The sequence below is a fragment of the Nocardia sp. CC213A genome, from assembly GCF_030766805.1.
In the GTDB taxonomy this organism is placed as follows: Bacteria; Actinomycetota; Actinomycetes; order Mycobacteriales; family Mycobacteriaceae; genus Nocardia; species Nocardia otitidiscaviarum.
In genome coordinates, this window is record NZ_JASFXA010000013.1 from 55,253 (window position 1) to 111,392 (window position 56,140).

The window sequence follows — 56,140 nt, forward strand, 5'->3', positions numbered from 1 at the left end:
GGCGAATATGGCGAACAGGACGGCCGGGCGGCTCATGGCGAATCCTTCGACACGGTGGAGACTTCCCTCCGTTCATCGGACGAACATGAGCACGCGGTACGCCACGCACCGGTCGGGGGCGATTCGAGGCCGAACCGTCGCCCGGCCGGGGCCGGATCGCCTTCGTGTGATGCCACGGTGACCAAGTCGTGGCCCCGCCGATGCCCAGGTCGGGCCAGAGCTTCGGACCTGGTCGTCTAGACCAGCGGCAGGCCCAGTCGTCGACGCAGCCGCATATCGGCGAGGTAGAAGTTGAACGGGAACAGGCGCAGCGGGACCGGCAGGCGGGTCCACACCGTGGCGATGGCGCGCAGCATGGCGCCGAAGACGCGCTCGTCGCGGGCGGTCCAGGTCATGTGCATCTGATCGCGCAGGTGCTGGGGCAGCAGGGCCGTCACGATGAAGCGGTGCGGGCGGCCGAAGACCAGCTGGAGCGGGCGCGGCAGCATCTTCAGGTCGGTGAGGTCGTTGAAGTAGCGCCGGGTGGGCTCGTCGATGGTGTGCGTGGGCAGGGTCGCGTCCCAGTAGGCGTAGAACTGCTCGCGGGTGGCGGGCCACATCTCCGGGCGCATCTGCAAGGTGGTGCCCAGGCGGGCGCAGTACCGGTAGAACGACTCCGCCACATCGGGTTTCATGGGGCCGCGCATGCGGTGGTAGAGGTCGTCCACACCCCAGTAGAGGCAGGCCGCGACCCACAGTTGGAGTTTCGGATCGAAGGCGTTGTACTTCACCGGGCTGGTCGGTCTGGTGCGGATGGTGCGATGCGAGCGGTTGACGGCCTCGCGGTAGTCCGCGCGGTCGCGGTCGTCGCCGAGCCAGGCGACGGCGAGGTAGGTGAGCGTGGTGCGCAGTCGCTTGATCGGGTGCACGGTGATCGCGCCGCTGCGCACATCGCTCTCCATGACGCCGTAGGCGACCGGCTTCAGCGACAGCTGCATGATCACGTTGGCCGCGCCGCCGAGGAAGGCTGCCACGCCGTCGATGTGCTCGCGCACTGTTTCCGGGGTGAACGGTTCGGGTATATCAACCGGTTGGTACTCCGAGTTGCGCAGAGGGGCGGTCATCGTTGACTCGTCTCCTTGTCTCGCTCTCCGCCTCGCAGTCGCGCCGCGGAGAGAGTATGAGAATTATCTCCTCGCACCTTCTCACTCCGGGCGGGCGGTGTCAATGTGCGATGATTTGTGTGTCATCGTGTCGCCGCACCGAGAGGGGATCGGGTACATGGCCAAACTGGCCAAACTGCTGCCGTTGGTGCGCGGATCGGGGCCCGAGGACCGCAATCAGGCCACCGTGCTCGATGCCGCCCTGCTGGCCTTCCTGGACTTCGGCATCAAGCGCACCAGCATGGTCGAGGTGGCGCGGCGCGGCGGACTGTCGCTGGCCACCCTGTACCGGCGCTTCGCGGGCAAGAACGACCTCATCCAAGCCGTCGGGTTGCGGCAGACCCGGCAGTTCATCGACTCCGTGGACGCCGCCATCGCCAGCGAGATCGAGCGCGACGCCAGCGCCGAGGATCAGATCGTCGCGCTGTTCACCGCCTTCATCGAAGGTCTGCGCGGCAACAAGCTGCTGGTGCGGCTGCTCAGTACCGAGCCGGAGATGGTGCTGCCGTATCTCACCGTGCAGGGTGCGCCGGTGATCGAACTCGGCCGCGACTACCTGGCCGAGTTCATCACCCGCTTGCAGTCGGAAGGCAAACTGCCGCACTACGATCCGATGCCGCTGGCCGAGATGATCGCGCGCACCGCACTGTCCATGGCGCTGACCCCGCAAACGGTCATCCCGCTCGACGAGCCGGAGAAGCTACGCGAATTCGCCGTCGAGCACGTGGTTCCCGGGTTCCGGCTGGTCTGATCCGGGTCGGTGGGCCGAGCCCGCCCGGAGGCATCGGACCGGCCGATGTGCGGCCCGCTCAGACGAGACGCAAACCCAGGCGGCGGCGCACCCGCATATCCGTCAGATAGAAGTTGAGCGGGAAAGTGCGCACCGCCGTGGGCAGGTGGTCCTCGACGCGGCCCAGCGTGCGCAGCATGCGGGCCAGCGCGCGGTCCTGGCGCGGCGACCAGGTCATCCCCATCTCGTCCCGCAGATGCTGGGGCAGCAGGCCGGTGACGAAGAAGCGGTGGGTCGGCCCGAAGGCCAGCTGGAACGGGCGCGGCAGCATCTTCAGGTCGATCAGATCGTCGAAGTAGGCGTGCACCGTCGGATCGATGGTGGCGCGGGCCAGTTGCTCGTCCCAGTAGCGGTCGAAGTCCGCGCGCGTGGGCGGCCACATCTCCGGACGCATCTGGAGCGTGGTGCCCAGCCGGGCGGAGTAGTGGTAGAAGGCGTCGGCGGTGGCATCGTCCATGGGGCCGTGCATGCGCTGGTAGAGATCCCGTGCGCCCCAGTAGAGGCAGGCCGCCACCCAGAGCTGGAGCTTCGGATCGAAGGCGTTGTACTTCACGGGGCTGCCCGGGCGGGAGCGGACGTGGCGGTGCGAGGTGTCCACGGCGGCGCGGTACGCGGCCCGCTCGTCCTCGCTGCCCAGCATGGCCACGGCGAGGTAGGTGACGGTGGTGCGCAGTCGCTTCACCGGATGCTTGAAGACATTGCCGCTGTCGACCGGACTCTCCACCACGCCGTAGCCGACCGGTGGTTGGGACAGCTGCATGATCACATTGGCCGCCCCGCCGAGCAGGCCCGCGGCCCCGTCGATGAACTGCCGGATATCGATCGGCGGCAGGTCCGGTTCGTGCGCGGGCAGGCGCAGGGGACTGGTCATCGTTGACCCCATTCTCGATGAGAAGGTTATGCACATACTTTCTTACCCGCTCAGGAGCGTGTCAACCGTTCCGGCCGAATCGTGATGACCTCGATCCGGGCAGTACCGTTGGCGTCGTGTCGTATGGGTCGCCGCTGCTGTTGAGCTCGTTGAATCCCGCCGCCGTCGCCGCCGGGGACGATATTCCCGATGCCGTCACCATCGACGGCGTGACGCTGTCGCGCGGCGATCTGCTGGGCGCGGCCACCTCCGTCGCCGAACGGGTGGCACGGGCGCAACGGGTGGCCGTGCTGGCCGAGCCGACCGTCACCACCGTGCTGGCCGTGGTCGGCTGCCTCATCGCCGGGGTCACCGTGGTGCCGGTGCCGCCCGACGCGGGCAACGCCGAACTGGCGCACATCCTGGCCGACTCGGGGGCGCAGGCGTGGCTGGGGAAGGCTCCCGAAGGCAGCGCGCTGCCGGTGGTGCCGGTGCGCAAACACGCCCGCTCCTGGCATACATATGCCGAACCCGACCCCGGTGCAACGGCTTTCATCCTGTACACCTCCGGCACCACCGGCGCGCCCAAAGGCGTGATGCTGAGCCGCCGGGCCGTCGCCGCCGGGCTGGACGCGCTCGCCGAGGCGTGGGGGTGGACCGCGAACGACGTGCTGGTGCACGGGCTTCCGCTGTTCCACGTGCACGGGCTGATCCTCGGCGTGCTGGGGCCGCTGCGGGTGGGCAGCCCGCTGATCCACACCGGCAAGCCGACGCCCGAGGCGTACGCGCAAGCGCGGGGGACCATGTACTTCGGCGTTCCCACCGTGTGGTCGCGGGTGGTCGAAGCGCCCGAGGCGGCACGGGAACTGGCGTCCGCGCGGGTGCTGATCTCCGGGAGCGCGCCGCTGCCGGTGCCGGTGTTCGAGCGGCTGCGGGAACTCACCGGGCACGCGCCGATCGAGCGCTACGGCATGAGCGAAACCATGATCACCCTGTCCACCCGGCCGGACGGGGAGCGGCGGCCCGGATGGGTCGGCACCCCGGTCGCCGGAGTCGAGACCCGGCTGCGCGACGAAGCCGGAAATCCGGTGCCGCACGACGGAGAAAGCGTCGGCGGACTACAGGTGCGTGGACCCATGCTGTTCGACGGCTATCTGAACCGGCCCGAGGTGACCGCCGAGAACTTCACCGCGGACGGCTGGTTCACCACCGGGGACGTGGCGGTCATCGACCCCGACGGCTTCCACCGGATCGTGGGCCGGGAATCGGTGGACCTCATCAAATCCGGCGGCTACCGGATCGGCGCCGGGGAGATCGAGACCGCGCTGCTGGGACATCCCGCCGTCGCCGAAACCGCCGTGGTCGGCGTGCCGGACGACGATCTCGGACAGCGCATCGTCGCCTTCGTGGTGCTGCGCGACGGGCATGCCGAGGCCATTGAGCAGCGGCTCATCGACCATGTGGCGGAAGAGCTCTCGGTGCACAAGCGTCCGCGTGAGATCCGGGTGGTCACGTCGCTGCCGCGCAATGCCATGGGCAAGGTGCAGAAGAAGCTGCTGCTGTGAGATGAGGCGGTGGGTTGACCTCGAGCATGCTCGAGGTTCTACCGTCACACCTATGGTCGCAACGCTCACCCCCGCCCAGATCGACTATCTCCGCAGCCAGCGGCTCGGCCGCCTGGCCACCATCCGCCCCGACGGCTCCCCGCAGAACAACCCGGTGGGCTACCGCTACGACGAGATCCTCGGCGTGATCGACATCGGCGGCTACCGCATGGGCGCCACCCAGAAGTTCCGCAACCTCGACAAGGAGCAGCGGGTGTCCCTCGTGGTCGACGACATCAAGTCGCTCGACCCCTGGGAGGTCCGCTGCCTCGAAATCCGCGGCACCGCAGTCCCATTGCGCGATGTGGACCCCTATGCCGAGGGAATGTCGCGCGAACTCATCCGCATCACCCCCGAGCGAGTTCTGGCCTTCGGCATCGACTGAGCGGGTTCCGAGCGGTCGCGCTGTCTTGAATACGACAGTGCCCCCACGGTTCTCACCGCGGGGGCACCGATCGATCGTGGATCAGTCGTTGGCGTGCAGGGCGGCGTTGAGTTCGATGCCGGTGCCCTTGCGGGGCACCACCTCGACCGCGCCGGAGACGGAGTTGCGGCGGAACAGCAGGTTGGACTTGCCGCTCAGATCGGCGGCCTTGATGGTGCCGCCGTCCGGGAGGGTGACCTTGGTGCCCGCGGTGACGTAGAGGCCCGCCTCCACCACGCAGTCGTCGCCGAGGGAGATGCCGATACCGGCGTTCGCGCCGAGCAGGCAGCGCTCGCCCAGCGAGATGACCTGCTTGCCGCCGCCGGACAGGGTGCCCATGATGGACGCGCCGCCGCCGATGTCGGAGCCGTCGCCCACCACCACACCGGCGGAGATGCGGCCCTCGACCATGGAATTGCCGAGGGTGCCCGCATTGAAGTTCACGAAGCCCTCGTGCATGACCGTGGTGCCGGAGGCCAAGTGCGCGCCCAAGCGGACGCGGTCGGCGTCGGCGATGCGCACCCCGGAGGGGACCACGTAGTCGACCATGCGCGGGAACTTGTCCACGCCGTACACGGTGACCGGGCCGCGGGCGCGCAGGTTCAGGCGCACCAGCTCCAGCTCCTCCAGCGAGCAGGGGCCGTGGTTGGTCCACGCCACATTGGCCAGGTGGCCGAAGATGCCGTCCAGGTTCAGGCCGTGCGGCCTGACCAGGCGATGCGAGAGCAGGTGCAGGCGCAGGTAGACGTCGTGGGTGTCAACCGGCGCGGCGGCCAGGTCGGCAATGCTGGTGCGCACCACGACCACCTCCACCCGGCGGGCCTCATCCGGACCCGCGACCTGGGCGAACTTGGCGTACTCGACATCGGAGGCGTCCAGGCGCGCGGTGCCGGTCTCGGCGACCTCACCCAGCTCCGGGTACGGATACCAGGTATCCAGAACCGTCCCGTTGGCGGTGATGGTGGCGAGGCCGACTGCTGATGCTCCCTGAGTGCTCACGTCCCCAGAGGTTACCCGGCGGCAGCCGCCGGGTGGTGGCCCACACCCCGCGCCCCGGTATCCCGCGCGCTCGCGACAACCGCCGACCCGCTCCCGGAGCGGTGCCCGCGGTGGGTGCGTCGGGCGGGCGAGTTACCCCGCCCGCGGCGGGTGAATCGAGCGATGAATAGCTCCGGCCGCGGTGATGCGCGCCCGCATGGTGCCCTGGCAGCCCGCCTCCGCCCAGCCGCCGCCCGGCTCGGTGAACAAGCCGGGCGGTGAGGCCGTTGGTCGGTGCCGGGCGGCGAGTCGGTGCCGGGCGGTGGTGAGTCGGTGTCGGGTGGTGAGTCGGTGTCGGGCGGTGGTGAGTCGGTGTCGGGTGGTGAGCCGGTGTCGGGCCCTGAGTCGATGTCAGGCGGCGAATCAATACAGTGGGGGCGTGACCATCGATCTGCGCGCCGACCCCATCGCCCTCACCGCCGCTCTCGTGGATATCCCCAGCGTGTCCAAGGACGAGGCGGTCATCGCGGACACCGTCGCCTGGGCACTGCGGGAGCAGACCGAAGGGTTCGAGATCCTGCGGCACGGGAACACCGTGCTGGCGCGCACCAATCGCGGACTGCCGACCCGGGTGATCCTCGCCGGACATCTGGACACCGTGCCGATCGCCGACAATGTGCCCGGCCATTTCGTGGAGGGCGAGAACGGGGAGCGGCTGCTGTACGGCTGCGGCAGCGTGGACATGAAATCCGGCGACGCGGTGTTCCTGCACCTGGCCGCCACCGTCGCCGAACCGGTGCACGATCTGACCCTCATCTTCTACGACTGCGAGGAGATCGCCGCCGAGTTCAACGGGCTCGGGCGGATCGAGCGGGAACTGCCGGAATGGCTGGACGGTGACCTCGCGATCCTCGGCGAGCCGTCCGGCGGCTGGGTGGAGGCGGGCTGTCAGGGCACGCTGCGGGCACGCATCACCACCGCCGGGGTGCGGGCGCATTCGGCGCGGGCGTGGCTGGGCGACAATGCCATTCACCGGCTGGCCCCGGTGCTGGAGCGGATGGCGGCCTATCGGGCGCGGGAGGTCGACATCGACGGCTGCCTGTACCGCGAGGGTCTGTCGGCGGTGCGGATCTCCGGCGGGGTGGCGGGCAATGTGGTGCCCGACGCCGCCGAGGTGGACGTGAACTTCCGCTTCGCCCCCGACCGCACCCTGGACGAGGCCACCGAGCACGTGCGCGCGGTCTTCGACGGACTGGATATCGCTTTCGAGCGCACCGACGGCGCCCCCGGAGCCCTGCCCGGCCTGTCCGCCCCCGCGGCCAAGGACCTCATCGGGATCGTGCACGCCCACGGCAGCGGCGGCGTCCGCGCCAAGTATGGCTGGACCGACGTCTCCCGCTTCGCCGCCCGCGGCATCCCCGCCGTCAACTTCGGCCCCGGCGACCCCAACCTCGCCCACAAACGCGACGAACACCTCCCCGTCACCCAGATCACCCAGGTAACCGCCATGCTCCGCAGCTACCTCACCGGCGACAAGGCGTAACCTCGACGGCCGCCGCGACTGAGCCGCTGCCAGCGAAGCCCCACCTCCGAGGCCGCCGCAGCGATAGAACGCCGCGCACAGAGGTGCTCCGGCGGCCGGTCCAGCGTGTGGGGCCCTCGCGGCCGGTCTCGTGTGCGCGGACTCCGCTGACACGACAACTTCTGGAGCAGCGCCCCGACTCACCACATCCCGAACAACCACACTCCGGGGCTCGCGGCGCGTCCCGGTTCTGGACTGACCGGAGCGGAGGAGCGAAGCGGGGGAGCGGAGGGAGGGAAGAACCGGGACTTTCAGCGCCGCGAGCCCCGCCCGGAGCGAAGCGGAGGGCAAGATAGATACTGCCCGTATGTCTGCTGACGCCGAATTCGGTGCTCGCTCGTCCAAGACTCCTCGGTTCCGGGGTCCGATAATGCTGCGCCGTGATCGTAAGAAGGGGATAGGGACCACCGACGAGCATTTGCTCGACGAACGCGGGACCGGTGACTGGGTGCACACCGATCCGTGGCGGGTGCTGCGGATTCAGGCCGAATTCGTCGAGGGCTTCGGCACTTTGGCGGAGGTGCCGCGGGCCGTGGCGATGTTCGGGTCGGCGCGGACTCCGGCCGATCATCCGGAGTACCAGGCGGGGCAGGCCATCGGGGCGGCGCTGGCGCGGGCCGGGTTCGCGGTGATCACCGGCGGTGGGCCCGGAGCGATGGAGGCCGCCAACCGGGGTGCGTCCGAGGAGGGCGGGTATTCGATCGGGCTCGGCATCGAGCTGCCGTTCGAACAGCACCTCAACGAGTGGGTGGATCTGGGGATCAACTTCCGCTACTTCTTCGTCCGCAAGACCATGTTCGTGAAGTACTCGCAGGCATTCGTCTGTCTCCCCGGCGGTTTCGGCACCCTCGACGAGCTGTTCGAGGCGCTCACCCTGGTGCAGACCCGCAAGATCACCCGGTTCCCGATCATCCTGTTCGGCACCCGCTACTGGTCGGGTCTGGTGGATTGGCTGCGGGATTCGCTGTTGGGCTCGGCCAAGATCTCCCCCGGCGACCTCGGCCTGCTGCATGTCACCGACAGTGTGGAGGATGTGGTGAACATCGTGACGCAGGCCGCCGAGGCCCGCGCCGAACTCGAGGCGGCGGAGGTGGAGGAACAGTGGTGAGCGACGCGGGTCCGGACAGCACCGCGTACGCGGTGTGCGTGTACTGCTCGGCCAGTTCCGCCGACGCGTCGGTGCTGGAGCTGGCGGCGCGGGTGGGCACCGAGATCGGCCGTCGCGGGTGGCGACTGGTGTCCGGCGGCGGCAATGTCTCCATGATGGGCGCGGTGGCCCAGGCGGCGCGGGCGGCGGGCGCGCACACCCTCGGCGTGATCCCGAAGCACCTGGTGCACAAGGAGGTCGCGGATGTGGACGCCGACGAGCTGATCGTCACCGACACCATGCGGCAGCGCAAGCAGATCATGGAGGACCGCGCCGACGCCTTCCTCACCCTGCCGGGCGGTATCGGCACCCTCGAGGAGTTCTTCGAGACCTGGACCGGTGCGTATCTCGGCGTGCACGACAAACCGGTGGTGGTGCTGGATCCCGACGACCACTACCGCGGCATGTTCGACTGGATCGACGAGCGGTTGGGTGGCCGGGGTTTCGTCGGACGTGAAGCGGTCGACCTGGTGACGGTGACCAAGGATCTGCCCGCGGCGTTCGCCGCCCTGCGGCCCGACGCCTGAAGCGGCCGAATTTCGCGTTCTCCTCGACAACTCGGGCGTCATCGGAAAGGCTGGAAGATGTGACGACCGATGCACGTTCGACGGTGAGCCTGCTCGACCTGGTCCGCGCCCTGCCCGGGATGGCCGTGCGAGCACCGCAGCTGGCGCGAAACGCGCTGGGCCTGTTGGTGAAATCGCGGGACAGAGCCTCGATCGGCCTGTTCTTCCAGCGTGCGGCCCGGCGGCATCCGGACCGGCCCTTCCTGAAATTCGAAGGCCGCGTGTACACCTGGGGCGAGGCGAATGCCGAGGTGAACCGGTACGCGCACGTGCTGGCCGGGCGCGGGGTCGGCCGCGGTGACGTGGTCGGCGTGCTCATGACCAACCGTCCGGAGACGGTGTTCACCGCGCTGGCCACGGTCAAGCTCGGGGCGACGGTCGGGCTGCTCAACCACAATCAGCGAGATACCGTGCTGGCGCACAGTTTCGGGCTGTTGGACAGTGTGGTGGACGTGGTGGGGGAGGAGTGCCGGGAGGCGCTCGAGTCGCTGGCCGAGCCGCGCCCCGCGGTGCTGTGGTCGCAGCAGCTGGCCGACGCCGCCCGCACCGCCGACACCGCGAATCCGGCGGTGACGGCGGAGGTCACGGCGGGCGAGCGGGCTTTCCTGATCTTCACCTCCGGCACCACCGGCATGCCCAAGGCGAGCGTCATGACGCATCTGCGGTGGACCAAGAGCATGGCGGGCCTGGGTGGGCTCGGCGTGCGGCTGCGCGGCGACGACACCATGTACTGCTGTCTGCCGCTGTACCACAACAACGCGCTCACGGTGGCGCTGTCGTCGGTGGTGTCGGCGGGTGCGTGCCTGGCGCTGGGACGGCATTTCTCGGCCTCCCGGTTCTGGGACGAGGCCATCGCCGCCGATGCCACGGCCTTCATCTATATCGGTGAGCTGTGCCGGTATCTGCTCAACCAGCCGCGCAAGAGCAGCGACCGGTCGCATCGGGTGGCCGTCGCGGTGGGCAACGGGCTGCGGCCGGAGCTGTGGGACGAGTTCCGGGATCGGTTCGGCATTCGGCGAATCGTCGAGTTCTACGGTGCCAGTGAGGGGAACGTCGCCTTCATCAACGCCTTCGGTGTGGACCGCACCGCCGGCTTCACGCCGCTGCCCTTCGCCATCGTCGACTACGACGACGAGACCGGTAGGGCCCGACGCGGTCCGGACGGCAAGCTCCGCAAGGTGTCGACCGGCGGCGTCGGCCTACTGCTGGCCAAGGTGACCGACCGCTCCCCCTTCGACGGCTACACCGACGCGGACGCCACCGAATCCAAGCTGGTCCGCGACGGCCTCGCCGACGGCGACTGCTGGTTCGACACCGGCGACCTGGTCCGCGATCAGGGTTACCGGCACATCGCCTTCGTGGACCGCCTCGGCGACACCTTCCGCTGGAAGGGCGAGAACGTGGCCACCACCGAGGTCGAGGGCGCGTTCGACGGCCTCGACGCCGTCTCCCAGGCGGTCGTCTACGGCGTCGACATCCCCGGCACCGACGGCAAGGCGGGCATGGCCGCCGTCACCCTCGCGCAGGACGCGAAATTCGACGGTCACCAGGTCGCCGCCCACCTGTACGACCGCCTCCCCGCCTACGCCGTCCCCCTCTTCATCCGCGTCGTCGGCGAACTGGAGCAGACCTCCACCTTCAAGAGCCGCAAGGTCGACCTCCGCAAACAGGGCTACACCCCCGACGACCACAGCGACCTCTACGTCCTGTCCGGCCGCACCGACGGCTACGTCCCCGCCTACCCCACCTATCCCGAGGACGTGGCCAACGCCCGCGCCCCCCGCGACTGACCGCCGTCGCGGGGAGCCGGACCCGGGTGTCCTCGATCTCCTGACGGGCGGGGTGGGTACAGGGCTGGGTACAGTCGAGGGCATGTGTGCGCCGTTGCCGACATTGTGCGGGAAGCCGGTGGCGACGGATCGGGCGCTGGTGATGGCGATCGTGAACCGGACGCCGGACAGCTTCTACGACAGGGGTGCGACCTTCGGTGACGAGGCCGCCATGGGGGCGGTTGCCCGGGCGGTGCGGGAGGGGGCCGATCTCGTCGATATCGGCGGCGTGAAGGCCGGGCCCGGTGTCGAGGTGGACGCCGCCGAGGAGGCGCGGCGGGTGGTGCCGTTCGTGGCCGCCATTCGGGAGGCGCATCCGGACCTGTTGATCAGTGTGGACACCTGGCGGGCCGAGGTGGCGCGGGCCGCGGTGGCGGCGGGCGCGGATCTGATCAACGACACCTGGGCCGGCGCCGATCCGGACCTGGTGGGGGTGGCGGCCGAGCTGGGGGTGGGCATCGTGTGCAGCCACACCGGCGGAGCCGTGCCGCGCACCCGCCCGCATCGGGTGCGCTACGCCGATGTGGTGGCCGAGGTCACCGACACGGTGGTGAGCGCGGCCGAGGCCGCCGCGGCGGCTGGCGTGGCAAAAGATTCGATACTGATCGATCCCACGCATGATTTCGGCAAAAACACCTACCACGGGCTGGAATTGTTGCGGGCTTTGGACGTTCTCGTTAACTCCGGCTGGCCGGTCTTGATGGCGCTGAGCAATAAGGATTTCATCGGAGAGACTCTTGGTGTCGGCCTGTCCGAACGATTGGAGGGCACATTGGCAGCAACTGCTTGGTCCGCCGCCGCGGGTGCTCGGGTTTTCCGGGTGCACGAGGTCGCCGCCACGCGCCGTGTGGTCGACATGATCGCCGCCATCCAGGGTCTCCGCCCGCCCGCCCGAACCCTGCGAGGTCTCGTATGACGGACTGGAACTTCACCCATACCTGGGATCGTCCCGACTGGACGGTCGAAGCGCTCGTCGCCGCCAAGAAGGACCGCACCGTATCGGTGGTCCTCCCCGCCCTCAACGAACAGGACACCGTCGCCGACGTCGTCGCCAGTATCAGACCCCTGCTCGGCACCCTGGTGGACGAACTGGTGGTGCTGGACTCCGGCTCCACCGACGCCACCATCGAACGCGCCCGCGCCGCCGGGGCCACCGTGTACACCCGCGAACAGGCCGTACCCGAACTCGAGCCCGTGCCGGGCAAGGGGGAGGTGCTGTGGCGGTCGCTGGCCGTCACCGACGGTGACCTGGTGGCGTTCGTGGACTCCGATCTCATCGATCCGGACCCCATGTTCGTGCCGAAGCTGCTCGGCCCACTGCTCACCGTGCCGGACGTGCAACTGTCCAAGGCGTACTACCGCCGCCCGCTGCGCCACGACACCGGTATCGACGAGCACGGCGGCGGCCGCGTCACCGAACTGGTGGCCCGTCCGCTGCTGTCGGCGCTGCGACCCGAGCTGTCGAAGGTGTTGCAGCCGCTCGGCGGCGAGTACGCGGGCACCCGTGAACTGCTCACCTCGGTGCCGTTCGCACCCGGCTACGGCGTCGAGATCGGCCTGCTGCTGGACACTTTCGACCTGTACGGCCTGCACGCCATCGGCCAGGTCAACCTCGGCGTCCGCACCCACCGCAACCGCCCGCTGTCCGACCTGGGCGTCATGAGCCGCCAGATCCTCGGAACGGTGCTGGGCCGCAGCGGAATCCCGGATTCCGGCGCGGCGCTGACCCAATTCCCGCTCATCGGCGGCGAATTCACCGCGCTCACCACCGAGGTGTCGCTGACCGACCGTCCGCCCATGAAGGAGCTGCGCCCCGCCTGGGCAGCCGCCTGACCCGAATCCGTCGAGTAGGCGGGCCGACCGGATTGCCGGAACGGCCCGCCTACTCGGTGTCACGGTGGCCGATCGTCAGCGGTCGTGGCGGTAGATGGGGGTGAGCAGGTCGGCTTCGATGGGTTCGCCGGTGGAGCGGTCGTAGCGGACGCCTACGACGGCCGAGAAGGGGTGGATGCCCGCGCGCTCGTGCAGGGTCGCCAGACGGGTGGCCAGCAGGCGGATGGCGCCGAGGGAGGCGGGCGGGTGCAGGCCGTCGATGACCAGCACGTGGCCCCGGCCGTCGGGGCGGGGGAGGCGGGCCAGGTAGGCGATGTCGTAGGGCTCGGTGCCGCCCGGTCGGTATACCCGGCGGGCGGCGCGATCCTCGATACCGCGGCGCACCCGCCCGGCCCGCGCCACCGTGCGCCGCAGCCGCGGGTCCGCCGCCACCAGGTAGCGCAGGCTGGGGGAGAGCTCGGGCCCGCCGAGCACGATCAACCCATCACGGTCGAGATCCAGCGGGCGGCCGGGCAGGAAGCGCTCGATGGTGACGGTGAATCCGAGTTCACGCAGCAGTTCCAGCAGCCGGTGCGGCCCGGCCGGGTCCGGCGCGCCCACCAGGGCCATGGCGCGGGTGGTGGACCGTACGTCAGGGGTGAGGATGGTGAGCGGTCCGTGCCCGAAGAACAAACCTTCCGGCACCGGTCCCTGCGTGCTCACCTGATGGATGCGCGCCCGGGAAAGCCCCGCCGCCGCACCGATTCTCGCGAAGGTCCAGCCCTCCGCGTGCAGTTCCCTGATGACCGCACGCCGAATTCTGGTGAGCTCGTTGATGGTCTGCTGGGCTGCGGCCACACCATCGGTGGCCGCCTTGAGGCGTTCGACCTTGTCCTCGATCGCGAACACCCGTGCCACCTCATCGGCCGACATAACCGAAGTCTAGGCACCTGAACAGCTCTCGGCGTCTACTCCGGTTTACTTGGCCCGAATTAGGTCGCGTCGGGATCCAGCGGCGGGCGCTCGTTGCGCTCCAGCGGTTTAGCCGGTTCCGGCATCGAAAAACTGCCGTAATTGCTGCTAGGAGCGCTGACGGGTTTGTCGAATTTTCCGGTGAAGAGGGAATCGTCGCCGTCGAGAAGGTGTTTGGTCACCATCGACCGCGGATTCATACCGCGGAGTTCGTTCAACTGCTCGAGCGGTTTCCGGATCTCCTCGAATTCCGGCCCGAGTTCCTGCTTCAGCGACGTCGTCGCGCCGGTGGCGTAATCGCGCACCTGTCGCAGCGTTTTACCGGTCCAGCGAATAGCGCCGGGCAGCCGCTCCGGTCCGAGGATGACGAGGGCGGCGACGACCAGGATCATCATCTCGCCCCAGCTGATATTGCTGAACACGGTATCTTCTTGCCTCCGCTTCGCTCCGGCTGTTCGCGGCCCCGGGGGACCTCGCTGTTTCCCTCCTCCGCTCCTCCGTTTCGCTCCCCCGCTCCAGAACCGAGGCGGGGCCGCGAATCGCGAGGTGTTTCCTGTCGAGGTGTCGTTCGAGGGTGGTCAGTCTGATTCGAGAGTAACCGGGACATCTACTTCCCGGCCGTCGCGGATCAAGCGGACGGTGACCGTCTGGCCAATTTCCTGTGACTGCACCGCGACGGTGAGCTCCTCCGGGCCGGTGACCTCGCGGTCGCCGACCCCCACGATCACGTCGCCCTCCACGATGCCCGCCTTGGCGGCCGGGCCGCCGGCCTGCACATCGGCCACCTCGGCACCGCTCATCACGTCATTGGCGACGATCTTGGTGCGGGCGCTCACACCCAGCCGGGGGTGGTGCACCTCACCGTTGTCGATCAGCGCCTGCGAAATCCGCTTCACCTGATCCACCGGAATGGCGAAACCGAGGCCCACCGAACCGCCGCTCTCGGATTTGATGGCGGTATTGATGCCGACCAGTCTGCCCTGCATATCCACCAGCGCGCCGCCGGAGTTGCCGTGGTTGATGGCGGCATCCGTCTGCACGGCGTCGAGCGTGGCATCGGTGTCGGTGCCCTCACCGCCGACCTTGACCGGCCGATTCAGCGCCGACACGATACCGGCGGTGACCGTCTCCTCCAGGCCCAGCGGTGAACCGATGGCCAGCACCTGATCGCCGACCTTCACATTCTCCGATTCCCCGAGCTGGATGACCGACAGATTCTTCACGTCCACATGCAGCACGGCCAGATCGGATTTGGGATCGCGTCCGACAATGGTGGCCGGAACCCGCGTGTTGTCGGAGAACACCACCTGCAATTTGGCCTGGCCGGTCTTGTCGTTGGCGGCCAGCGAGATCACGTGATTGTTGGTGACGATATGGCCCTCGCCGGAAATCACCACCCCGGAACCGGAGGAGCCGCTGTCGCCGACCCACGCCCGCACCGTGACCATGGCGGGCATGACCGCGCCGACCACCCGGCCGATCTCACCGGCCGGGATCTCGCCGCCGCCGGCGGTCTGCAACTCCACCTTGCGCGCGGTGAGCGAGGAGGCGGACTGACCGGCGAACAGGCCGATCACACCGCCCAGCAGACCCGCGAGCACGCCCAGCACCACCGCCACCGTGCCCAGCGCGAGCAGCGCCTCCGGCTTCACCTTGCCGCCGAACAGCACCTCGCGGGCGGTCAACTGCTCCCCGGGAGCGAGCGGTTCGGGCCGCGGCACGGCGATCGCGGGCGCGCCCAGGCGCGCGGCCGCATCCGGGTCACGCCACGGATCGGCGGGCGGGGTCGCGGGCGCGTCGTCGTGCGCCGCCTCCGGATCGCGCTGCAACAGCTCGGTGGAGCCCTCGGGACGCGAGAACGCCTCGGCCAGTACGGCATCCGGCGGGCGGTTCTGCACCTCGGGCGCATCCGCGGGCGGCGCGGCCGGGACTCCGCCGGGCCGCGGGCCGAAGGAACCGGCCTGTCCGTTCGGGCGGCGGAAGGCGCGGGCGGTGTGCTTGTCGACGTGCGGGCGGTAGACCGGGCGCGGTCCCAGGACCGGCGCGTCCGACGGCCTCAGGTTCCCCCTGTTGGCCGCCGAATCGGGCGTCTCCGCGGAGTGCGGTGGCTGCTGGTCCCCGGCACCCGATGCCGCCGGAGTGTTCTTCGATTCGGAGGTCACGCGATGAACTCTACTTGCGCCACCACGCCGTCCACCGCCTGCTGTCGAACGAATCTTGGCGCATGCCGAAGGAACTCGCTCCCGCGGCGAACATGCCGTGGTCGGCGGCGGGGCCCGGGGCGGGATGCTGCGGTGGTGTCGGTTCCGCGCCGGGCAGCTCCGAGATGGGGATCCGGCTCAGGGTGTCGTGCAGCCGCAGCGGTGCGGTGATGTGGCTCGACTGTCGCAGCGCGATCCGCGCCTGCTGCTGGGACTCCACCTCGGCCGCGCATTCGGGGCACACCGACAGGTGATGCGAGGCGCGCAGATACGCGTTCATCCGCAGCTCACCGTCCACGTACGCGGCAATGGCCTCGGTGGCCAGATGCTCGGTGGGGGCGAATCGAGGCGGACGCTTCGGCGTTCTGTCCTCGCCGTTCATATGGTGCACACCCTTCCGGAACGACCTCGGCAATGCCCGGGAACCCGGTGCCGGGAACTACGGACACACAGCCCGCAAGGTTTACCCGACCTTCGCGGCGTCGAAACGCCGCTGTGTCCCATTATGCTCGAGGTATTCGCGCAGTGCCTGCCGTCCCCGGTGGATTCGGCTGCGCACGGTGCCCAATTTCACGCCCAGGGTGGCGCCGATCTCCTCGTAGGACAGGCCCTCGATGTCACAGAGGACGACCGCCGCGCGGAACTCCGGCGCCAGCGCGTCCAGCGCCGACTGCAGGTTCGGGTCCAGATTCGCGTCGTGGTAGACCTGCTCCGGCCCCGGACCCTCGGACGGCACCCGGTCGTAGTCCTCCGGCAACGCCTCCATGCGGATGCGATTGCGGCGGCGAACCATGTCGAGGAACAGGTTGGTGGTGATGCGGTGCAGCCAGCCCTCGAAGGTCCCCGGCTGGTAGTTCGACAGGGAGCGGAAGACGCGAATGAAGGTTTCCTGGGTCAGGTCCTCGGCGTCCTGCGGGTCACCGGTCAGGCGATAGGCGAGGCGATAGACGCGATCGGCGTGCTCGCGCACCAGATCGTCCCAGGAGGGCATCATGGTGCGGTCACCGGTGGCGTCGAAGGCGGCGGTCCCGGTGAGGGGCTCGTCCGCGAAGGATTCGCCGTCCAGCGCGATATCGCTGTTCGGCAGGATCTGCTCGGGCAGATTGGCGTGTTCACGCGCCGCGTCGACCATGTGGATGGGGTTACCTCCTACTCGGGACCGTGAACGTCGGTACGGGGTACAACCGAAGGGTTGGCTCGAGTTGTTCCCGAACCGGGCTCGCGGTCGCTGGCCTGGCGTTGGCGATTACTCTTCCCGGTCCCGATGTGGCAGCCGTATGCGCAGGCTGAGGGACACCTGAGAAAATTCGCCACACCGGTCGGTCACCGGCACGCGATAGGGGCGTCGCGCCGTTAGCCTCATATCCGTGAGCCAGACTCCCGCGGCATCGAACCTGCAGCGCAACCTCGCCTACGTCGAGGAATCCGTGGCCGAGGACGATATTCTCGTCGCCGCCCGTGAACGCGCCGTTGAATTGGGCGCGTCTCCGGTGCCGCCCGCGGTCGGAGCGCTGCTCAGCATGTACGCCCAGCTGCTGGGGGCCAAGGCCGTGGTGGAGGTGGGCACCGGGGCCGGGATCAGCGGGCTGTGGCTGCTGGACGGCATGCACTCCGAGGGCACCCTCACCACCATCGACTCCGAGCCCGAACACCAGCGGGCCGCCCGGGAGGCGTTCCGCGCCGCGGATATCGCGCCCGCCCGCACGCGGCTCATCAACGGCCGCGCCCTGGACGTGCTGCCGCGCCTCGCCGACGGGGCCTACGACCTGGTGTTCATCGACTGCGCGCCGCTCGAGCACCCGCAGTATGTGGAACAGGGGGTGCGCCTGCTCCGCGAGGGCGGCGCGATTCTGCTGCACAATGCCCTGCTCGGCGGCCGCGTGCCCGACCCGGCCCAACGCGATCCGGCCACCCAGGCGGTCCGCGCCGCCACCCGCGCCGTAGCCGAAGACCCGCAACTGACCAGCGTCCTGATCCCGGTCGGCGACGGCCTGTTGTGCGCCTCACGCGGTTGAGGACGGTCTGTTGTGCGCGTCGCGTGGTTGAGGACGGTCTGTTGTGCGCGTCGCGTGGTTGAGGACGGTCTGTTGTGCGCGTCGCGTGGTTGAGGACGGTGTTGTTCGCGTCGCGTGGTTGAGGACGGTGTTGTGCGCGTCGCGTGGTTGAGGACGGTGTTGTGCGCGTCGCGTGGTTGAGGACGGTGTTGTGCGCGTCGCGTGGTTGAGGACGGTGTTGTGCGCGTCGCGTGGCTGGGGACGGCCTGTTGTGCGCGTCGCGCGGTTGAGGACGGCTTGCTGTGCATCTCGCGCGCGGCTGGGGATGGGCGGTGGTGTGTCTCGCGCGGCGGAGGTCTCGCGCGGCTGAGCCCGTGGGCACCGTGCCGCGCCGACCCTGCCGCGCGTGACGCCTAGAGCGTCGCGCGGTCGCGACCGGTAGCGCCGACCGTATTCGGGTGCGTCCGTATTCGGGTGCGTCGCAATGGCTCCCGCAGCGACCGCGGCCGGTGGTGGGTCGGAGGGCGGGCGGTCTCGCGCAGGTGGCATATCGGACGGTTCGGGGCTGTGTCTGTGGGTATTGCTCGCGAGAGTCGAGTGATTCGAGAGGTGCAGACGAATGGCTATTGCCGACGGCATTGTGCGGGGAGCGTTCGCGGCGGCCGCGCGAGTGCGTGACGCCCGTGTCTTCCATCCGAACGGATTGCCGTTGACCGGTGCGCTGCATGCCGTCGACGGTGTCTACAAGCAACTGCTGGGCAGTGCGGATCGTCCTGTGCTGGCGCGGATTTCGAAGGGCGTCGGCTTGCCCGACGGGGTGCCGGACGTGCTCGGACTGGCGGTGCGGGTACTCGACCGGCACGATCGCCCGTGGGATCTGGCGCTGGCCACCACGGGCACCGGCACGCTGAGCCGGTTCGTGATCACGCCCGCGCTGGGCTGGTCGAGTGCGTACTACGGCAGTCTGATGGCGTACCGGTTCGAGGACGGTCCGGTCGAGTGGATATTCGCCGAACCCGATGCGGCCCAACCCGAATCACCGTCGCTGGGGGCGATGTCGACCCATCTGGAGGGGCACCGGCTCGGCTTCACCCTGCGGGCCGCGCCGCTGACCGGTCCCAAGCGGACACTGGCGGAGATCACCGTCGCCGCACCGGAGATCGGCGAACAGGCCGGACCCGGATTCTTCGATCCGGTGCGCAATCTGCCGCCGGAGGTGGAATTGCTGCCGCGTCCGGTGACCGCGGTGCGGAAGTGGGCGTACACGGGCAGCCGCCGCGGTCGGCGCGAGACCGACGCCGTGGCGACCGCGGGTGTCGCCGGATTGCAGGGCATGACCGAGCACTGAGGCCGGGGACCGCCGGGATGGCAACCGAGGCCGTCCACCCGCCGGGATGGCAACTGAGGCCGTCCACCCGCCGGGATGGCAACTGAGGCCGGGTACCCGACGGGACGCCGCCGCGTCGGGTATCGGCATTTGTCGAACGCGCGGAATTCTGACATGCGGAGCAATGCCGCCGGGTTGAACTTGCCGTGCGGAATATCCGCGCGAGGCATGCGGCGACCAGGGGAGTGTCGGGTCTTGCGGAAGCGTTGAACGCCTGTTTAGTATATTAAACGTGTGTTCAACCGGCCAGCCGTACCGCAAGGATCCGCCGAGGATCTGAGTACTCGCGCCCGTATCCGGGACGCCGCCATCGCCGTATTCGGTGAGCAGGGCTTCGGGGTGGGCGTACGTGCGATCGCCACGGCCGCGGGAGTCTCGCCCGGCCTCGTCAACCATCACTTCGGATCGAAGGACGGTCTGCGCGAGGCGTGCGACGAGCACGTCCGCGCGGTGGTGCGGGAGGCCAAGGTCGAGTCCATGGAACGGCCGTCACCGTCGGGGCTGCTGCGGCAGATCGCCGAGATCGAGGAGTACGCGCCGCTCATCGCCTACCTGGTGCGCAGCTTTCAGGCCGGCGGCAGTCTGGCCACCGCCTTCTTCGAGCACATGGTCGAGGACGTCGAGCACTATCTGGGCGCCGGTATCGCGGCCGGAACCCTGCGTGCCCCCAGCGATCTCGCGGCGATGGCGCGCTTCCTGGCGACCACCAACGGCGGCGGCATGATGATGTTCCTGCAGCTCTACGCGACCGAACACCCCGGCCCCGTCGACTACCGGAAAGCCCTGCGCGAGTACGCCGACCGCATGATGCTACCCGCCCTCGAGCTCTACACCCACGGTCTGCTGAACGACCCCATGATGCTCGACACCCTGCTCGCCCAGCGGCAGGACAACCCCCCATAGCCGACCGGATCCTGCTTTCGGCAAGGAGATTCGATGAACGCCTCGACCACCCCGACCACCCCGGCCATCTCGGTCCGGGATCTGCACAAACACTTCGGGCCGGTGCGCGCCCTGGACGGCCTCGACCTCGAGGTCGCCGCGGGGGAGGTGCACGGCTTCCTCGGACCGAACGGGGCGGGCAAGTCCACCACCATCCGCGTGCTGCTCGGCGTGCTGTCCCGCACCTCGGGCGAGGCTCGGGTGTTCGGCCGCGACCCCTGGGCCGACGCCGTCGCCCTGCACCGCGACATCGCCTATGTGCCAGGCGATGTCACGCTTTGGCCGACACTCAGCGGCGGGGAGACCATCGACCTGCTCGGGCGGATGCGCGGCGGCATCGACGACGCCCGGCGCGCCGAGCTGATCGAGCGTTTCGAACTCGATCCCAAGAAGAAGGCCCGCACCTACTCCAAGGGCAATCGGCAGAAGGTCGCACTGGTCTCGGCGTTCTCGTCCCACGCCAGCCTGCTCCTGCTGGACGAGCCCACCTCCGGCCTGGATCCGCTCATGGAGCAGGTGTTCAACGAGTGTGTGGCCGAGGCGGCGCGGCGCGGCTGCACCGTCCTGCTGTCCAGTCACATCCTGTCCGAGGTGGAGAAGCTGTGTCAGCGCGTGACCATCATCCGCGCCGGACGCACCGTGGAAACGGGCAGCCTGCGCGAACTGCGGCATCTGAGCCGCACCTCCATCACCGCCGAATTGACCGGTGACCCGGGCGATCTCGGCCGCCTTCCCGGTGTGGCCGACGTGAGCCTGGAGGACCACACGCTGCGCTGCCAGGTGGACGCCGAGCATCTCGGCGAACTCGTCCGTGTGCTGGGCGCGGCCGGAGTGCGCAGCCTGGTGAGCCAGCCGCCGACGCTGGAGGAACTGTTCCTGCGCCACTACTCGCACAATGGCGATCGGGCCGCCGAGGCGGAGACGGTGCGATGACCACCGCCGTGCTGCCGCGCCCGCGCGCGACCGAAACCGTGTTCCGGGCGGCCGATTTCGCCGGTACCGGTCAGATGCTGCGGTTGTTCCTGCGCCGCGACCGCATCGTGCTGCCGCTGTGGGTGCTGCTGTTGTCGCTGCCTTTGGGCAGTGTGTACATCGAGAGCGTCGCGTCGGTGTACCCCGACGAGGCCGGACGAGTCGGCTTCGCCCGGTCGATTCTGGCCAGTCCCGCCCAGCTCGCCATGTACGGCCCGATCTACGACACCGGTCTCGGCGCGGTCGGGATCTGGAAAGCGGGCATGTTCTTCACCCTGCTCGGCATCGCCACGATCCTCACCGTCATCCGGCACACCCGGGCCGAAGAGGAAACGGGGCGCGGGGAACTGGTGGCCTCCACCCGGATCGGACGGTTCGCCGGACTCACCGCGGCGCTGGTGCTCGGCCTCGGTGGTGCGCTCGCCACCGGCTTGCTGGGCACGCTGAGCCTGCTGGGCACGTCGGTACCCGCCTCGGGTTCACTGGCTTTCGGGCTGGCGCTGGCCGGATCCGGCGCGGTCTTCGCGGCCGTGGCGGCGGTGGCCGCGCAGGTGTCGCCGAGCGCCCGCACGGCACGCGGAATCGCGTTCGCGGTACTGGCCGCCACCTACACGCTGCGGGCCATCGGCGACGCCCGGGCCGGGGACGGGCCGACCTCGGTGCTCACCTGGCTGTCGCCGCAGGGGTGGTCGTTGCAGGTGCGGGCGTACGCGGGCGACCATTTCGCGGTGCTGCTGCTGCACCTGGTCGCGGTGATCGTGCTGACCGCCGTCGCCTATACCCTGCTGGCGCACCGCGATCTCGGCGGCGGTCTCATCGCCGAACGATCGGGCGCGCTGCGGGCGGGGCCCGCGCTGTCCGGTCCGCTGGGGCTGGCGTGGCGGCTGCAACGCGGATCACTGCTGGCGTGGACCGTCGGACTCGCGCTGTACGGGTTGGTGTTCGGCAGTGTGGTGTACGGCATCAGCGACGAACTGGGCGACAGCGAGATGATTCGCGAGCTGATCCAGCGCATGGGCGGTGCGCAGCTGCTGGAGGATGCGATGCTCAACTACGGATTCACCATGCTGAGCGTGGCCGCCACCGCCTACGCCATCTCGGCGGCGCTGCGTCTGCACGGCGAGGAGGCCGCCCAGCACGCGGAGACGGTGCTCACCGTCGCTGTCTCCCGAATTCGCTGGGCCGCATCGCATCTGGTGATAGCTCTGCTGGGTCCGGCGGTGATACTCGCCGTGGCGGGGACGGTGGGCGGGCTGGTGTACGGGCGGGCCGCCGGAGATGTGAGCGGCAAACTCGGTGCCGTGCTGGGCGCGGCCCTGGTGCAGTTGCCCGCCATCTGGCTGTTCGTCGGTGTCGTGATCCTCCTGTTCGGCGTGGCGCCGCGCTGGACCCCGGTCGCCTGGGGTGTCTTCGTCGCCGCCGTGGCGGTCTTCCTGCTGGGCGCGATTTCCGGAGCACCCCAATGGTTCCGCAATCTCGACCCCTACCAGCACGCACCGAAACTCCCGGGCGCGGAGTTCACGGCCACGCCGCTGGTGATCCTCACCCTGCTGGCGGCGACCCTGATCACGGTGGGGCTGTTCGGTTTCCGTCGCCGAGATCTGCGCTAGGGCAAGGCCGCTCCGAATCTCCTCGCGCGCTGTGGATTTCCGACCGGTCGGTTGCGAGCCGGGAGTCTGTGAACTCGGGCCGAGGTCTGGATTTCCCACCTGGACGGTGGTACACGAATGGTGGGGGAATCGAAGGATGAGGAGGTGCGGCAATGTACGAAGGGGCAATCCTCGGCGCGCATCTGCCGTCGGGATGGCTGTGGCCCGCGCTGATCCTGTTCGGCGGCGTGCTTTTCGTGGCACTACTGGTGCTGCTGCTGGTCAGCGGGGCGCGGTTCGACGACCATCAGGGTGGTATCTCGCCGACCCCGACGCCGGGATCGTGCGCCCCGTTCTGCACCGAACCGGTGTACGCCCCCGCTCACCAGCGCTGAATCGGCGCGGTGAGGATTACCTCACCGCCGTGGCGGCTACTCCATCGGTGAGATCGACGGATGGGGTGTGCCATGGTGCAGCGGTTTCCGACCGTGGTGGGGTTGTACCTGCGTGAAGGTCAGCGGTGGCGGCGCATCGCCGAGTTCCGGGCGAATACGGAGGGGCACGCCACGTTGCGCGCCATCGATCCGGTCGAGGGACTGGTCGGCCGCGTCTGGTTCCAGCAGGGCGTCGGCATCCTCGGCGAACAGCGTACGGTGCTGCCCGGCGCGGGCGTGGAATTCCTACGGGCGCTGTTGCAGCCCTTCGGATTCCGCGACTACCTCTTCCGCGACGACAGCGTACCGGCCGAGGCGGGCGCACGGCCGCGCCCCGGCCGCGCCCGGTCGCACGGCGCGAGTGCGGGCCGCAACGGCTCCGGCGACCGGCACTGCGCTAGAGACTATTGGCCAGCAGCGCGTACTGCGCGGCCGCCTTCCGCTGCACCGACGGCTCCGAATCCGCGTTGACCAGCGCCACATACCGCTTGTAGGACACATAGCAGCGGTACACGCCGTCGCCGCTGCTCGAGCGCGGCAGCCGCATGCATGTCGTATCGGGCACCCGTTCCGGCGCCGATCCGCTCACCCAGCGCTCGCCGAGACTGCCGATCAGCCCGTCGATCAGATTCCGCCCGGCGGCGGCGTCACGCACCCGGAACAGGACGTTCTCCTCGGTCAGGCTCATGGCGTCGAGGTCGGTGTCGTCGACCAACTGCTGCCGTTTGGCCTGATCGGGCGCACCCAGCACCAGCGCGTTCGGGCCGTAGACCGCGAAGTCGTCCGGATTCGGGGTGTGCCCGTCACGGCTGTCCACCAGGGTCCGCGCCAGCATCCGGTCCGGATCGACGGGCACATCGTCCACCCGATCCGCGGGCGTGGGCTCGAAGGCGTCCACCAGCGGCACCTGGGCGTCCAGGGTCTTGCGCGCCCACGACACCAGGTCCTGTTCGTCGGCACGCGGCCGGGACGCGAACACCGCGATCACGAACTCCTTGCGCGGCATGGTCATTCCGATATTCGGCACGCCCGGCCGCCAATGCGCGAAGGCATCGGGGTATTCGGCGATGGTCAGCTTGCGGTTCTGCTCGCGCGCCACGTCGAAATCGGCGTCCTCGAGTTCCCGCGCGGCCAGCTTGGCGGCGTCCTCCGACGGGAAGCGCAGCAGTCGTACGGTCACCGTGGTGCTCGTCGGATCGGGCGCGTCCGAACCCGCCGGATCGGGCTTGTCGGAACCGCTGGCCGCATAGCCCGCGATGAAGCCGCGATTCTCCAGAATCGGCCGCGACACCCCGGACAGATGGCTCACCTCGACCACCGTGTCCGCATCGGGCAGCACGATGCCGCCGCGACCCACCGTGAGCGACGGATCGATCCGCACCGCGGGGGTGACCGCCTCGGCCATGCGCATACCCTCCAGCACCGGGCCGGAGCCGTCGGCGCGCTCCGGATAGGTGAAGCGGTCGACCGGATAGGAGCCGGTGTCGAGGGTGCGGACGTCGATCTCGCCCGCCGTGGGCGTGCCGGACACCCCGCATCCGGTGAGTAGGGCCGTCACGGCCAGACAGGTCGCGGCGGTGGCGGCACGTGCGGCGCGTCCCATGATGCTCCCTCCCGCGCTGCCGAGCGGCGCGCGTCACCCACTCGATTCTCTGGCCGCGAGCGGGCGGCTGTCCAGCTAAACCCAGATGCCCTTGCCGACGGTCACCACACCGCCGTTGCTCACCGCGAACCGTTCCCGATCCCGTTCCAGATCCACGCCGATGATCTCGCCCTCCGAGACCACCACGTTCTTGTCCAGGATGGCGTGCCGCACCACCGCGCCGCGCCCGATCCGCACGCCCGGCATGAGCACACTGCCCTCCACCGTCGCGCCGTCCTCCACGAACACATTCGAGAACAGCACCGAATTGCGGACCGTGGCCGCCGACAGAATGCTGCCCGCGCCCACGATCGACTCCTGCGCCAGGCCGCCGCGGCCGAACTTGGCCGGAGGCAGGTTCTCGGCCGCGCCCCGAATCGGCCAGTGCCGGTTGTACAGGTCGAACACCGGATCCACCGACACCAGATCCATATGCGCGTCGTAGAACGCGTCGATGGTGCCCACATCGCGCCAGTAGCCCCGATTGCGTTCGGTGGATCCGGGCACGTCGTTGCGGGCGAAGTCGTAGACCGACGCCTGCCCGGCGCGCACCAGCCCCGGGATGATGTCGCCGCCCATATCGTGATCGGAGTCGGTGTTGTCGGCATCCGCGCGAATGGCGTCCACCAGCACCTTGGTGGTGAAAACGTAATTGCCCATGGAGGCGAAGGTGGCGTTCGGGTCGTCCGGGGTGCCCGGCGGATGCACCGGCTTCTCCAGGAAGCCGATGATGCGACCGGACTCGTCGGAGTCGATGCAGCCGAAGGCGCTGGCGGTGCTGCGCGGCACCCGAATCCCCGCGACCGTCACGCCCGCGCCGGATTCGATGTGATGCGACACCATCTGCTCGGGATCCATGCGGTACACGTGATCCGCGCCGAAGACCACGATGTACTCCGGATCCTCGTCGTAGATGAGGTTCAGCGACTGCATGATGGCGTCGGCGCTGCCGGTGTACCAGCGCGGGCCCAACCGCTGCTGCGCGGGCACCGGGGTGATGTACTCGCCGCCGAAACCCGACAGCCGCCAGGTCTGGGAGATGTGGCGGTCCAGGGAATGCGACTTGTACTGGGTGAGGACGCAGATCCGCAGGTATCCGGCGTTCACCAGATTCGACAGCACGAAGTCGATGAGGCGGTAGGCCCCGCCGAACGGCACCGCGGGCTTGGCCCGGTCCTTGGTGAGCGGGAAGAGTCGCTTGCCCTCGCCACCGGCGAGCACGATCCCGAGTACGTGCGGCTGGCTCCTCACACCCCCAACCTACAGCGTCAGGGTGTCTGCGACGTGCCAGCGAGACGCCGCCCGCCTTACGGATAATCAGACAAATCCGCCGCCATCTCGAGACACGCCGTAGACCCGCTGTGACGCGGCCCGGACAATCCGTACAGAGCTTGGTGGCGATTCGGTCGAGCGTTTAGGTTGGAGCGCGTGGAATACGGCGCGGACGGTGGACGCGAACTGCGCGTCGCCATGATGACCCGCGAATACCCGCCCGAGGTGTACGGCGGGGCGGGCGTGCACGTCACCCAGCTGGTGCCGCGGCTGCGGCGGCTGTGCGACGTCACCGTGCACTGTATGGGGGTGCCGCGCACCGACGCCGTCGTGCATCAGCCCGATCCCATGCTGTACGCGGCCAATTCGGCGCTGCAGATGATGTCGGCGCAACTGCGCATGGCCGATGCCGCGGGCGGGGCCGACGTGGTGCACTCGCACACCTGGTACACCGGGCTGGCCGGGCATCTGGCGGCCGAACTGTACGGGATACCGCATGTGCTCACCGCGCATTCGCTGGAACCGCGGCGGCCCTGGAAGGCCGAACAGCTGGGCGGGGGATACCGGCTCTCGTCCTGGTCCGAGCGCAATGCCATGGCCGCCGCCGATGCCGTGATCGCGGTGAGTTCCGGGATGCGGGCCGACGTCCTCGACGCCTATCCGGATCTCGATCCCGAGCGAGTGCACGTGGTGCACAACGGAATCGACGCGCAGACCTGGCATCCCGGCGGCCCGCCCGAGGGGGTGCGCGACGTACTGGCCGAACTGGGGGTGCGCCGGGACCGGCCGATCGTGGCCTTCGTCGGGCGCATCACCCAGCAGAAGGGCGTCTCGCACCTGCTGGCGGCGGCGCGGCGACTGGACCCGGACATCCAGCTGGTGCTGTGCGCGGGCGCGGCGGATACGCCCCGGCTGGAGGCCGAGGTGGCCGAATCGGTGCGGGAGCTGAGCCGACGACGCGGCGCGGTGTTCTGGGTGCGGGAGATGTTGCCCACCGAGATGGTGCGGCAGATCCTTGCCGCGGCAAGCGTTTTCGTCTGTCCCTCGGTGTACGAGCCGCTGGGGATCGTGAATCTGGAGGCCATGGCCTGCGGGACCGCGGTGGTGGCGTCGGATGTGGGCGGCATTCCGGAGGTGGTGTCCGACGGGGTGACCGGGCGCCTGGTGCCCTACGACGCGCACGACACCGTGGGCTTCGAGGAGGCGCTGGCCCGCGTCATCGAGTCCGTCGCGGGCGATCCGGTGACCGCCGAGGCCATGGGCGCGGCCGGAAGAGCCCGCGCCATAGCCGAATTCGACTGGAACCGGATCGCCGCGCAGACGGTTCGGGTCTACGACCGGGTGCGCAAGAGCTAGGAACGCGCGGTGCCGGGGCGCACGACGCGCGTGCTCGCCGCGGTGCCGTGGCCGAACTCGATGCCGTGTCCGATGCGTGCTGTGTCCGACGCGTGCTGTGTCTGATGCGTGCTGTGTCTGATGCGTGCCGTGGCCGACGCGTGCCGTGGCCGACGCGGTGCTCGCGGCGGTGCCGGAGGCCGACGATCGCGGCGTGGTTCGCGGCGGTGGCGGCGCGACAGGTTGCCGCCGGTGCCGTGACTACCGGGCGGCGGCGCGGCGCAGAGCGAACAGGCGCAGTTCGCGGCTGGTGCGGCCCTTGTAGGCGGTGTACGCCTGCGTGGTCTCCTCGAAACGGGCGAAGATCTCCGCCTGCTGCTCCGGATCGGTGACACGGGTGGCCGTCACCGGAATCCGCTGTCCCGCAATGGTGACCGTGCCCGTCGGATCGGCCAGCAGATTGCCCGTCCACGCCGGATGGGTGGCCTGACCGAAATTGCTGCCGATCACGTACAGCACATCGCCGTCGTGCACGTACAGCAGCGGCGTGGTGCGCGGCTGCCCCGACTTGCGGCCGGTGGTGGTCAACAGGATCACCGGCGCACCGATCGGCCCCAGCACCGTGTACTTGCCCGCGGTGCGCTCCAGCACCCGCCGATCCAGCGGCGTGAGCTTGCGAATCACCGTCGACCCCATGCTGGTGGCCGCGAACGAACTCGCCGCCCGCCGCAGCAGACCTGTCTGCGGACCCCACCGCCGATCCGGGAACTGAGCGCTCATGCGGAGAACCGTACCGCCACAACCGGACACGGGGGTATTCGAGGAGGCTGGTGCGCGGTCCGTGCCCGTCGGGGCTGCCGGGAGCCGCACCCGGCCGAACGAGCGAACCAGGTGTCAATGGATGGCGGACGGTCAGGCCGGGTCCGGCTGCGGCAGCCTGCTCGGTGGTGCGAGTGGGGCTTGGTTGCGGCAGCCTGCTCGGTGGTGCGAGTGGGGCTTGGTTGCGGCAGCCCGCTCGGTGGTGGGAGCGGCACTTCGCGGCGTCCACCGGCATGGCGTTGCGAGCGGCACCTGGCTCTGGGAGCGGTCAGCCGCGCGGGCGGTACACCGACACCGTGACCGAGGCGGTCACCGGATACGGCTCGGGCAGCGCCGCGACGCGTTCGTCGCGGGTGTCGGCCGCGTGGAAGGCGGACGGGCCCATGCGCACCACACGGTGGATGTCGGCGTGGTCGAGCGTCATCGCGTACTCCACCGGCGTGCGCTCCAGCAGTTCGAACCGCGCACCCAGCGATCGCGCCAGCCGCTCCTGCTTGTCCGCGTCCACCCGCACCATGGCGAGCGGCCCGATGAGCTCACCGAGATGCCGCTCGGTCGGCGTGACCACCACGAACCGGCCGTCCGGTGTCAGCACCCGCGCCACCTCCTCCGCATTGCGTGGCGCGAACACGCACAGCACCGCGTCGAGCACCCCGTCGCGCACGGGCAGCCCCCGCCACGCATCGGCCAGCACCGCCCCCGCCCGCCGATGCGCCCGCGCGCATCGCCGCACCGCCGGTTTCGACACATCCACCGCGATCCCCCGCGCGGCGGGCGCCGCATCCAGCACCGCCGCCAGGTAGTACCCGGTCCCCGCCCCGATCTCCAACACCGCCGCGTCGGTCCGGCGCGGCGCGGTGGTCGTGGTCGACGAGACAGTGTTCCCGCCGTCCTCTCGCGCGACGGCGGGTTCCACCGCGCGGGCCACGGCCGCGGCTATCGGGGCGAAGTGGCCCGTGGCTTGGAATGCGGCGCGGGCGTCGAGCATTTCCGGGGTGTCGCCGGTCATTCTGGTGGACGAGCCGGTGAGGAGGCTGACGTAGCCCTGTTTGGCCAGGTCGAAGGAGTGGCCCCGGGGGCAGCGCAGGGTGCGGTCCTGGCCGGTGAGGTCCCGGCCGCACTCCGGGCAGGAGAGTAGATCGGCGCATGCGAAGAGCCGCTCGGTCGGGCCCGGTACGGGACCGGTGAGCGGTTCGGTGTCGCCGAGATGCGTCGCTGCGGTGCCGGTGAGCCGGTTCACCGGGTCGGTGCGGCTCACCGGCAGTTCAGGCTGCTAGCTGGTGACACTCTTGAGTTCGTCACCGAGCGCCGCGGCTTCCTCCGGCGTGAGCTCGACGACCAGACGCCCGCCACCCTCGAGTGGAACCCGCATCACGATTCCACGCCCTTCCTTGGTTGCCTCGAGGGGACCGTCCCCGGTGCGGGGCTTCATGGCCGCCATCCTCTGCTCCCTCCAGATCTGCGCGGTCTGCTGCGCACTTTCATGGAACTCCAGTTGTCACCAACTGGCAGCCCGCGCGTATGTGGCGGGCCGCACCGCACCCATTCTTCCCTATCGCCGATCGGGGCGGGTACCTGAGTTCCAAAAACCGACCGTTGTGGCGCGTGCGGGTGCTATGGGCGTACCCAGCAATCGGCCACGTGATCATCCACCATTCCGGTCGCCTGCATCAGCGCGTAGGCCGTCGTGGGACCGACGAAACGGAAGCCGCGCTTCTTCAGATCTTTTGCGAGAGCGGTGGATTCGGCTGTGACGGCGGGCACGTCGGCCAGTGTCGCCGGACGCGGTCGCGGCCCCGGCGCGAACGACCAGAGCAGCTCGTCGAGGCCGGTGTCGAGCTCCCGGGCAACCCTGGCATTGGTGATACAAGCCTCGATTTTGGCGCGATTGCGAACTATGCCCGGATCGCCGAGCAGTCGCTCCACGTCGGCGTCCCCGAACTTCGCCACCCGCTCGATCTCGAACCCGTCGAACGCCGCCCGGAATGCGGGCCGCTTCCGCAAAATCGTGATCCAGGAAAGTCCGGACTGAAACGCCTCCAGACACATCCGTTCGAACAGTGCGTCATCCCCGTGGAGGGGCTTTCCCCATTCCTGGTCGTGGTAATCCCGATACAGCTGCGATCCGGTCGACCAGCCGCACCTGGTCAGTCCGTCGGCGGGTGATTCCAGGGTCGTCACCGCTCGTCCGCCTCGGTCTCGGGCGTGGAGACGCCCGGCACGATGCCGGGCATCGCCTGCCCGTCCGACAGGCCCGGCAGACTCGCCGCGGGCGCGTGGTCGGGTACTCCCGCGATGGGACTCGCGGGCGTAGTCCGGTTCACCGAACTGGACCCGGTGGTGGCCGGGCCATCGCTCGGCACCGAACCGAACGCCGGGCCGCCGTGCGGATGCCCGACCGGCGGGACCGCGGAGGTGGGCGTCCCGCCCGGGTGCGACGCTCCGGAGAGTTCGGTCGACGCGGAGGATCGGCCGGTACGTGCGGCATGGTCGCCGGGCGTGAGCGGTTCGCCGGAATTCGTCCGCGCGGTGTGGGTATCGAAGTGGCTTGCCGTGGTCGGCCCGGGGTCGACCGGCCTGGCGGCGGGTTCGCCCGGGTGTGGGCAGTGTCCGGGGTAGCTGTCCGGCGCGGTAGTGCCGTTGGCGGCGTCACGGCGCGGAGTGGCGGTGTGCTCGTGCCGCGACGTGCCGTTGGCCGGTGCGGGCTGGCCCGCGCGGGCCTGGGCCAGCTGCCATTCGAGTTCGTCGATGCGGGCGGCGAGGCGGGTCAGGGCCCAGTCGACCTCACCGGCCTTGTAGCCGCGCAGCACCTGCTGGAAGCGCAGGGCGCGCACATCGCCGCCGGTGATGCCGTCGACGGGGAGCACGGTGGCGGTGGTGCCCTCGGGGAGCGGACCCAGCTCCTCGGATCGGCCGAATACCGCGCTGGCGACCAGGAACAGCAGCGCGGCCACCAGACCGACGATCAGCACGTACAGCAGCAGCGTGAGCATGGGTTCGAGCTTAGGGGGCGTTCGGGGGCGGGGGTGGGCTCGGCCCCGGCGGAATTCGGCCGTCGAATTCGGTGGGGGGAGGGGGAGCGTGATGGTGGGTGCGGTCCCGCGCCTGGGTGCGGTGGCGCGGGACCGCGGTGGCTGTCGGTACACGCTGTCCGACAGCGTCAACGGTACACCGAAACAAAATGTTCGGGTGGACGAAATGGGGCGGGCGTGTTGTGGGGGTCTTTGGGGAGGGGAGGTGCTGGGTGAGTGGGTTGTTCGGGTGTGGTGTGGGGTCAGAGGTGGCGGGTGGTGTCGATGTTGAGGGACATGCCCGCCAGGCCGCGGCGGCGGACCGCGAGTTTGTCGGCGATATCGCGCAGCGCCTTGCCCGAGGCGCTGTCGGGGGCGCGCAGGACGATGGGGGTGCCCTCGTCGCCCGCCTCGCGCAGCGACTGTTCGATCGGGATCTGGCCCAGCAGCGGGACATTCGCGCCGATGGCGCGGGTGAGGTTCTCGGCGACGGTCTGACCGCCGCCGGAGCCGTAGAGGTCCATGCGGGTGCCGTCGGGCAGGTCGAGCCAGGACATGTTCTCGATGACGCCCGCGATGCGCTGGCGGGTCTGCAGCGCGATGGAACCCGCGCGCTCGGCCACCTCGGCGGCGGCCAACTGGGGGGTGGTCACCACCAGGATCTCGGCATTGGGGATGAGCTGGGCCAGCGAGATGGCCACGTCGCCGGTGCCGGGCGGCAGGTCGAGCAGCAGCACGTCCAGATCGCCCCAGAACACGTCGGCGAGGAACTGCTGCAACGCCCGGTGCAGCATCGGACCGCGCCACACCACGGGCGTATTGCCCTGGGTGAACATGGAGATCGAGATGACCTTCACGTCGTGCGCGACGGGCGGCATGATCATCCGCTCCACCTGGGTGGGCCGCTGGTCGGTGCCCAGCATGCGCGGCACCGAGTGGCCGTAGATATCGGCGTCGAGCACGCCCACCGCGAGTCCGCGCGCGGCCATGGCGGCCGCGAGATTCACGGTGACGCTGGACTTTCCAACGCCACCCTTACCGGAGGCCACCGCGTACACGCGGGTCAGCGATCCGGGCTGGGCGAAGGGGATGACCGGTTCGGCGGCGTCGCCGCGCAGCTTGCGGCGCAGCTCGGTGCGCTGCTCGTCGTTCATGACGTCGAGGGTCACGTCGATCGCGCCCACATGGGGCACGTCGGCGACCGCCTTGGTGACCCGCTCGGTGAGCGTGGTCTTGAGCGGGCACGCCGCCGTCGTCAGGTAGATCTCGACGTGGACACTGCTGTCGGCGCCGATCTCGACGCTCTTCACCATGCCCAGTTCGGTGATCGGCTTCCGGATCTCCGGGTCGTCCACCTTCGCGAGCGCGCCCCGCACATCCGATTCCGTTACCACTGGCATGTACGCCAGTCTATGGGCCTGGGATGTGCGGCATCCATGGGCCTGGGATGTGCGGCATCCATGGGCCTGCGATGCGCGGCATCCATGGGCCTGGGATGCGCGGCATCCATGGGCCTGGGATGCGCGGCATCCATGAGCCTCAGATGCGCGGCAATTGGGCGGGCTGCGGTGCGACGCCGCTCTGGTAGGCGACCTGCCAGGCCATCACGTTGGCGACGTAGGCCATGGAGTTGTTGTAGCGGAGGATGGCGCGGGTCTGCTGCGCCCGATCCCGCATGTCGAGTCCGCCCGAACACAGGTATTTGCCCGCGGTGAGGGTGGCGTCGAAGAGGTTCTGCGGGTCGGCGATGCCGTCGCCGTTGCCGTCGGCCGCGTAGTGCTTCCAGGTCTCGGGCAGGAACTGCATGGGACCGACCGCGCGGTCGTAACCCTGGAGCCCGTCCAGGGATCCGCCGTCGGAATCGTAGATCACGTGGTTGCCGTACAGGCTGCCGTCCAGCACCGGTCCGTAGACGGGGGTGAGCGGGTTGCCGCCGTCGTCGGCCTTGCCGCCGAAGACGTGCCGGGATTCCACGCGGCCGATGCCCGCGAGCATGGACCACGACATGCCGCAGGTCGGATTCTCCGCCGCCAGTACATGTTCCGCGTTCTTGTACGCGGCCTCGGCGATGCCGGGCATATCGAGCGGACCGGCGGGGGCGGCGGCCGGAGCGCGGCCGTCGGGCTGCGCGACCGTGCGCACCTGCGGCGGTGGTGGCGGCGCGGCCTGTTTGGCCTCTCGCAGCAGGAGTTCCGGGGCGGCGGCTACCGGTGCGGCGGCCGCCTCGAGTCTGGGTAGCTGATCGTCGGCATCGGACGAAATCCGTTGCTGCACAGAGCTTGCCAGCTTGTCGGCCAGACTGCCGTCGGCCGCCCCGGTGACGGTGGCGAGTCCCGCGGGAACGAGACCGGTGAGTGCGATAACAGACTGCCGACGCACATTGACGGCCGGCGGCTTGCGGTGACGTCCCACGGTGTGATGGCCCTCCATTGCTGTCCGGATGTGCCCTCGGTAATGCAATGGAGATCACGGTACCGCATTCGAGATCTGTTCGTTACTCCTTCGTGATCCTTTTTCTCGTTTGCGTCACGGAGCCGGGGCCGGGGGCGGCGGAGGCAGCGGAATCGTGATGCCGAACGGCAGCGTGATGGCCGGTGCGGGCGGCGCGGCGGGCTCCTCCGCGGGCGCGGGAGCCGAGCCCTCGGCGGGCGCGGGCGGTGCGGATTCCGTTGGCAGCACCGGATTCTCGGGCTGCGGCTGCGGTGCGGGCTGCGGCGGCTGGGCGGCCTCGGGGGCGGTGCAGGACGCCGGGGTCGGCAGCGGCTGGCCGTCCGGACCGAACTGCTGTCCGGTCAGGTCGGGCTTGGCCGATTCTTCTGCTTTGCCCACTTCCGGTGCCGCGTTCGCCGCGCCCATCGGATCCGGCATCGGCGCCGGAACCGCTTCCTGCGCACAGGGGTTCGGCGGGGGCGGCGGGCAGAAGATGCCGCACGGAATCGGCGGCAGACCCGGAATGGTGATCATCACCTGGGTCGGCGTCTGCTGCGGCGCGACGGTGTTCGACGGCGGCTGCTCCGACGTGGTCGGGGCCGGGAGCGTGTTGTTGGCCAGCGTCATATCCGGCACGGACGCCGTCGGAATGCTGCCCGGGGCGATGAGATCCGGCGAGATGCTGACCTGGGTGGGCGCGCCGCCGGTCTTGTAGGCGTGCGACCAGCTCAGCACCTGGGCCGCGTACGACATGGAGTTGTTGTAGCGCAGCACGGCCCGCAGCTGCTGCTGCTGATCGCGCAGGTTCATATTGCCGGAGCACAGGTACTTGCCCGCGGCCAGCGCGGCGTCGAAGACATTGTGCGGATCGGAGACGCCGTCGCCATTGCCGTCGGCGGCGTACAGCGCCCAGGTGCCGGGCAGGAACTGCATGGGACCCAGGGCGCGCACATAGCCGCCGTCGGCGGCCTTGATGATCTCGTTGCCCGGCAGGGTCCCGTCCAGCGCCGGGCCGTAGATGGGCGTGACGGTGGTGCCCGCGGCGTCGGTGCGGCCATTGCTGGCATGTCCGGATTCGATGCGTCCGATTCCGGCCAGCAGATTCCACGACAGCCCGCAGCCGGGCATGGATGACTCCAGTGCCAGCTCGGCATTGCGGTAGGCGGCGAGCACGATCTCCGGAATGCCGAGTACGCCGGCGCCGCCGGGCAGCGCGATGTCCTGCAGCGGCACGGTGCCGTTGAACATGCCGTCGGCGGGTGGGGTCAGGGCGCGCAGTTTGCGCGGCGGCTCCGGGGCGGCGGGCACCAGTCCGACGAGTTTGTCGGAGGTGGGTTGGTCGGCGGCGACGGCGTCGACCGCGCTGGCGGCCAATAGGGCGTCGGGGGCCTGGGGTGCCTCGGTTCTGTGGGTGGTGTTGGTGGCCGATCCGGCGGTGACGAGTCCGGCCAGGATGAGAGCCGATGCTGTCACCGGAGCTGCTATTCGTTTTGGCACCACACAATCCCCTCAACAGTCGTGGAGCAACCGGTAGCGCGGTGACACCCACCTCAGTGGGAAGGTGTCTGAGTCGGTTACTCGGAACAACGTGATCCAGGTTACCCATCCGTAAGCTTGTTGTGTGCAACTTGTGCCGTCATTCGCCATCTTTTTGCGGCGAAACTACGACCTCGGACCTCTTTCTCTCGGTACCCTTCTTCTTTTTGCGTTCGCCTGACCGGTCTGATTTATCTGTTCCACCTGCGGATTCGCCGTCCAGACGGGTGATCAGATCCTTGATGTCCTCGAGTTCGCGCCGCAGATAGTCACGGGTCGCGACCTCGCCGACGGCCAACCGCAGCGCCGCCAGCTCCCGAGCCAGGAACTCGGTGTCGGCCTTGGTCTGGGCGGCCCGCATCCGGTCCTCCTCCAGCGCCACCCGGTCGCGGTTGTCCTGCCGGTTCTGCGCCAGCAGGATGAGCGGCGCGGCATAGGCGGCCTGAGTGGAGAAAGCCAGGTTGAGCAGGATGAACGGATACGGGTCCCAACGCAGGCTCACCGCGAAGACATTGAGCATGATCCACACCACCACCACGACGGTCTGGATCGCCAGATAGCGCCCGGTGCCCAGGAAGCGGGCCACGCGCTCGCTGGAGCGGGCCAGCGCCTCGGCGTCCCAGTCGAACCGGAAGCGCGACTCCGACGGCGTCTCCAATCGCCCCCGGGGGCTGTGGTCGGTCATGGCTTGCCTCCCGGAAGCTTGTGCGCGACAACGGTTCCGGTCGCCTCGGCGAGCTCGTGCTCATCCTGTTCGCGCCAGTCCTCGGGCAGCAGGTGGTCCAGCAGATCGTCCACCGAGACCGCGCCGAGCAGGTGGTTCTCGTCGTCGACCACCGGTCCGCACACCAGGTTGTAGGTGGCGAAGTAGCGGGTGACAGCGGTGAGCGACGCCTCCGGGCGCAGCGGGCTCAGATCGGTGTCGAGAATGCCGCCCACCAGGTGTGCCGGAGGTTCGCGCAGCAGTTGCTGAATGTGCACGCAGCCCAGATAGCGGCCGGTGGGCGTCGCGGTCGGCGGGCGCACCACGAAGACCATGGAGGCCAGCGCCGGGGTGAGGTCCGGATCGCGCACCCGGGCCAGCGCCTCGGCGATGGTGGTGGAGGCGGTCAGCACTACCGGGGAGGGCGTCATGAGGCCACCTGCGGTGTAGGGCGCATGCTCGAGCAGCCGCCGCACCGGTTCGGACTCCTCCGGATCCATCAGGGCCAGCAGTGATTCCGCCTCGCCCGCGGGCAGCTCGCCGAGCAGGTCGGCGGCGTCGTCGGGGTCCATGGCCTCGAGCAGGTCGGCCGCGCGTTCGGTGCCGAGCTGTTCCAGCAGCTCGATCTGGTCGTTCTCCGGCATCTCCTGCACCACATCGGCGAGGCGCTCGTCGTCGAGCGCGCGCACCACCTCGATGCGGCGCTTCTCCGGGAGTTCGCGCACCAGGTGCGCGACATCCGCCGCCCGCATGCCCTCGAATTGCTCCAGCAGCTGGGTGACGTCCTGCCCCGGCAGGTTCAGCTCCGTCTGAGTCAAACCCCGCACATGCGACCACGCGACCACATGCACGGCCCCGCGGCGACGGAAGGCCGAGCCCAGCCGGCGGCGTTCGCGCACCGCCACCCGGGACACCACCCAGTCACGGGTGCGGGTCTGCTCCAAACCGAGATCGGTCACCACCACATCGATATTGCCCAGTTCCGGCAGTTCCGGATCGTCCACGCGCACGGTGGAGTCGATGATCTGGGCGATGGCGAGCATCTCGCCGGGCCGCTGCTCGAAGCGGCGCACGCTGATGGTGCCGGTATTCAGGGTGATCGCGCCGGGTTCGATCGAGGTCACCCGCAGCATGGGCACGAAAATGCGCCGCCGGGTGGGCAGTTCGACGAGGATGCCGAGGATGCGCGGCTGCTGCCGGTCGTACCGGATGGAGATCACCAGATCACGGAGGCGGCCGATAGACTCCCCGTCCGGTCCCAGTACCACCAGGCCCGCGAGCCGGGCGGCGAATACCTTCGTCGCTGCCATAACTGTCAGGCTAGAGGGTCTGGCGGCCCGAATTGTCGCGCCACGAGCGCGGATGTGAGAGGTGACGCATGACATCGCGCCGTTCGGTACTCGCCGTACCCGGCAGCAATCAGCGCATGATCGAGAAGGCCAAGGGACTCGCGGCCGACGAGGTGTTCCTGGACCTCGAGGACGCGGTCGCACCGGCGGCGAAGGCGGCGGCACGGGCGAACATCGTCGCGGCGCTGAACTCCGGCGGCTGGGGCGACCAGATCCGCGTGGTGCGGGTCAACGACTGGACCACCGAGTGGACCTACGCCGACGTGATCATGGTCGTGGAGGGCGCGGGCGCGAATCTGGACGCCATCCTGCTGCCCAAGGTCACCGACGCGGGCCAGGTGCGCGCCCTGGACCTGCTGCTGACCCAGTTGGAGAAGGCCAACGGCCTCACCCCCGGCGGCATCGGCATCGAACCGCAAATCGAGAACGCGCTGGGCCTGCGCAATATCGACGAGATCGCCACCGCCAGCCCGCGGGTGCAAACCCTCGTCTTCGGCCCCGCCGACTTCATGGCCAGCATCAGCATGCGCACCCTGGTGGTGGGGGAGCAGCCCGAGGGCTACGAGCCGGGCGACGCCTACCACCACATCTATATGACGATCCTGCTCGCCGCCCGCGCGCACGGCCTCCAGGCCATCGACGGCCCCTATCTGGCGGTCCGCGATATCGAGGGCTTCCGCCGCAATGCCGCCCGCACCGCCGCGCTCGGCTTCGACGGCAAGTGGGTATTGCATCCGGACCAGATCGCAGCGGCCAACGAGATCTTCAGCCCGCGCCAGGCCGACTACGACAAGGCCGAGGAGATCCTGGACGCGTACGCCTTCCACACGTCCGCCGATGGCGGCGCGCGGGGCGCGGTTATGCTGGGTGACGAGATGATCGATGAGGCCAGTGCGAAGATGGCGCAGGTCATCGCTGATAAAGGACGGGCGGCCGGAATGACGCGAACCACGCGTTTCGTTGGCCCCGCCGACGAGCAGAAATAGCATGATATGGCTATGACCAATCCCATGGGGACACCGAACAACCGCAACCGGCCGGGACTGCCGACGCCCCCGTCGGGCTGGCCGGTCGGGTCGTACCCCACCTACGCCGAGGCGCAGAAGGCCGTCGACTATCTGGCGGACAACCACTTTCCGGTCGAGAACGTCACCATCGTCGGTGTCGACCTCATGCAGGTCGAGCGCGTGCTGTACCGGCTGACCTGGGGCAAGGTCATCGGCGGCGGCATGGTGTCGGGCGCGTGGCTGGGCCTGTTCATCGGCCTGCTGCTGAGCCTGTTCCGGCCAGAGGGCAGCAGCAGCCTGGGCATCATCGCGGTCGGCCTGGTCGGCGGCATCATCTTCGGCCTGATCTCGGCGGCCATCCCGTACGCCGCCACCCGGGGCCAGCGCGACTTCGCCTCCACCATGCAGCTGGTGGCGGGCCGCTACGACGTGCTGTGCGAGCCCAAGGCCGCCGAGCAGGCTCGGGACATGCTGGCGAGGCTGGCGATCTAGCGGATGGATGTGATCGACGACGTCCGGGCCGCGGTGCTCGGACACTTCGGGGTGGTATCGGCCGATTCCGCCTCGGTGACCTTCCTCGGGCTGGAGCCCATCGAGATCCTGCGCGTGCCGGCGGGTGATCTGGTGCACTACGTGACGCTGGGCGGCTCCCGCCATCCGATGACCGATCCCACCGCGGCGCTGGCCGATCCGCTGCGCGGCCCGCGCGCGGAACTGGTGCTCACCCAGTTGGGCAGTGCGGGCGCGAGTTCCGGCCTGGTGCGCACCCTCGGTGTGCTGGTGGCCACGCCCGCCGTGGAAGGCGTTGTGCTGCAACCGGATGCGCTACTGGATCTGGGGGAACCACTGTGGCACACCGCCCGTTTCACCGCCGTGCTGCTCGGTGCGAGCGATATGGCCGAGGTGAAGCTGCCGGAACCGGCGGAGCCCGTACGCTTTCTGACGGTCACCCCGATCACCGCGACCGAGGCCGCGTGGGTGCGGATTCGCGGCGCTGCGGCCCTGCGCGACGCCTGGTCCGAAGCGGGCATCGACGTGCGCGATCCCGACCGGGGCGCGGCCAACCTCTGACCGGCGCTCTCACAACCACCTGTTGCGCCGGAAGAGCACGAGCAGCACGCCGCAGGCGCTCAGGATGATCCCCCAGATCAGCGGATAGCCGAAGGGCCACGTCAGTTCCGGCATGAACTCGAAATTCATGCCGTAGATGCCGGCGACCATGGTGGGCACTGCCGCCATGGCGGCCCACGCGGAGATCTTGCGCATATCGGTGTTCTGCTGCACGCTCACCTTCGCCAGCGCGGCGCTGATCAGCGCGCTGAGCTGTTCGTTGAAATCGGTGATGCGCTCGGCCACCGCCGTGTGGTGGTCGGTGACATCGCGCAGGTAGCGCCGGATCTCCTTCGGCAGCGGCAGCGCGGTGTCGTGGGTGAGGAACTGCAGCGGCAGCGCCAGCGGGTTCACCGCCCGGCGCAGTTCCACCACTTCGCGTTTGAGCTGGTAGATGGGTTCGACGGTGAGCTTGTTCCCCGGGGTGAACACCGCCTCCTCCATCAGGTCCACATCGTCTTCGATGCGTTCGGACACCTCCACGTAGGCGTCCACGACACGGTCGGCCACGGCGTGCAGCACGGTGGCCGGGCCGAGGGCGAGATGTTCGGGGTCGGCCTCGAGTTCGTGGCGCACGCCGGTCAGGGCGGTGTGGTCGCCGTGGCGCACGGTGATCACGAAATCGGTGCCGAGGAACACCATGATCTCGCCGGTGCTCACGATCTCGCTCACGGTGTTCAACTCGTGTTCGTGGTAGTCGACCGTGCGCAGCACCACGAACAGCGTGTCGTCGTAGCGCTCCAGCTTGGGGCGCTGATGCGCCTGCACCGCGTCCTCGACCGCCAGGTCGTGCAGGCCGAACGTGCGGGCCACGTCCGCCATCTGGGTGGCGTCCGGCTCGTAGAGCCCGAGCCAGACGAAGCCCGCGCCGCGTTCGCGGACCTCGCGCAGGGCCTGCTCGTGGGTGAACCGTCCGGGAAGCCGCTTGCCCGCCACGTACACCCCGCAGTCCACGACGGCGCGCGCGGTCGGCACCGGGATGCGCGGTCGGTCCCCGTCGGCGGCGCGGCGCGGCCCGCGGAACGACGGCAGCGGCGGCATGGTGGGCACGGCCCGATGCTATCCGCGCGGGGTCGGTGGAACCGCGTGTGACGGGCGGGGCGAACAAGATCGATACCGGCGCAGGCAAGATGGACCCGTGCGCATCGATCTCCACACCCATTCCACCGCCTCCGACGGCACCGACACCCCGGCCGAACTGGTCCGCAACGCCGCGGCCGCCGGACTGGACGTGGTGGCGCTGACCGACCACGACACCACCTCCGGCTGGACCGCGGCGGTCGAGGCGCTGCCGCCGGGGATGACGCTGGTACGGGGGATGGAGATGTCGTGTGTGGGCATGGGCGAGGACGGGTATCCGGTGCCGGTGCACCTGCTGGCGTACCTGTTCGATCCCTCCGACGAGTCGTTCGCGCAGGAGCGCGAGCGGCTGCGCGCCGAACGTGTGGTCCGGCTGCGCGGGATGGCCGAGCGCATGGCGGCCGACGGCCTGCCCGTCGATCCGGAGGAGCTGATGGCCTCGGTGGGGCCGTCGGCGGGTCGACCGCATCTGGCGCGGGCGCTGGTGGCGGCCGGGGTGGTGCCCAGTGTGGACGCGGCCTTCCAGGATCTGCTCGCCCCGCACGGCCGCTACTACGTGGAGAAGGCGGATACCCCGCTGCGGCGCGCGGTGGAGATGGTCGCCTCGGCCGGGGGTGTGAGTGTGGTGGCGCACGCGCGGGCGCGCAAGCGCGGACGGCTGCTGGCGCTGGACGATATCCGCGATCTGGCCGCGATCGGCCTGGGCGGCCTGGAGATCGACCACCCCGACCACAATGCCGCCGACCGCGCGGTGCTCACCGAGCTGGCGGCCGAACTGGGCCTGCTGACCACGGGCTCCTCCGACTACCACGGCAGCAACAAGACCATCCGGATCGGCGAATTCACCACCGATCCGGAGCAGTTCGAGGAATTGGTGGGCAAGGCGACGGGTGTGCCGGTGATCTCCAAGGGGACGTCATGAGGGTGGTGCGGGGGTTGAGCGGTGTCGTCGCCGGGGGGACGGTGGTGCTGGCGGCGACGGTGCTGGGGGCCGGAATCCTGGGGGCGCGCAAGGACTTCCCCGGGCCGGGGGTCGGCGTGATCGCCTGGCACATCGCGGCGGCGGTGCTGGCGGTCGGGGTGCAGGTCTACGCCGACCGTCGGCGGACCTGGGGCGCCACGCTGGTCGGCGCGGTGATCGTACTGGCGACGGGCGCGGCGCTGCTGTGGACACAGTGGTGGGATTAGGTCTCAGTCGCTGTCGTTGTAGCGGCGCAGGTAGTCCGCGAATCGGGCGACGTCGGCGTCGTCCCAGTCCAGGAAGCGCAGGGTGAACGCTTCCCGCCGCCGCTCGTCGGCCTCGCGGGCGATCTCGCGTCCGGCCGCGGTGGCGTGCAGGACATGGTTGCGCCGATTGGTCGGATCCACTTCGCGCCGTAGGTAATTCGCCTGTTCGAGGGTGCTGACCTGGCGGCTCACGGTGGATTTGTCGAGGGCGAAGTGCTGGGCCAGCTCGGCGGCCAGACAGCCGTCGCGTTCGATCACCAGGTCCAGGATGGTGAACGCCACCAGGGACAGCTCCGGATGCAATTCCGCCGATCTGCCGCGGGCGCGGCGGGCGAAGGCGGTGAGCTCGCGCTGGATGCTCTGGATGGCCGCCGCACGGGTGGGGTAGGCGGACTCGGAATTCATGGTTGTATCATACAACGATAATAGTTGTATTTACCAACCATTGGAGAGTGTATGGCCTCGCCTCAGCTGCGGCACCTCGCCGGTCACCTGCTCACACCGCTGCTCATGTGCCTCGGCATGGGCCTCGCCTACCTGGGCGCGTTCCACCAGCCCGAACCCCACCACCTCCAGGTCGCCGTCATCGGTGACAGCCCGGAGGTCAAGGTCCTCGCCCAGACCCTGAAGGACGGCGGCGGTGCCGCGCTCGAGGTGATGACCCTGCCCGACCGCGAGCAGGCCGTGGCGCGACTGCGCGACCGCGAGCTCTCCGGTGCGTACCTGCCCGGTCCGGGGCGGCCCGAACTGCTGGTCGCCAAGGCCGGTTCGGATACCACCGCCATGGCCGTCGAAGCGGTCTTCGGCCAGGTCGCCGCCCGGCAGGGCGCACCGCTGACCGTCACCGACGTGGCCGCCCCCGCCGCGGGCGATCCCACCGCGCAGGGCCTGTTCTTCCTACTGGTCGCGTTGAGCATCGGCTCGTACACCAGCGTCGCGGTGATCGGTGCGGCCGGTGCCGCGCTCTCCATGGGCGTGCGCGCTCTGCTCGGGCTGGGCATGGCGCTGGCGGTGAGCGTGATCGGCATCGTGCTGGCCGGTCCGGTGTTCCACATCGTGGATCACGGCTACGCGGGGGTTTGGGGTCTGGGCCTGGTGTACAGCGCGGGCATCGTGGCGGTGGGCATCGGCCTGCACACCTTCCTGCAACGCTGGACCACGCTGGCGCTCATGGTGCTGTTCGTCATGCTCAACTTCACCACCGCGGGCGGCGTGTACGGCCCCGAACTCCAGAACGGCTTCTTCGGCGCGCTGCACGCCTTCTGGAACGGCGCGGGTTTCGTGGAGGGCGCGCGCGGGCTGCTCTACTTCGACAATGCCGGACTGGGCGGACGGCTGCTGAGCCTGCTGCTGTGGTTGGCGGCCGGGCTGGCACTGGTGGTCGTGGCGGCGCGCTACGAACGCGCGCGGTCCGAGCGGTCGCGGCAGCCGACCGAGAGCGAGATCGAGGCGGAAATCGAGGAAGCCGTCGGCGTCTGAATTCCATTCCCCGAGTAATCGATAACAACTCTGTCTCGGTGCGGAGATCGGAACGCGGATAACGGTTGCGGCCGGTTGAACTGTGGTCGAACATTTGTCGATATGACCGAATTCGAGGCCGATGTGCTCGTATTGGGCGGTGGCCCGGCGGGCTGCTGGGCCGCCTTGGCGGCGGCCGCCCGCGGCGCTCGGGTTCTCGTGGTCGACAAGGCGCGCGCGGGGGCCAGCGGCCCCACCGCGTGCGGCACGGTCTCGCTCTGGAACCTGCCGCCCGGCCCGGCCCGCGACGAGGCGGTGCGACAGGGCTTCGCGGGTGGCAAGGGCCTCGGTGATCCGGAGTGGATGTACCGGGTCCTCGACGAGACGCACCGGCGCGTGGAGCAATTGGTGCGCCGCGGGTTCCGGGTCGGCGGCGAACCGGCGGCCGGACCCACCCGGGTGGTGCTCGACGGGGCCAAATACCTCGGCCGCATGCGGCGCAGCATGGTGATCGCGGGGGTGCGGATTCTCGACCAGCATCCCGCCCTGCAACTGCTCACCGATCGAGACGGCCTGGTCTCCGGCGCCGCCGGGATCGCCCTGGCCAAGGGGCACCGCGCCTGGACCGCCCGGGCCGCCGCCGTGGTGGTGGCCACCGGCGGCTGCGCCTTCCTGTCCGGCGGCGCGGGCACCGACGTGGACACCGGCGACGGACTGCTCATGGCCGCCGAGGCCGGAGCCGAACTCTCGGGGATGGAATTCTCCAGCGCCTACGCCCTGGCACCCACCGGGGTCACGGGCGCGCCCGCGGTGTTCGCGCCGGATCTGCTCATGTACCTGGCGACCCGGCCCGACGAGCGGTCGACGGGCTGCGGTCGCGAATTCGGTTCCCGGGCCGAGGCGTTCGCCGCCATCGCGGACGGCCGGCGGGTCTACGCCCTGGCCGACGACCTGCCGGACGCCCTGCGCGCCCAGCTGATCCGCGCGGGCGGCCTGGACGCGGCCGGGCGGGTGCCGCTGCGGGCGGTGCTGGAGGGGACGGTGCGCGGAACCGGCGGGCTGCGGTTGACCGGACCCGACTGCGGCACCAGCCTGCCGGGCCTCTTCGGCGCGGGCGACGTGACCACACGGGAGCCGATCACGGGTGCGGTGAGCGGATTCGGCGGACAGAACGGGGCCTGGGCGATCTCCTCCGGGGTGTGGTCGGGCGCCGCCGCGGCCCGCTTCGCGCGGGAGCGGCGCACCATCGGCAAGACGCGCGCGGTGCCCGGAGCCGGACTGGGCGCGCGGTCCGGCATCGACCCGCGCGCGGTGGTCGGCCTGGTGCAGGAGCACACCCTGCCGCTGCGGCGCTCGTACTGGCGCAGCGAGGGCAGTCTGCGCGACAGCATCGGCGAGCTGGACGGCGTGTGGCCGGGTGTGCGGTTCGATCTGGGCGGCGGCGGTGCGGACCGGTTGCGCGCCCGGCAGGCGGCGGCGCTGCTGGCGGTGGCGCGCTGGACCAAGTACAGCGCGCTCGCGCGCACCGAGACCCGCGGCATGCATCGCCGCACCGACCATCCGGGCCGCAGCCGCGCGGGGCGGGTGCGGCTGGTGTCGGGCGGCTTGGATTCGGTGTGGGTCCGTTCCGACCGGTCGGCGGCGAATACGGCCGTGGGGGAACTCACCGCGGCCGAGTAGACCGCATTGTGATGTCTCACCGAATCGTGACGCGGTCGTGCGAGTTCTCCCTTACCTCCGGTTAATTACCGTCCACTACGCTCTGAAAATGGTGAATGAGCGAGACGGACCGCAGGCCCGATTTGGCACGTCGTCGCCGCTGCTGGCAAGATATGACGATCCCCGTCCGCTGTCACCCCAGCCGGTCGGGAGATCCGGTGATCACGATCACCCCGGCACCATGCCCGGACACACCCGTCCGGTTTTCTCGCTCGACGATCTGTGCAGCGACACGCTCTTTCCAAACCGTCGGACCCTTGCCTCTGTCACGTCGACCGACGACAGTGGCACAGTGCGTTTCGACGGCGTGGTCAGCGCACCTCAGAGCCCCCGAAAACCATTAGTACCTATTACCGAACGGTAACCGTCAAACGGTTGAGTCCGCACCGAGCAGGAGTGAAATCGTGTCACCCGTGACTGAAGCAGTGAACGCCACCGCGACCCCGTCGACCAATGCGGCGAATCTGGCCGACATCACCACGGAAGAAATTTACGCGGGTCACCTCGGTGGCAAGCTGTCGGTCGAACTCACCGCACCGCTCGAGACCCAGCGCGACCTGTCCATCGCCTACACCCCCGGTGTGGCGAAGGTGTGCCTCGGCATCGCCGAGGACGAATCCCTGGCCAAGACCTACACCTGGGCCGAGCGCCTGGTCGTGGTGGTCTCCGACGGCACCGCCGTGCTGGGCCTGGGCGATATCGGCGCACGCGCCTCGCTGCCCGTCATGGAGGGCAAGGCGGCGCTGTTCAAGAAGTTCGCCGGTCTGGACTCCATTCCGCTGGTGCTCGACACCAAGGACCCTGACGCCATCGTGGAGACCCTCATCCGCCTGCGCCCGAGCTTCGGCGCGGTGAACCTGGAGGACATCTCCGCCCCCCGCTGCTTCGAGATCGAGAAGCGTGTCATCGAGGCGCTGGACTGCCCGGTCATGCACGACGATCAGCACGGCACCGCCATCGTGGTGCTGGCCGCCCTGAAGGGCGCGGCCGCGTTGCAGCAGCGCGACATGTCCGCCATGAAGGTCGTGGTCTCCGGTGCCGGCGCCGCCGGTGTGGCCTGCACGAACATCCTGCTGGCCGCCGGTGTCTCCGACATCATCGTGCTCGACTCCAAGGGCGTGGTGAGCCAGGACCGCACCGACCTCAACGAGGTCAAGGCGGAATTGGCCCAGCGCACCAACCCGCGCGGCGTCACCGGCGGCCCGGCCGAGGCCCTCGCCGGCGCGGACGTGTTCCTGGGGCTGTCGGCGGGCACCGTCGCCGAGGAGCTCATCGCCGCCATGGCGCCGGAGTCCATCGTCTTCGCCATGTCCAACCCGAACCCGGAGATCCACCCGGACGTGGCCGCCAAGTACGCCGCCATCGTGGCCACCGGGCGCAGCGACTTCCCGAACCAGATCAACAATGTGCTCGCCTTCCCCGGCGTCTTCAAGGGCGCGTTGGACGCGGGCGCGCGCCGCATCACCGAGGGCATGAAGGTCGCCGCCGCCGACGCCATCTTCGGCGTCGTCGCCGACGAGCTCTCCGCCGACAAGATCATCCCCAGCCCCCTCGACCCCCGCGTGGCCCCGGCCGTCGCCGAGGCCGTGGCCGCCACCGCCCGCGCCGAGGGCGTCGCGTAGCTCGGGAGACGTCACCAGGACGGGGGTCCGGTTCCATCGGAGTCGGACCCCCGGCGCGTGCGTCGGGCTGCGTCGCGTGCGTCGGGCTGTCCCCCCGACGTGCGGTTCCGTCGGGCGTGGCCGTGCGTCGGTGGGACCCCGCTGCGTCGGCGGGTTCGCGACCGGTCGACGGATCGGCAGGCAGCCGTGTGGCGCGTCGACGAGCGCCTGCCGGGAGGAGCGGACCACAGCCGTTCAGATGACCCATGAACCCTGCCGACAGTGCCGAACCCGCATTCGGGGACACCGCCGTACGGCCATTCGGGACACCGCCGTACGGCCTGGGTTTCGGTGTGGTCGTGCCGGTTGCGTGGAACCTCACCGCAGCGACGGCCGGGACGTGTCGTGACGAGATCCCGCTCGGCGGCGGGCGTGCGCGACCGTCCGACGTCCCGCTACAGCGCGTGGGCGTCGAGCCAGGAGCGGGCCAGGTCGGTGGGGGAGGCGTTGTGGTCGCGGACGTCGCGGACCATGGCGGCGAGGTCGGCGGTGGTGAGTTCGCCCGCCACGTAGTTCAGTTTGCGGGTCTGGTCGCCGGTGAGCGCGCCCTTGCGGATGACAGGGAGGACCTGCTGGGCGCGGAAGGCGTAGTCGGGGTCCGCGATGGTGGTGAGGTCTTCCGGAGTGGGGCCGGGCAGCAGCGGCGGGGGGACGGTCAGGACGGCCGCCTGGATCTCGCCGTTGAGCAGGGCGTTTCGGGCCGCGATATCGTCGGGGTACTCGGTGATCTGAGTGATGGTGCAGCCGTAGGTGTTTCGGAGCGGGTCCCGCACGTCCCGCGCGGGGTCGAGGGCGGGGCGCAGCGGATCGGTGGGTGTGCCGGTGGTGATGCCCACCCGCAACTCGGCGCAGCGGGGAGCCAGGTCCGGCAGTGTGGCGGGGAGGTTCTCGGCGGCGCGGGTGGTGAGCGTGATGCGCAGATCGGTGCCGTCGGCGGGGTCGGAGACCACGATGCCCTCGGGCAGCGCGGCGTAGACGGCCGCGAGCACCTTCGCGGGGGTGGTCGCGGTGGCGTCGGCGTGCAGGGCGCGCAGCAGATCGCCGGTGTCGTCGCCGGTCACCGCGATGGTGGCGGCGTCGAGGGCGGCGAGGTAGTCGGCGCGGGTGCCGAGGTCGGCCGCGACGGCGGTCCGGGCTCCGGTGCGGGCCAACGCGCCCGCGTAGATCTCGGCGACCACCCGCGCCTGCGCGGAATCACCCGCACCCACCACGATGGCCGGATCGTCGTCGCGGGCACAGGACACCATGGCCGCCGCCGACACCGCCACCAGTGCCGTACCGAGCAGCCGACCGAAACCATTCCGCCCGAAGCGAATCGTTGCGCCGAACATGTGCGACAGTCTGCCTGGCGGGGGTGCGGGCGGTGGACAGCGGCACACTCGATTGCGCGAAACGCCCAGGAGAAGTCAGCGACAACTCGGCGAGCCAGGCAATATGGACACCCATGAGCGGTCCGGTCTTCCCATCCCGTGGCCGCTGTCGATCCGCTGGGATGTCGGAAGGACAGTTGTGAAATCCCCGATCACCACGCGTGGCCGCCGCGGACTACGCCCCGCTCTCACCGTTGCCCGGGTGGTCGCCGCGGCCGTCGCGCTCGCGGCCGCCATGGCGCTCACGGCGTGCGGCGACTCCGACCCGCTCTCGGGCGGCGGCGGCAGCTGCAGCACCGACGAGAACCAGGTCACCGTCGGCTCGGCCAACTTCCCGGAATCCGAGACTGTCGCCAACATCTATGCGGAAGCCTTGCGCGCCAACGGTTTCAGTGTCGACACCAAACTCAATATCGGCAGCCGCGAGGCGTACGTCCCGGCGCTGCGCAGCTGCTCGATCGGCCTGGTGCCCGACTACACCGGCAATCTGCTCCAGTACCTGGACTCGGCGGCGACCGCCACCTCCGCCGACGAGGTGAACGCCGCGCTCACCGCCGCGCTCGGCGATCAGCTCGCCATTGCCGACCCGGCTCCCGGCCAGGACTCCGACGCCGTGGTGGTCACCCGCGCCACCGCCGACCGCTGGAACCTGCGGACCATCGGCGATCTGGCCCCGCACTCGGCCGAGGTCACGTTCGCCGCGCCCGCGGAATTCCAGGAGCGGCCGGGCGGTCTGCCGGGGCTGAAGAAGAACTACGACCTCGACATCGCGCCGGGCAACTTCGTGCCGATCGCCGACGGCGGCGGTCCGGCCACCGTGCGCGCACTCGTCGAAGGGCAGGTGACGGCCGCCGACATCTTCACCACCTCACCCGCCATCGCGGAGAACGACCTGGTGGTGCTGGCCGATCCGAAGAACAACTTCGCCGCCCAGAACGTGGTGCCGCTGTTCAACGCCGCCAAGAAGAGCGACAAGCTGGTGTCCGTCCTGAACGCTGTGTCGGCGAAACTCACCACGGCGGAACTGATTTCGCTCAATACCGCGGTCTCCGGCGCGAGCAAGACCGAACCGGCCGCCGCGGCGGCGGACTGGGTGCGGGCGCAGGGACTCGACCAGCCGATCGCATAGGGAGGCCCACGTGTCCGATATCGAGTTCCGCGGCGTCACCAAGACCTATCCGGACGGCACCACCGCCGTACACGATCTGGACCTGCGCATCGAATCCGGTTCCTTCACCGTCTTCGTCGGGCCGTCCGGCTGCGGCAAGACCACCTCGATGCGCATGATCAATCGCATGATCGCCCCCACCTCGGGGACGATCACCGTTGCCGGACAGGATATTTCGGCGATCGACCCGGTGAAGCTGCGGCTCGGCATCGGCTACGTCATCCAGAGCGCGGGCCTGCTGCCGCACCGCACCGTCCTGGACAACGTGGCCACGGTGCCGGTGCTCCAGGGGGTGCGGCGCAAGCAGGCGCGCGCGGCGGCGTTGGAGGTGCTGGACCGGGTCGGTCTGGACCGCGGTCTGGCGCAACGCTATCCGTCCCAGCTGTCGGGCGGTCAGCAGCAGCGTGTCGGGGTGGCGCGGGCGCTGGCCGCCGATCCGCCCATCCTGCTCATGGACGAGCCGTTCAGTGCCGTGGATCCGGTGGTGCGTGCCGAACTCCAGACCGAAATGCTGCGGCTGCAAGCCGAACTGCACAAGACCATCGTGTTCGTCACCCACGATATCGACGAGGCGGTCACCCTGGGCGAACGCATCGCGGTCTTCGGGCCGGGCGGCGTGCTCCAGCAGTACGACACCCCCGACCATGTGCTGGCCCAGCCCGCCAACGACTTCGTCGCCGAATTCGTCGGCCGCGACCGGGGCTACCGGGCGCTGTCGTTCCGCTCCGCCGATACCGTGCCGATCCTGGGCGTCGCCACCGCGACCGAGGACGAGATCAGCGGGCAGCGGCTGCTGCTCGGCGACTGGGTGCTGGTGGTGGACTCCGAACGCAAGCCGCTCGGCTGGATCGACGTCACCGGCGTGGAAGCCTTCCGCGCCGGAAATCCGCTGCGCGACTGCATGTCGGCGGGCGGCTCCCTGTTCCCACCGGATGGTGACCTGCGGCTCGCACTGGACGCGGCGGTCTCCTCGCCGTCGGGAATCGGTGTGGCCGTGGACGACTCGGGTGCGGTGCGCGGCGGCATCGACGCCGGAGACGTGCTCGAGGCACTGGCCCGCCAACGCTCCGGCGAGGACGCCGACCGCAACAAGCACTACTTCCAGGAATCGCCGACCGCTGACCGGGAGGCGTGAAATGCGCACCGTGCCGACCCGCCCGGCAACCACCGTAGCGGCGTGGCCGCCCGCTACCGCAGCGAGTCGGCGGACCACCGCCGTGGTGACCCGGCTGTCCGCTGCCGCGCTGACTGGGCCGCTCACCGCCGCCGCGATTCGGCCGCCCGCCGCCGCGACTTGGCTGTCGGCCGCCGCGACTCGGCTGTCCGCTGCCGCGCTGACTGGGCCGCTCACCGCCGCCGCGATTCGGCCGCCCGCCGCCGCGACTTGGCTGTCGGCCGCCGGTACTTGGCTGTCCGCCGCCGCGCCGACCAGGCCGCATTCCGCCGGTGCGGCGTGGGGTTCGCCCGTAGGCGGCCCGCGTCCGGGGAGCGGCGCGCGATGAGGTACCTCATCGACAATTTCGGCGACATCGCGGACTACACCCGCACGCACCTGGTGCTGGCGCTGGTGCCGTTGCTGCTCGGGCTGCTCATCGCCATTCCGGCGGGTGCGGTGGCGCACCGGGTTCCGTGGCTGCGCCGGATCACCGTCACGGCCGCCGGAATCGCGTACACCATTCCGTCGCTGGCGCTGTTCGTGATTTTGCCGCCGCTGCTGGGCATTTCGACCATCGATCCGCTGAACGTGATCATCGCGTTGACCATCTACTCGGTGGCATTGCTGGTGGTCGCGGTGCCCACGGCGCTGGATTCGGTGCCCGCGGCGGTGCTCGACGCCGCCGACGCCATCGGCTACGCGCGCCTGCGCCGCGTGCTCACCGTCGAATTCCCGCTGGCCTTCCCGGTTTTCGTGGCGAACCTGCGGGTGGTCGCGGTCACCAATATCTCCATGGTCACCGTGGGCGCGCTCATCGGCGTTGGCGGCCTCGGCAAACTGTTCACCCAGGGATATCAGCGCGACTATCCGGACGAGATCATCGCGGGCATCATCGTGGTGCTGGTGCTGGCGCTGGTGATCGACCGCCTGCTCTACCTGCTGGGCCGGTTGGCCACGCCGTGGCTGCGCACCGGCCGCACGCCCGGCACCCGGCGGCGGCTGCGCGGCGCGATCGATCCGGCCAAGGGTCCGACGGCCCCGAACGGCGGTGCGGCTGCTCCGAAAGGTAGTGCGGCATGAACCTTTTCGTGCAGGCCTGGGAATACCTCAGTACGGCCGGCAACTGGTCCGGGCCCGCCGGTATCGCCGCCCGGTTGCGCGAGCATCTGTGGTACAGCTTCCTGGCGGTCGCCCTGTCCGCGGCGCTGGCCGTGCCGCTGGGCATGGTCATCGGCCACACCCGGCGCGGTTCGGCATTCATCGTCGGCTTCGCCAATGCCATGCGCGCCCTGCCCACCCTCGGTCTGCTCACCTTCCTGGTGCTGCTGATGGGGCTGGGTCTGGTTCCGCCCCTGCTGGCGCTGATCACGGTGGGCATTCCGCCGCTGCTGGCCGGGGCCTACGCGGGGGTGGCCAATGTGGACCCGCTGGTCGTGGACGCCTCCCGCGCCATGGGGATGCGCGAGTATCAGATTCTGTTGCGCGTGGAATTCCCCAATGCGCTGCCCATCCTGCTGACCGGGTTGCGCGCCGCCACCCTCCAGGTGGTCGCCACCGCCACCATCGCGGCCTACGTCAATCTGGGTGGGCTCGGCCGCTACATCTTCGACGGTATCGGCCTCTACAAATACGACCGGGTGCTGGTGGGCGCGATCCTGGTCGCCGCCCTCGCCCTGGCGCTGGACGGCCTGCTCGCACTGGCCGTGCGGGCCTCGGCTCCGGGCGTCGGCGGCATCCATCCGCTATCGTCCCGCAAATCGAACCATTGACCCCTGCTGTGAGGTGGGTCACGATGGATTCGGCCCGAAGTAGTGCCGGATTCACTCACCCCACCCTCAGGAGGATTGTTGTGAAGGCCATGAAGGCACGCGACATCATGCACCGGGACGCCACCTGCGTCCCCGCCGACGAAACCCTGGACAGGGCCGCGCAGCTGATGCGCAATATGGACGTCGGCGCCCTGCCCATCTGCAATAACGACCGCCTCATCGGGATGCTCACCGACCGCGACATCGTGGTGCGCTGCATTGCCGAGGGCCACGACCCGAGCCGGGTGCGGGCGGGCGACCTGGCGCAGGGCACCCCACGGTGGGTATCGGCCGACACCGACGTCTCCGAAGTGCTCGAGATGATGGAGCAGGCGCAGATCAAGCGCCTCCCGGTCATCGACACCCGCAATGGCAAACGCCTGGTCGGCATGATCTGCGAATCCGACCTGGCCCGTAATGTGAGCGACGAGCAGCTCGCCCACTTCGTGGAGGCCGTCTCGGTACCGCACTGAGAACGCCCGGTCCGGGACGGTGCGGTCGCCGATCCCGGACCGGCGCGCGGACTTGTGGCGGTCACGCGGATGAGCGCGGCCACCGGTAGTTCGATCCGCCATCTCGGCGTGCGCTCGACGGCGACCGCGATAGTTCGGCGGCCCCAGAAGCTGTGGAAGCGGGTGGAATCCGCGGGCCGACGGACCGCCCGGACGGCCTGGTAGCGCGGCGCTGGCGAGGGAACGCGGCGCAGTCCGGATGGCCGGGGTCCTGGCGGGAAACGCGGCGGTCAGGACCTCGTGTGCGAGTCCGCCGGGCTGGTGGCGGGCCGGTGCGCTCTGTTGCCGGTGCGCGGTGGCGACGCTGGGGGCGATCAGGCGCGCAGTGCCGCCGCGAGCACCGGATTCAGTGCCAGGGCCGGGAGCGAGTCGACGAGCATGTCGACCAGCGTCTCGCGGGGGATGGGCTCTTCACGTAGCCAGGTGAGGGTGGTCTCCTCGACGAAGGCGATCCAGCCGCGCACGGCCAGGCGTAGGCGGGGGCGGTCCGGATCGTCGACGGCGATCGGGGATTCGGTGAGGATGCGGTCGACGAGAGCCAGGCGGGTCTGGGTGACCAGGGCGACCAGTTCGGGGCTGGCGCTGGCCGGACCGCGCAGCAGGGCCAGATAGGAGGTGCGGTTCTCGCTGACGTAGTCGACATAGCGTTCGATCGCGTCGCGCAGCATGTTGTAGAGCGGCAGGGTGCGGTCGGGTGCGGTCTTCTCCAGGAGTTCGGCATTGGCGTACTGGACGATCGCCAGGTGGAAGTCCTGTTTGGACGGGAAATAGTGGAACAGCAGGCCCCGGGAGATCCCGGCCTGGGTAGCGATCTCGCCGATGGAGATGTCTTCGAGCGCGCGTCCGCGCAGCATCTCCACGCCCAGCGTGATGAGCTGTCGGCGGCGTTCCTCCGGACTCAGGCGCACACGCTTGGATACGGTCTGGTCCCGGCTGCGTTCCCTACTCACCACACCGATACTACTGAACGTGAGTCAATACTGTTGACTCCTGCTCAATAAGACCTTACGCTCGCTTATATGAGTCGCAAGGTTACAGACAAAGCTGTCGGCAACCGGCCTGCCCGTCACTCCCGCATCATCATCGTGGGCAGCGGGTTTTCCGGTCTGGGCATGGCAATCCGCCTGAGCCAGCAGGGGCACGACGATTACCTCGTGCTGGAGCGCGGACACGATGTCGGCGGCACCTGGCGCGACAACACCTACCCGGGCGCGGCCTGCGATGTGCCCTCCCAGCTGTACTCGTACTCCTTCGCGCTCAACCCGGACTGGAGCCGCTCGTTCTCCAAGCAGCCGGAGATCCAGCGCTACATCCAGGGCGTCGCCGACAAGTACGGGGTACGCGACCGCCACATCTTCGGCTGCGAGATGACCGGCGCGCAGTGGAACGACGCCGCCGCGCGCTGGGAGATCCAGACCAGCCAGGGGGCGTTCACCGCCGACATCCTGATCTCCGCCGTGGGCGCGCTGTGTGAGCCCAACCTGCCGGATATCAAGGGCATCAACGAGTTCCAGGGCGAGATCTTCCACTCCGCGCGCTGGGACCACGACGCCGACCTCACCGGCAAGCGGGTCGCCGTGATCGGCACCGGCGCGTCCGCGATCCAGATCGTGCCGAATATCGCGAAGCAGGTCGCACACCTGGACGTGTACCAGCGCACCGCGCCGTGGCTGCTGCCGCGCATGGACCGGCCCTACCTGGCCCCGGAAAAGCTGGCGTTCAAATACATTCCGGGTGTGCAGGCGCTCTCCCGCGCCGCCATCTACGCCGCCCGCGAAACCCAGGTGGTGGGCCTGGCCAAATTCCCGCCCGCCATGCGCATCCTGGAGACCATCGCCCGCGCCAAGCTGTTCGCCGAGGTCCGCGATCCGGAACTGCGCCGCAAGGTCACCCCGAACTTCCGCATCGGCTGCAAGCGCATGCTGATCTCCAACGACTACTACCCGGCGCTCTCGCGCGACAACGTGGACGTGGTCACCGACGGCATCAAGGAGATCACCGGCAACTCCATCGTCACCAAGGACGGGGCGGAGCGCGAGGTCGACGCCATCGTGGTCGCCACCGGCTTCCACGTCACCGACTCCCCGGTGTTCGAGACCATCGCCGGTCGTGACGGCCGCACCCTCGCCGAGGTCTTCGACGCCACCGGTCAGCAGGGCTACAAGGGTTCGACCATCCACAACTACCCGAATATGTTCTTCCTGCTGGGCCCGAACGTGGGCCTGGGCCACACCTCGATGGTGTACATGATCGAATCGCAGATCAACTACATCGCCGACGCGGTCGCCACCATCGACAAGCAGGGGCTGCGCACCGTGGAGGTGCGCCAGGACGTGCAGGACGCCTTCAACGCCGAATTGCAGAAGAAGCTGGTCGGTTCCGTGTGGAGCACCGGCGGCTGCGCCAGCTGGTATCTCGACAAGCACGGCAACAACACCACGCTGTGGCCGGACTTCACCTTCCGGTTCCGTAGTCTGCTCGAGAAGTTCGACGTCGCGGCCTACGACACCACGACCGCCGCCGTCGCCAAGGCATCCTGAAACCGTCCACCCCAACCGAAAGAGTGACCGTGAGCAACGACGCTTACTTCCAGGACAAGGTCTGCGTGATCACCGGCGCCGGATCCGGCATCGGTCGCGCCCTCGCCGAGGCGCTGGCCCGGCGCGGCGCGAAACTCGCGCTCTCCGATATCGATACCGAGGGCCTGGCCGAAACCGTGCGCCGCTGTGAGAAGTTCGGCGTGCAGATCAAGTCCGACCGGCTCAATGTGGCCGAGCGCGAGGCCGTGCTGCTCTACGCCGACCAGGTCAAGGAGCACTTCGGCAAGGTCAACCAGATCTACAACAATGCCGGAATCGCCCACCACGGCGACGTGATCGCGACGCAGTTCAAAGACATCGAACGCATCATGGACGTCGACTTCTGGGGAGTCGTCAACGGCACCAAGGCGTTTCTGCCGTACCTGATCGAATCCGGTGCGGGCCACGTTGTGAACGTGTCCAGCCTCTTCGGGCTGATCGCGGTCCCCGGCCAGAGTGCCTACAACGCCGCCAAGTTCGCAGTGCGCGGCTTCACCGAGGCGCTGCGGCAGGAAATGCTCATGAGCGGTGATCCGGTCAAGGTGACCTGCGTGCACCCGGGCGGCATCAAGACCGCCGTGGCCCGCAACGCCACCGTCGCCGAGGGACTGGATCAGAAGAACCTGGCCGCCCTGTTCGACAGCAAGCTCGCCATGCACACCCCCGAGATGGCCGCCGAAACCATTCTGAACGGCGTCGGCAAGGGCCACGGCCGGGTGCTGATCGGTTGGGAGGCAAAGGTTCTGGACCTGTTCGTGCGCACCACCGCCTCGTACTACCAGCGCATCGCCGCCGTCGTGCAGAAGCGCGCCCTGCCCTGAAAGTGATCATGCCCGAGATCTCGCTGCCGCTGCCCGTCGCCCGCGCGGTACTCCGTCCGCTGTTCCGTGTCATGCTCAACGCCCGGCTGCCGTTCACCGTGCAGCGTCGGCTCATGGACGCCGGTGCGGCCGGACAGCTGCTGCCGCGCGGC

58 protein-coding genes and 1 pseudogene (2 of these 59 cut by a window edge) are annotated in these 56,140 nt (G+C 69.4%); 34 read left to right on the plus strand and 25 right to left on the minus strand.

Features of this window, described 5'->3' with window-relative positions; translation table 11 throughout:
* Positions 1-36, minus strand: the start of a protein-coding gene (locus tag QJS31_RS23035) for a hypothetical protein (RefSeq protein ID WP_306357656.1). 501 nt of this gene lie to the left of the window's left edge; 36 of the gene's 537 nt are visible here — the first part of the coding sequence; the start codon lies at positions 34-36; its stop codon lies beyond the left edge, outside the window.
* Between the two features lie 200 nt (positions 37-236).
* On the minus strand, positions 237-1,103 hold the full coding sequence (locus QJS31_RS23040; protein ID WP_282781702.1) for an oxygenase MpaB family protein: 867 nt from the start codon (positions 1,101-1,103) through the stop codon (positions 237-239).
* 157 nt (positions 1,104-1,260) lie between these two features.
* Here QJS31_RS23040 and QJS31_RS23045 point away from each other — a divergent pair, with 157 nt between their 5' ends.
* Positions 1,261-1,893, plus strand: coding sequence for a TetR/AcrR family transcriptional regulator (locus QJS31_RS23045; RefSeq protein ID WP_282781704.1), 633 nt, complete (start codon positions 1,261-1,263; stop codon positions 1,891-1,893).
* A gap of 58 nt (positions 1,894-1,951) precedes the next feature.
* Here QJS31_RS23045 and QJS31_RS23050 read toward each other — a convergent pair whose 3' ends face one another.
* Complete coding sequence (locus QJS31_RS23050; protein WP_282781706.1) at positions 1,952-2,803, minus strand: oxygenase MpaB family protein; 852 nt, start codon at positions 2,801-2,803, stop codon at positions 1,952-1,954.
* A 134-nt stretch (positions 2,804-2,937) separates the two neighbouring features.
* Between QJS31_RS23050 and QJS31_RS23055 the strand changes: the two genes are divergently transcribed.
* Both QJS31_RS23055 and QJS31_RS23060 read left to right on the plus strand, forming a co-directional pair.
* Positions 2,938-4,347, plus strand: coding sequence for an acyl-CoA synthetase (locus tag QJS31_RS23055; RefSeq protein ID WP_306357724.1), 1,410 nt, complete (start codon positions 2,938-2,940; stop codon positions 4,345-4,347).
* 52 nt (positions 4,348-4,399) lie between these two features.
* Complete coding sequence (locus QJS31_RS23060) at positions 4,400-4,771, plus strand: PPOX class F420-dependent oxidoreductase (protein WP_306357657.1); 372 nt, start codon at positions 4,400-4,402, stop codon at positions 4,769-4,771.
* Between the two features lie 81 nt (positions 4,772-4,852).
* Here the strand turns inward: QJS31_RS23060 and dapD are convergent, their stop codons facing one another.
* Positions 4,853-5,809: a 2,3,4,5-tetrahydropyridine-2,6-dicarboxylate N-succinyltransferase gene (dapD, locus tag QJS31_RS23065; RefSeq protein ID WP_306357658.1), complete on the minus strand. Its 957-nt coding sequence runs from the start codon at positions 5,807-5,809 to the stop codon at positions 4,853-4,855.
* Between the two features lie 418 nt (positions 5,810-6,227).
* On the opposite strand from dapD, the gene dapE reads away from it, so the two are divergent.
* From dapE to QJS31_RS23095, 6 genes are all read left to right on the plus strand, one after another.
* Positions 6,228-7,331, plus strand: coding sequence for a succinyl-diaminopimelate desuccinylase (gene dapE / locus QJS31_RS23070; RefSeq protein ID WP_282781711.1), 1,104 nt, complete (start codon positions 6,228-6,230; stop codon positions 7,329-7,331).
* Between the two features lie 346 nt (positions 7,332-7,677).
* A complete protein-coding gene (locus tag QJS31_RS23075) occupies positions 7,678-8,478 on the plus strand; it encodes a TIGR00730 family Rossman fold protein (protein WP_282785839.1) in 801 nt (266 codons plus the stop codon).
* On the plus strand, positions 8,475-9,044 hold the full coding sequence (locus tag QJS31_RS23080) for a TIGR00730 family Rossman fold protein (protein ID WP_372341703.1): 570 nt from the start codon (positions 8,475-8,477) through the stop codon (positions 9,042-9,044). Before QJS31_RS23075 ends, QJS31_RS23080 begins: the two co-directional genes overlap by 4 nt.
* A 59-nt stretch (positions 9,045-9,103) precedes the next feature.
* Positions 9,104-10,873 (plus strand): long-chain-acyl-CoA synthetase, encoded by a 1,770-nt coding sequence (locus QJS31_RS23085; protein WP_282785837.1) that lies wholly within the window; start codon positions 9,104-9,106, stop codon positions 10,871-10,873.
* A gap of 82 nt (positions 10,874-10,955) precedes the next feature.
* Positions 10,956-11,828, plus strand: coding sequence for a dihydropteroate synthase (folP, locus tag QJS31_RS23090; protein WP_282785836.1), 873 nt, complete (start codon positions 10,956-10,958; stop codon positions 11,826-11,828).
* Entirely contained in the window at positions 11,825-12,745 is a 921-nt protein-coding gene (locus QJS31_RS23095; protein ID WP_282785835.1) for a glucosyl-3-phosphoglycerate synthase, read from the plus strand. The genes folP and QJS31_RS23095 overlap by 4 nt, the downstream gene beginning before the upstream one ends.
* A gap of 75 nt (positions 12,746-12,820) precedes the next feature.
* Here QJS31_RS23095 and QJS31_RS23100 read toward each other — a convergent pair whose 3' ends face one another.
* The 5 genes from QJS31_RS23100 to sigE form a co-directional block, all read right to left on the minus strand.
* On the minus strand, positions 12,821-13,657 hold the full coding sequence (locus QJS31_RS23100) for a hypothetical protein (RefSeq protein WP_029931453.1): 837 nt from the start codon (positions 13,655-13,657) through the stop codon (positions 12,821-12,823).
* A 59-nt stretch (positions 13,658-13,716) separates the two neighbouring features.
* Positions 13,717-14,118 carry a Sec-independent protein translocase protein TatB gene (gene tatB / locus QJS31_RS23105; RefSeq protein ID WP_143979531.1) on the minus strand — a complete coding sequence of 134 codons (402 nt, stop codon included), beginning with the start codon at positions 14,116-14,118 and terminating at the stop codon, positions 13,717-13,719.
* A 156-nt stretch (positions 14,119-14,274) separates the two neighbouring features.
* Positions 14,275-15,858: a S1C family serine protease gene (locus tag QJS31_RS23110; protein WP_372341702.1), complete on the minus strand. Its 1,584-nt coding sequence runs from the start codon at positions 15,856-15,858 to the stop codon at positions 14,275-14,277.
* Between the two features lie 10 nt (positions 15,859-15,868).
* Positions 15,869-16,279, minus strand: a complete 411-nt coding sequence (locus QJS31_RS23115; RefSeq protein WP_029931456.1) for a zf-HC2 domain-containing protein — start codon at positions 16,277-16,279, stop codon at positions 15,869-15,871.
* 81 nt (positions 16,280-16,360) lie between these two features.
* A complete protein-coding gene (gene sigE / locus QJS31_RS23120; RefSeq protein WP_029931457.1) occupies positions 16,361-17,029 on the minus strand; it encodes an RNA polymerase sigma factor SigE in 669 nt (222 codons plus the stop codon).
* A gap of 235 nt (positions 17,030-17,264) precedes the next feature.
* On the opposite strand from sigE, the gene QJS31_RS23125 reads away from it, so the two are divergent.
* From QJS31_RS23125 to QJS31_RS23155, 7 genes are all read left to right on the plus strand, one after another.
* On the plus strand, positions 17,265-17,912 hold the full coding sequence (locus tag QJS31_RS23125; RefSeq protein ID WP_051037661.1) for an O-methyltransferase: 648 nt from the start codon (positions 17,265-17,267) through the stop codon (positions 17,910-17,912).
* Positions 17,913-18,510: 598 nt separating this feature from the next.
* On the plus strand, positions 18,511-19,239 hold the full coding sequence (locus tag QJS31_RS23130) for a phosphodiesterase (RefSeq protein WP_306357659.1): 729 nt from the start codon (positions 18,511-18,513) through the stop codon (positions 19,237-19,239).
* Positions 19,240-19,512: 273 nt separating this feature from the next.
* Entirely contained in the window at positions 19,513-20,181 is a 669-nt protein-coding gene (locus QJS31_RS23135; protein WP_306357660.1) for a TetR/AcrR family transcriptional regulator, read from the plus strand.
* Between the two features lie 33 nt (positions 20,182-20,214).
* Positions 20,215-21,153: an ABC transporter ATP-binding protein gene (locus QJS31_RS23140; protein WP_306357661.1), complete on the plus strand. Its 939-nt coding sequence runs from the start codon at positions 20,215-20,217 to the stop codon at positions 21,151-21,153.
* Entirely contained in the window at positions 21,150-22,802 is a 1,653-nt protein-coding gene (locus tag QJS31_RS23145) for an ABC transporter permease (protein WP_306357662.1), read from the plus strand. The genes QJS31_RS23140 and QJS31_RS23145 overlap by 4 nt, the downstream gene beginning before the upstream one ends.
* Before the next feature lie 152 nt (positions 22,803-22,954).
* On the plus strand, positions 22,955-23,176 hold the full coding sequence (locus QJS31_RS23150) for a hypothetical protein (RefSeq protein WP_282783341.1): 222 nt from the start codon (positions 22,955-22,957) through the stop codon (positions 23,174-23,176).
* Positions 23,177-23,248: 72 nt separating this feature from the next.
* Positions 23,249-23,686, plus strand: coding sequence for a hypothetical protein (locus QJS31_RS23155; RefSeq protein WP_306357663.1), 438 nt, complete (start codon positions 23,249-23,251; stop codon positions 23,684-23,686).
* On the opposite strand, the gene QJS31_RS23160 is transcribed toward QJS31_RS23155, so the two are convergent.
* Together QJS31_RS23160 and glgC are read right to left on the minus strand one after the other, a co-directional pair.
* On the minus strand, positions 23,613-24,818 hold the full coding sequence (locus QJS31_RS23160; protein WP_282783337.1) for a hypothetical protein: 1,206 nt from the start codon (positions 24,816-24,818) through the stop codon (positions 23,613-23,615). The genes QJS31_RS23155 and QJS31_RS23160 overlap by 74 nt on opposite strands.
* Before the next feature lie 75 nt (positions 24,819-24,893).
* Positions 24,894-26,108: a glucose-1-phosphate adenylyltransferase gene (glgC, locus tag QJS31_RS23165; RefSeq protein ID WP_306357664.1), complete on the minus strand. Its 1,215-nt coding sequence runs from the start codon at positions 26,106-26,108 to the stop codon at positions 24,894-24,896.
* A gap of 207 nt (positions 26,109-26,315) precedes the next feature.
* Between glgC and glgA the strand changes: the two genes are divergently transcribed.
* Positions 26,316-27,485, plus strand: coding sequence for a glycogen synthase (gene glgA, locus QJS31_RS23170; protein WP_282783355.1), 1,170 nt, complete (start codon positions 26,316-26,318; stop codon positions 27,483-27,485).
* A gap of 240 nt (positions 27,486-27,725) precedes the next feature.
* Here the strand turns inward: glgA and QJS31_RS23175 are convergent, their stop codons facing one another.
* From QJS31_RS23175 to QJS31_RS23220, 10 genes and pseudogenes are all read right to left on the minus strand, one after another.
* A complete protein-coding gene (locus QJS31_RS23175) occupies positions 27,726-28,244 on the minus strand; it encodes a nitroreductase family deazaflavin-dependent oxidoreductase (RefSeq protein ID WP_282786130.1) in 519 nt (172 codons plus the stop codon).
* Positions 28,245-28,551: 307 nt separating this feature from the next.
* Positions 28,552-29,370, minus strand: coding sequence for a methyltransferase domain-containing protein (locus QJS31_RS23180; protein WP_282786132.1), 819 nt, complete (start codon positions 29,368-29,370; stop codon positions 28,552-28,554).
* Positions 29,371-29,556: 186 nt separating this feature from the next.
* The gene (locus QJS31_RS23185; protein WP_006554284.1) at positions 29,557-29,724 is read right to left on the minus strand and encodes a DUF3117 domain-containing protein; all 168 of its coding nucleotides are present in this window, start codon (positions 29,722-29,724) and stop codon (positions 29,557-29,559) included.
* A gap of 173 nt (positions 29,725-29,897) precedes the next feature.
* Complete coding sequence (locus tag QJS31_RS23190; protein ID WP_282786131.1) at positions 29,898-30,464, minus strand: DNA-3-methyladenine glycosylase I; 567 nt, start codon at positions 30,462-30,464, stop codon at positions 29,898-29,900.
* A gap of 512 nt (positions 30,465-30,976) precedes the next feature.
* A pseudogene (locus QJS31_RS23195) lies at positions 30,977-31,276 on the minus strand (DivIVA domain-containing protein); the annotation flags it as partial.
* A 281-nt stretch (positions 31,277-31,557) separates the two neighbouring features.
* Positions 31,558-32,694 (minus strand): Mrp/NBP35 family ATP-binding protein, encoded by a 1,137-nt coding sequence (locus QJS31_RS23200; protein WP_029931471.1) that lies wholly within the window; start codon positions 32,692-32,694, stop codon positions 31,558-31,560.
* A 139-nt stretch (positions 32,695-32,833) separates the two neighbouring features.
* Positions 32,834-33,706 carry a lytic transglycosylase domain-containing protein gene (locus QJS31_RS23205; RefSeq protein WP_282782882.1) on the minus strand — a complete coding sequence of 291 codons (873 nt, stop codon included), beginning with the start codon at positions 33,704-33,706 and terminating at the stop codon, positions 32,834-32,836.
* 114 nt (positions 33,707-33,820) lie between these two features.
* Positions 33,821-35,197, minus strand: coding sequence for a lytic transglycosylase domain-containing protein (locus tag QJS31_RS23210; RefSeq protein WP_282782884.1), 1,377 nt, complete (start codon positions 35,195-35,197; stop codon positions 33,821-33,823).
* A gap of 163 nt (positions 35,198-35,360) precedes the next feature.
* Complete coding sequence (locus tag QJS31_RS23215; RefSeq protein ID WP_306357665.1) at positions 35,361-35,945, minus strand: DUF1003 domain-containing protein; 585 nt, start codon at positions 35,943-35,945, stop codon at positions 35,361-35,363.
* Positions 35,942-37,273: a magnesium transporter MgtE N-terminal domain-containing protein gene (locus QJS31_RS23220; protein WP_306357666.1), complete on the minus strand. Its 1,332-nt coding sequence runs from the start codon at positions 37,271-37,273 to the stop codon at positions 35,942-35,944. The genes QJS31_RS23215 and QJS31_RS23220 overlap by 4 nt, the downstream gene beginning before the upstream one ends.
* Positions 37,274-37,341: 68 nt before the next feature.
* Between QJS31_RS23220 and QJS31_RS23225 the strand changes: the two genes are divergently transcribed.
* The 3 genes from QJS31_RS23225 to QJS31_RS23235 are packed head-to-tail and all read left to right on the plus strand — an operon-like array spanning position 37,342 to position 39,390.
* Positions 37,342-38,298: a CoA ester lyase gene (locus QJS31_RS23225; RefSeq protein WP_282782890.1), complete on the plus strand. Its 957-nt coding sequence runs from the start codon at positions 37,342-37,344 to the stop codon at positions 38,296-38,298.
* 12 nt (positions 38,299-38,310) lie between these two features.
* The gene (locus QJS31_RS23230; RefSeq protein ID WP_029931477.1) at positions 38,311-38,811 is read left to right on the plus strand and encodes a general stress protein; all 501 of its coding nucleotides are present in this window, start codon (positions 38,311-38,313) and stop codon (positions 38,809-38,811) included.
* Positions 38,812-38,814: 3 nt separating this feature from the next.
* Positions 38,815-39,390 (plus strand): suppressor of fused domain protein, encoded by a 576-nt coding sequence (locus tag QJS31_RS23235; RefSeq protein WP_306357667.1) that lies wholly within the window; start codon positions 38,815-38,817, stop codon positions 39,388-39,390.
* 9 nt (positions 39,391-39,399) lie between these two features.
* Here the strand turns inward: QJS31_RS23235 and corA are convergent, their stop codons facing one another.
* Complete coding sequence (corA, locus tag QJS31_RS23240; protein WP_306357726.1) at positions 39,400-40,470, minus strand: magnesium/cobalt transporter CorA; 1,071 nt, start codon at positions 40,468-40,470, stop codon at positions 39,400-39,402.
* A 97-nt stretch (positions 40,471-40,567) separates the two neighbouring features.
* On the opposite strand from corA, the gene QJS31_RS23245 reads away from it, so the two are divergent.
* Together QJS31_RS23245 and QJS31_RS23250 are read left to right on the plus strand one after the other, a co-directional pair.
* Positions 40,568-41,431, plus strand: a complete 864-nt coding sequence (locus QJS31_RS23245; protein ID WP_282782894.1) for a PHP domain-containing protein — start codon at positions 40,568-40,570, stop codon at positions 41,429-41,431.
* The gene (locus tag QJS31_RS23250; RefSeq protein WP_282782896.1) at positions 41,428-41,697 is read left to right on the plus strand and encodes a hypothetical protein; all 270 of its coding nucleotides are present in this window, start codon (positions 41,428-41,430) and stop codon (positions 41,695-41,697) included. Before QJS31_RS23245 ends, QJS31_RS23250 begins: the two co-directional genes overlap by 4 nt.
* 3 nt (positions 41,698-41,700) lie before the next feature.
* Here QJS31_RS23250 and QJS31_RS23255 read toward each other — a convergent pair whose 3' ends face one another.
* Entirely contained in the window at positions 41,701-42,141 is a 441-nt protein-coding gene (locus QJS31_RS23255) for a MarR family winged helix-turn-helix transcriptional regulator (protein ID WP_282782898.1), read from the minus strand.
* A gap of 51 nt (positions 42,142-42,192) precedes the next feature.
* On the opposite strand from QJS31_RS23255, the gene QJS31_RS23260 reads away from it, so the two are divergent.
* From QJS31_RS23260 to QJS31_RS23270, 3 genes are all read left to right on the plus strand, one after another.
* A complete protein-coding gene (locus QJS31_RS23260; protein WP_306357668.1) occupies positions 42,193-43,215 on the plus strand; it encodes a hypothetical protein in 1,023 nt (340 codons plus the stop codon).
* Between the two features lie 102 nt (positions 43,216-43,317).
* Complete coding sequence (locus tag QJS31_RS23265) at positions 43,318-44,874, plus strand: FAD-binding protein (RefSeq protein WP_306357669.1); 1,557 nt, start codon at positions 43,318-43,320, stop codon at positions 44,872-44,874.
* Between the two features lie 452 nt (positions 44,875-45,326).
* Positions 45,327-46,535, plus strand: a complete 1,209-nt coding sequence (locus tag QJS31_RS23270) for an NADP-dependent malic enzyme (RefSeq protein WP_282785660.1) — start codon at positions 45,327-45,329, stop codon at positions 46,533-46,535.
* A gap of 434 nt (positions 46,536-46,969) precedes the next feature.
* Here QJS31_RS23270 and QJS31_RS23275 read toward each other — a convergent pair whose 3' ends face one another.
* Positions 46,970-47,905 (minus strand): glycine betaine ABC transporter substrate-binding protein, encoded by a 936-nt coding sequence (locus tag QJS31_RS23275; RefSeq protein WP_282785659.1) that lies wholly within the window; start codon positions 47,903-47,905, stop codon positions 46,970-46,972.
* Between the two features lie 274 nt (positions 47,906-48,179).
* On the opposite strand from QJS31_RS23275, the gene QJS31_RS23280 reads away from it, so the two are divergent.
* The 6 genes from QJS31_RS23280 (at position 48,180) to QJS31_RS23305 (ending at position 52,549) form a co-directional block, all read left to right on the plus strand.
* The gene (locus QJS31_RS23280; RefSeq protein ID WP_282785661.1) at positions 48,180-49,073 is read left to right on the plus strand and encodes an ABC transporter substrate-binding protein; all 894 of its coding nucleotides are present in this window, start codon (positions 48,180-48,182) and stop codon (positions 49,071-49,073) included.
* A 10-nt stretch (positions 49,074-49,083) separates the two neighbouring features.
* The gene (locus QJS31_RS23285; RefSeq protein ID WP_282785658.1) at positions 49,084-50,247 is read left to right on the plus strand and encodes an ABC transporter ATP-binding protein; all 1,164 of its coding nucleotides are present in this window, start codon (positions 49,084-49,086) and stop codon (positions 50,245-50,247) included.
* A gap of 1 nt (position 50,248) precedes the next feature.
* A complete protein-coding gene (locus QJS31_RS23290) occupies positions 50,249-50,614 on the plus strand; it encodes a hypothetical protein (RefSeq protein ID WP_306357670.1) in 366 nt (121 codons plus the stop codon).
* A complete protein-coding gene (locus QJS31_RS23295) occupies positions 50,611-51,348 on the plus strand; it encodes an ABC transporter permease (protein WP_306357671.1) in 738 nt (245 codons plus the stop codon). Before QJS31_RS23290 ends, QJS31_RS23295 begins: the two co-directional genes overlap by 4 nt.
* Positions 51,345-52,037, plus strand: a complete 693-nt coding sequence (locus QJS31_RS23300) for an ABC transporter permease (protein WP_282784336.1) — start codon at positions 51,345-51,347, stop codon at positions 52,035-52,037. Before QJS31_RS23295 ends, QJS31_RS23300 begins: the two co-directional genes overlap by 4 nt.
* An 89-nt stretch (positions 52,038-52,126) precedes the next feature.
* A complete protein-coding gene (locus QJS31_RS23305; RefSeq protein ID WP_282784352.1) occupies positions 52,127-52,549 on the plus strand; it encodes a CBS domain-containing protein in 423 nt (140 codons plus the stop codon).
* 353 nt (positions 52,550-52,902) lie between these two features.
* Here QJS31_RS23305 and QJS31_RS23310 read toward each other — a convergent pair whose 3' ends face one another.
* Positions 52,903-53,538 (minus strand): TetR/AcrR family transcriptional regulator, encoded by a 636-nt coding sequence (locus QJS31_RS23310; protein ID WP_306357672.1) that lies wholly within the window; start codon positions 53,536-53,538, stop codon positions 52,903-52,905.
* Between the two features lie 69 nt (positions 53,539-53,607).
* On the opposite strand from QJS31_RS23310, the gene QJS31_RS23315 reads away from it, so the two are divergent.
* The 3 genes in view from QJS31_RS23315 to QJS31_RS23325 are tightly spaced (at most 29 nt apart) and all read left to right on the plus strand, a layout consistent with a single transcriptional unit that may run on beyond the window.
* The gene (locus QJS31_RS23315; RefSeq protein WP_282784339.1) at positions 53,608-55,128 is read left to right on the plus strand and encodes an NAD(P)/FAD-dependent oxidoreductase; all 1,521 of its coding nucleotides are present in this window, start codon (positions 53,608-53,610) and stop codon (positions 55,126-55,128) included.
* Positions 55,129-55,157: 29 nt separating this feature from the next.
* On the plus strand, positions 55,158-55,988 hold the full coding sequence (locus QJS31_RS23320; protein WP_029931494.1) for an SDR family oxidoreductase: 831 nt from the start codon (positions 55,158-55,160) through the stop codon (positions 55,986-55,988).
* Positions 55,989-55,996: 8 nt separating this feature from the next.
* On the plus strand, positions 55,997-56,140 hold the 5' end (the start) of the coding sequence (locus tag QJS31_RS23325; RefSeq protein ID WP_306357673.1) for an alpha/beta hydrolase. Its footprint extends 771 nt past the window's final position; only the first 144 of its 915 coding nucleotides appear in the window; it begins with the start codon at positions 55,997-55,999; its stop codon lies off the right edge, out of view.

What these genes read in the sequence shown, in the direction of transcription:
- QJS31_RS23040 (WP_282781702.1), bottom strand. Translation starts at nt 1,103, where the DNA reads ATGACCGCCCCTCTGCGCAACTCGGAGTACCAACCGGTTGATATACCC.
- QJS31_RS23045 (WP_282781704.1), top strand. Translation starts at nt 1,261, where the DNA reads ATGGCCAAACTGGCCAAACTGCTGCCGTTGGTGCGCGGATCGGGGCCC.
- QJS31_RS23050 (WP_282781706.1), bottom strand. Translation starts at nt 2,803, where the DNA reads ATGACCAGTCCCCTGCGCCTGCCCGCGCACGAACCGGACCTGCCGCCG.
- QJS31_RS23060 (WP_306357657.1), top strand. Translation starts at nt 4,400, where the DNA reads ATGGTCGCAACGCTCACCCCCGCCCAGATCGACTATCTCCGCAGCCAG.
- QJS31_RS23075 (WP_282785839.1), top strand. Translation starts at nt 7,678, where the DNA reads ATGTCTGCTGACGCCGAATTCGGTGCTCGCTCGTCCAAGACTCCTCGG.
- folP (WP_282785836.1), top strand. Translation starts at nt 10,956, where the DNA reads ATGTGTGCGCCGTTGCCGACATTGTGCGGGAAGCCGGTGGCGACGGAT.
- QJS31_RS23095 (WP_282785835.1), top strand. Translation starts at nt 11,825, where the DNA reads ATGACGGACTGGAACTTCACCCATACCTGGGATCGTCCCGACTGGACG.
- QJS31_RS23100 (WP_029931453.1), bottom strand. Translation starts at nt 13,657, where the DNA reads ATGTCGGCCGATGAGGTGGCACGGGTGTTCGCGATCGAGGACAAGGTC.
- QJS31_RS23115 (WP_029931456.1), bottom strand. Translation starts at nt 16,279, where the DNA reads ATGAACGGCGAGGACAGAACGCCGAAGCGTCCGCCTCGATTCGCCCCC.
- sigE (WP_029931457.1), bottom strand. Translation starts at nt 17,029, where the DNA reads ATGGTCGACGCGGCGCGTGAACACGCCAATCTGCCCGAGCAGATCCTG.
- QJS31_RS23130 (WP_306357659.1), top strand. Translation starts at nt 18,511, where the DNA reads ATGGCTATTGCCGACGGCATTGTGCGGGGAGCGTTCGCGGCGGCCGCG.
- QJS31_RS23140 (WP_306357661.1), top strand. Translation starts at nt 20,215, where the DNA reads ATGAACGCCTCGACCACCCCGACCACCCCGGCCATCTCGGTCCGGGAT.
- QJS31_RS23145 (WP_306357662.1), top strand. Translation starts at nt 21,150, where the DNA reads ATGACCACCGCCGTGCTGCCGCGCCCGCGCGCGACCGAAACCGTGTTC.
- QJS31_RS23150 (WP_282783341.1), top strand. Translation starts at nt 22,955, where the DNA reads ATGTACGAAGGGGCAATCCTCGGCGCGCATCTGCCGTCGGGATGGCTG.
- QJS31_RS23155 (WP_306357663.1), top strand. Translation starts at nt 23,249, where the DNA reads ATGGTGCAGCGGTTTCCGACCGTGGTGGGGTTGTACCTGCGTGAAGGT.
- QJS31_RS23160 (WP_282783337.1), bottom strand. Translation starts at nt 24,818, where the DNA reads ATGGGACGCGCCGCACGTGCCGCCACCGCCGCGACCTGTCTGGCCGTG.
- QJS31_RS23175 (WP_282786130.1), bottom strand. Translation starts at nt 28,244, where the DNA reads ATGAGCGCTCAGTTCCCGGATCGGCGGTGGGGTCCGCAGACAGGTCTG.
- QJS31_RS23185 (WP_006554284.1), bottom strand. Translation starts at nt 29,724, where the DNA reads ATGGCGGCCATGAAGCCCCGCACCGGGGACGGTCCCCTCGAGGCAACC.
- QJS31_RS23200 (WP_029931471.1), bottom strand. Translation starts at nt 32,694, where the DNA reads ATGCCAGTGGTAACGGAATCGGATGTGCGGGGCGCGCTCGCGAAGGTG.
- QJS31_RS23215 (WP_306357665.1), bottom strand. Translation starts at nt 35,945, where the DNA reads ATGACCGACCACAGCCCCCGGGGGCGATTGGAGACGCCGTCGGAGTCG.
- QJS31_RS23220 (WP_306357666.1), bottom strand. Translation starts at nt 37,273, where the DNA reads ATGGCAGCGACGAAGGTATTCGCCGCCCGGCTCGCGGGCCTGGTGGTA.
- QJS31_RS23225 (WP_282782890.1), top strand. Translation starts at nt 37,342, where the DNA reads ATGACATCGCGCCGTTCGGTACTCGCCGTACCCGGCAGCAATCAGCGC.
- QJS31_RS23230 (WP_029931477.1), top strand. Translation starts at nt 38,311, where the DNA reads ATGACCAATCCCATGGGGACACCGAACAACCGCAACCGGCCGGGACTG.
- QJS31_RS23235 (WP_306357667.1), top strand. Translation starts at nt 38,815, where the DNA reads ATGGATGTGATCGACGACGTCCGGGCCGCGGTGCTCGGACACTTCGGG.
- corA (WP_306357726.1), bottom strand. Translation starts at nt 40,470, where the DNA reads ATGCCGCCGCTGCCGTCGTTCCGCGGGCCGCGCCGCGCCGCCGACGGG.
- QJS31_RS23250 (WP_282782896.1), top strand. Translation starts at nt 41,428, where the DNA reads ATGAGGGTGGTGCGGGGGTTGAGCGGTGTCGTCGCCGGGGGGACGGTG.
- QJS31_RS23255 (WP_282782898.1), bottom strand. Translation starts at nt 42,141, where the DNA reads ATGAATTCCGAGTCCGCCTACCCCACCCGTGCGGCGGCCATCCAGAGC.
- QJS31_RS23260 (WP_306357668.1), top strand. Translation starts at nt 42,193, where the DNA reads ATGGCCTCGCCTCAGCTGCGGCACCTCGCCGGTCACCTGCTCACACCG.
- QJS31_RS23265 (WP_306357669.1), top strand. Translation starts at nt 43,318, where the DNA reads ATGACCGAATTCGAGGCCGATGTGCTCGTATTGGGCGGTGGCCCGGCG.
- QJS31_RS23275 (WP_282785659.1), bottom strand. Translation starts at nt 47,905, where the DNA reads ATGTTCGGCGCAACGATTCGCTTCGGGCGGAATGGTTTCGGTCGGCTG.
- QJS31_RS23280 (WP_282785661.1), top strand. Translation starts at nt 48,180, where the DNA reads ATGGCGCTCACGGCGTGCGGCGACTCCGACCCGCTCTCGGGCGGCGGC.
- QJS31_RS23290 (WP_306357670.1), top strand. Translation starts at nt 50,249, where the DNA reads ATGCGCACCGTGCCGACCCGCCCGGCAACCACCGTAGCGGCGTGGCCG.
- QJS31_RS23295 (WP_306357671.1), top strand. Translation starts at nt 50,611, where the DNA reads ATGAGGTACCTCATCGACAATTTCGGCGACATCGCGGACTACACCCGC.
- QJS31_RS23300 (WP_282784336.1), top strand. Translation starts at nt 51,345, where the DNA reads ATGAACCTTTTCGTGCAGGCCTGGGAATACCTCAGTACGGCCGGCAAC.
- QJS31_RS23305 (WP_282784352.1), top strand. Translation starts at nt 52,127, where the DNA reads ATGAAGGCACGCGACATCATGCACCGGGACGCCACCTGCGTCCCCGCC.
- QJS31_RS23315 (WP_282784339.1), top strand. Translation starts at nt 53,608, where the DNA reads ATGAGTCGCAAGGTTACAGACAAAGCTGTCGGCAACCGGCCTGCCCGT.